Source organism: Flagellimonas baculiformis, assembly GCF_033441575.1.
GTDB classification, from domain to species: domain Bacteria; phylum Bacteroidota; class Bacteroidia; order Flavobacteriales; family Flavobacteriaceae; genus Flagellimonas; species Flagellimonas baculiformis.
This window is the reverse complement of sequence record NZ_JAUZVW010000010.1, coordinates 57672-115342: the sequence shown is the minus strand read 5'-3', so window position 1 is coordinate 115342 and position 57671 is coordinate 57672. Positions and strand designations below refer to the sequence as shown.

Annotated in this window: 40 protein-coding genes (1 of these 40 only partly in view); 20 read left to right on the top strand and 20 right to left on the bottom strand. The window is 44.5% G+C overall.

Features of this window, described 5'->3' with window-relative positions; genetic code table 11:
• The 4 genes from SD450_RS14410 to SD450_RS14395 form a co-directional block, all read left to right on the top strand.
• Positions 1-1467, top strand: partial view of a sodium:solute symporter family protein gene (locus SD450_RS14410; protein ID WP_318345161.1) — the 3' portion only. 345 nt of this gene lie to the left of the window's left edge; 1467 of the gene's 1812 nt are visible here — the last part of the coding sequence; its start codon lies beyond the left edge, outside the window; the stop codon is at positions 1465-1467.
• Between the two features lie 23 nt (positions 1468-1490).
• Positions 1491-3413 (top strand): glucosamine-6-phosphate deaminase, encoded by a 1923-nt coding sequence (nagB, locus tag SD450_RS14405; RefSeq protein ID WP_318345160.1) that lies wholly within the window; start codon positions 1491-1493, stop codon positions 3411-3413.
• Between the two features lie 196 nt (positions 3414-3609).
• Entirely contained in the window at positions 3610-4536 is a 927-nt protein-coding gene (locus SD450_RS14400; protein WP_318345159.1) for a sugar phosphate nucleotidyltransferase, read from the top strand.
• Between the two features lie 11 nt (positions 4537-4547).
• A complete protein-coding gene (locus tag SD450_RS14395; RefSeq protein WP_318345158.1) occupies positions 4548-6167 on the top strand; it encodes a glycoside hydrolase family 31 protein in 1620 nt (539 codons plus the stop codon).
• A gap of 177 nt (positions 6168-6344) precedes the next feature.
• Here SD450_RS14395 and SD450_RS14390 read toward each other — a convergent pair whose 3' ends face one another.
• The 8 genes from SD450_RS14390 to SD450_RS14355 all read right to left on the bottom strand — a co-directional run bounded on the left by SD450_RS14390 (position 6345) and on the right by SD450_RS14355 (position 18893).
• Positions 6345-7619, bottom strand: a complete 1275-nt coding sequence (locus SD450_RS14390; protein WP_318345157.1) for a hypothetical protein — start codon at positions 7617-7619, stop codon at positions 6345-6347.
• 26 nt (positions 7620-7645) lie between these two features.
• A complete protein-coding gene (locus tag SD450_RS14385) occupies positions 7646-8737 on the bottom strand; it encodes an acyltransferase family protein (protein ID WP_318345156.1) in 1092 nt (363 codons plus the stop codon).
• 174 nt (positions 8738-8911) lie between these two features.
• Positions 8912-9757, bottom strand: a complete 846-nt coding sequence (locus tag SD450_RS14380; protein ID WP_318345155.1) for a PKD domain-containing protein — start codon at positions 9755-9757, stop codon at positions 8912-8914.
• Positions 9758-9786: 29 nt separating this feature from the next.
• Positions 9787-11163 carry a DUF4832 domain-containing protein gene (locus SD450_RS14375; protein ID WP_318345154.1) on the bottom strand — a complete coding sequence of 459 codons (1377 nt, stop codon included), beginning with the start codon at positions 11161-11163 and terminating at the stop codon, positions 9787-9789.
• A gap of 154 nt (positions 11164-11317) precedes the next feature.
• On the bottom strand, positions 11318-12670 hold the full coding sequence (locus SD450_RS14370) for a Gfo/Idh/MocA family protein (protein ID WP_318345153.1): 1353 nt from the start codon (positions 12668-12670) through the stop codon (positions 11318-11320).
• A 109-nt stretch (positions 12671-12779) separates the two neighbouring features.
• The gene (locus tag SD450_RS14365; protein ID WP_318345152.1) at positions 12780-14249 is read right to left on the bottom strand and encodes a RagB/SusD family nutrient uptake outer membrane protein; all 1470 of its coding nucleotides are present in this window, start codon (positions 14247-14249) and stop codon (positions 12780-12782) included.
• A 10-nt stretch (positions 14250-14259) separates the two neighbouring features.
• A complete protein-coding gene (locus tag SD450_RS14360; RefSeq protein ID WP_318345151.1) occupies positions 14260-17553 on the bottom strand; it encodes a SusC/RagA family TonB-linked outer membrane protein in 3294 nt (1097 codons plus the stop codon).
• Positions 17554-17807: 254 nt separating this feature from the next.
• Positions 17808-18893: a mevalonate kinase family protein gene (locus SD450_RS14355; protein WP_318345150.1), complete on the bottom strand. Its 1086-nt coding sequence runs from the start codon at positions 18891-18893 to the stop codon at positions 17808-17810.
• Between the two features lie 213 nt (positions 18894-19106).
• On the opposite strand from SD450_RS14355, the gene SD450_RS14350 reads away from it, so the two are divergent.
• Entirely contained in the window at positions 19107-20144 is a 1038-nt protein-coding gene (locus SD450_RS14350) for a LacI family DNA-binding transcriptional regulator (protein WP_318345149.1), read from the top strand.
• On the opposite strand, the gene SD450_RS14345 is transcribed toward SD450_RS14350, so the two are convergent.
• Together SD450_RS14345 and SD450_RS14340 are read right to left on the bottom strand one after the other, a co-directional pair.
• Positions 20131-20793 (bottom strand): carbohydrate-binding family 9-like protein, encoded by a 663-nt coding sequence (locus tag SD450_RS14345; RefSeq protein ID WP_318345148.1) that lies wholly within the window; start codon positions 20791-20793, stop codon positions 20131-20133. The two genes, SD450_RS14350 and SD450_RS14345, sit on opposite strands and share 14 nt — an antisense overlap.
• 336 nt (positions 20794-21129) lie before the next feature.
• A complete protein-coding gene (locus SD450_RS14340; RefSeq protein ID WP_318345147.1) occupies positions 21130-21984 on the bottom strand; it encodes a MurR/RpiR family transcriptional regulator in 855 nt (284 codons plus the stop codon).
• Positions 21985-22235: 251 nt separating this feature from the next.
• Here SD450_RS14340 and SD450_RS14335 point away from each other — a divergent pair, with 251 nt between their 5' ends.
• The 10 genes from SD450_RS14335 to SD450_RS14290 all read left to right on the top strand — a co-directional run bounded on the left by SD450_RS14335 (position 22236) and on the right by SD450_RS14290 (position 37799).
• Positions 22236-23435, top strand: coding sequence for an FAD-dependent oxidoreductase (locus SD450_RS14335; protein ID WP_318345146.1), 1200 nt, complete (start codon positions 22236-22238; stop codon positions 23433-23435).
• 49 nt (positions 23436-23484) lie between these two features.
• Positions 23485-24039 carry an RNA polymerase sigma factor gene (locus SD450_RS14330; protein ID WP_318345145.1) on the top strand — a complete coding sequence of 185 codons (555 nt, stop codon included), beginning with the start codon at positions 23485-23487 and terminating at the stop codon, positions 24037-24039.
• Positions 24040-24187: 148 nt separating this feature from the next.
• Complete coding sequence (locus SD450_RS14325) at positions 24188-25366, top strand: FecR family protein (protein WP_318345144.1); 1179 nt, start codon at positions 24188-24190, stop codon at positions 25364-25366.
• Between the two features lie 64 nt (positions 25367-25430).
• Positions 25431-28955: a TonB-dependent receptor gene (locus SD450_RS14320; protein WP_318345143.1), complete on the top strand. Its 3525-nt coding sequence runs from the start codon at positions 25431-25433 to the stop codon at positions 28953-28955.
• Between the two features lie 17 nt (positions 28956-28972).
• Positions 28973-30352, top strand: a complete 1380-nt coding sequence (locus SD450_RS14315) for a RagB/SusD family nutrient uptake outer membrane protein (protein ID WP_318345142.1) — start codon at positions 28973-28975, stop codon at positions 30350-30352.
• Between the two features lie 200 nt (positions 30353-30552).
• Positions 30553-31440: a PIG-L deacetylase family protein gene (locus SD450_RS14310; protein ID WP_318345141.1), complete on the top strand. Its 888-nt coding sequence runs from the start codon at positions 30553-30555 to the stop codon at positions 31438-31440.
• A 61-nt stretch (positions 31441-31501) separates the two neighbouring features.
• Positions 31502-32764, top strand: a complete 1263-nt coding sequence (locus SD450_RS14305) for an MFS transporter (RefSeq protein WP_318345140.1) — start codon at positions 31502-31504, stop codon at positions 32762-32764.
• A 4-nt stretch (positions 32765-32768) separates the two neighbouring features.
• A complete protein-coding gene (locus SD450_RS14300) occupies positions 32769-33605 on the top strand; it encodes an ROK family protein (protein ID WP_318345139.1) in 837 nt (278 codons plus the stop codon).
• 20 nt (positions 33606-33625) lie between these two features.
• The gene (locus tag SD450_RS14295; protein ID WP_318345138.1) at positions 33626-36277 is read left to right on the top strand and encodes an exo-rhamnogalacturonan lyase family protein; all 2652 of its coding nucleotides are present in this window, start codon (positions 33626-33628) and stop codon (positions 36275-36277) included.
• An 88-nt stretch (positions 36278-36365) separates the two neighbouring features.
• A complete protein-coding gene (locus SD450_RS14290) occupies positions 36366-37799 on the top strand; it encodes an SLC13 family permease (RefSeq protein ID WP_318345137.1) in 1434 nt (477 codons plus the stop codon).
• 208 nt (positions 37800-38007) lie between these two features.
• Here SD450_RS14290 and SD450_RS14285 read toward each other — a convergent pair whose 3' ends face one another.
• Genes SD450_RS14285 through SD450_RS14255 form a run of 7 tightly spaced genes read right to left on the bottom strand, consistent with a single transcriptional unit; the run spans position 38008 to position 44324 of the window.
• A complete protein-coding gene (locus SD450_RS14285) occupies positions 38008-38178 on the bottom strand; it encodes a hypothetical protein (RefSeq protein WP_318345220.1) in 171 nt (56 codons plus the stop codon).
• A 55-nt stretch (positions 38179-38233) separates the two neighbouring features.
• Positions 38234-38734, bottom strand: a complete 501-nt coding sequence (locus SD450_RS14280) for a LytR/AlgR family response regulator transcription factor (RefSeq protein WP_318345136.1) — start codon at positions 38732-38734, stop codon at positions 38234-38236.
• 9 nt (positions 38735-38743) lie between these two features.
• Positions 38744-39769 (bottom strand): sensor histidine kinase, encoded by a 1026-nt coding sequence (locus SD450_RS14275; protein WP_318345135.1) that lies wholly within the window; start codon positions 39767-39769, stop codon positions 38744-38746.
• 10 nt (positions 39770-39779) lie between these two features.
• The gene (locus tag SD450_RS14270) at positions 39780-41006 is read right to left on the bottom strand and encodes an ABC transporter permease (protein WP_318345134.1); all 1227 of its coding nucleotides are present in this window, start codon (positions 41004-41006) and stop codon (positions 39780-39782) included.
• Positions 41003-41749 (bottom strand): ABC transporter ATP-binding protein, encoded by a 747-nt coding sequence (locus tag SD450_RS14265; protein ID WP_318345133.1) that lies wholly within the window; start codon positions 41747-41749, stop codon positions 41003-41005. Before SD450_RS14265 ends, SD450_RS14270 begins: the two co-directional genes overlap by 4 nt.
• A gap of 6 nt (positions 41750-41755) precedes the next feature.
• Positions 41756-42988 carry an efflux RND transporter periplasmic adaptor subunit gene (locus SD450_RS14260; protein WP_318345132.1) on the bottom strand — a complete coding sequence of 411 codons (1233 nt, stop codon included), beginning with the start codon at positions 42986-42988 and terminating at the stop codon, positions 41756-41758.
• A 4-nt stretch (positions 42989-42992) separates the two neighbouring features.
• Positions 42993-44324, bottom strand: coding sequence for a TolC family protein (locus SD450_RS14255; RefSeq protein WP_318345131.1), 1332 nt, complete (start codon positions 44322-44324; stop codon positions 42993-42995).
• A gap of 714 nt (positions 44325-45038) precedes the next feature.
• Here SD450_RS14255 and SD450_RS14250 point away from each other — a divergent pair.
• Positions 45039-46541 carry an FG-GAP repeat domain-containing protein gene (locus SD450_RS14250; RefSeq protein ID WP_318345130.1) on the top strand — a complete coding sequence of 501 codons (1503 nt, stop codon included), beginning with the start codon at positions 45039-45041 and terminating at the stop codon, positions 46539-46541.
• Between the two features lie 10 nt (positions 46542-46551).
• Here the strand turns inward: SD450_RS14250 and SD450_RS14245 are convergent, their stop codons facing one another.
• The 3 genes from SD450_RS14245 to SD450_RS14235 all read right to left on the bottom strand — a co-directional run bounded on the left by SD450_RS14245 (position 46552) and on the right by SD450_RS14235 (position 55137).
• Complete coding sequence (locus SD450_RS14245) at positions 46552-49815, bottom strand: VCBS repeat-containing protein (protein WP_318345129.1); 3264 nt, start codon at positions 49813-49815, stop codon at positions 46552-46554.
• Positions 49816-50183: 368 nt separating this feature from the next.
• Positions 50184-51926 carry a RagB/SusD family nutrient uptake outer membrane protein gene (locus SD450_RS14240; RefSeq protein WP_318345128.1) on the bottom strand — a complete coding sequence of 581 codons (1743 nt, stop codon included), beginning with the start codon at positions 51924-51926 and terminating at the stop codon, positions 50184-50186.
• A 4-nt stretch (positions 51927-51930) separates the two neighbouring features.
• Positions 51931-55137: a SusC/RagA family TonB-linked outer membrane protein gene (locus tag SD450_RS14235; protein WP_318345127.1), complete on the bottom strand. Its 3207-nt coding sequence runs from the start codon at positions 55135-55137 to the stop codon at positions 51931-51933.
• 663 nt (positions 55138-55800) lie between these two features.
• Between SD450_RS14235 and SD450_RS14230 the strand changes: the two genes are divergently transcribed.
• From SD450_RS14230 to SD450_RS14215, 4 genes are read left to right on the top strand one after another with little or no spacing between them, the layout of a single operon-like run.
• Positions 55801-56250, top strand: a complete 450-nt coding sequence (locus SD450_RS14230) for an SRPBCC family protein (RefSeq protein ID WP_318345126.1) — start codon at positions 55801-55803, stop codon at positions 56248-56250.
• Between the two features lie 46 nt (positions 56251-56296).
• Entirely contained in the window at positions 56297-56746 is a 450-nt protein-coding gene (locus tag SD450_RS14225; protein ID WP_318345125.1) for a VOC family protein, read from the top strand.
• Positions 56747-56780: 34 nt separating this feature from the next.
• On the top strand, positions 56781-57377 hold the full coding sequence (locus SD450_RS14220; RefSeq protein ID WP_318345124.1) for a dihydrofolate reductase family protein: 597 nt from the start codon (positions 56781-56783) through the stop codon (positions 57375-57377).
• An 18-nt stretch (positions 57378-57395) separates the two neighbouring features.
• On the top strand, positions 57396-57650 hold the full coding sequence (locus SD450_RS14215; protein ID WP_318345123.1) for a hypothetical protein: 255 nt from the start codon (positions 57396-57398) through the stop codon (positions 57648-57650).
• Positions 57651-57671: the final 21 nt, after the last annotated feature.

Genomic DNA, 57671 nt, shown 5'->3' with positions numbered 1-57671 from the left:
GGTGGAGCTGCCGCAAAGTTTTTAAGGAGCTTCCGGGCCATCTACCTTGGTGTGGTCTTCAATGTCATTACCATGGCCGCCGTTACATTGGCCGCCATAAAGATAGGTGGGGTGATGTTGGGGCTGGAACCTTGGCAAACTGTGCTCTCAGCAGGTCTCGTAACCGTTATCTTCAGCGCCGTTGGTGGATTCAAGGGGGTGGTATATACAGATTTTGTACTGTTCTTTGTCGCAATGGCAGGAGCGGTGGGAGCGGCCTATTACTCCGTTAACCTTCCCGAAGTGGGCGGTATCGCGGCCCTACTTTCAAACAAAGTGGTGCAGACAAAACTGGATATCATACCGGATCTTAACGATACAGGTTCTTTGGTCCCCTTGTTGATGATTCCCTTAGCAGTACAATGGTGGAGTTCCTGGTACCCTGGTGCCGAACCGGGAGGCGGAGGGTATATTGCCCAGCGCATGTTGTCCGCCAAAGATGAACGCCATGCCATAGGGGCTACATTTTTCTTTAACATCATGCACTATGCAGTCCGTCCGTGGCCTTGGATCTTGGTGGCCTTGGCCTCATTGGTGGTCTTTCCCGACCTGGAGAGCATAAAAGAGGCATTTCCCATTGTGTCCGATGATAAATTGGGGCACGATCTTGCGTATTCCGCAATGCTCACCAAACTCCCCAGTGGTTTGCTGGGACTGGTTTTGGCATCTTTGGTGGCCGCTTATATGTCCACAATATCCACCCAGCTTAATTGGGGTTCGTCCTACATTGTGTATGATTTTTATAAACAACGGGTCAATCCCACTGCATCTGAAAGACAATTGGTGCGGGTGGGAAGGTATGCAACGGTGGGCCTCATGGTTTTGAGTGCTCTTTTGGCCCTTGCCCTTCAAAATGCCTTGCAGCTATTTGAACTTTTGCTTGTCTTTGGTGCAGGTACCGGGCTCATTTTTATACTTCGTTGGTTTTGGTGGCGAATCAATGCCTGGAGCGAAATAACCGCGATGTTTGTCTCGGGAGCACTCTCATTGCTGTTCAAGCTTACCCCTTTTGGGCTTTATCTGTTCGATCAAAAGACGGGTATTTTGCCAGATTGGTCAGAATATGTGCTAGTGGTGCTCATTACCACATTGGCTTGGCTTTTGGTCACCTATGCCACGCCCCCTGAGAAAGAATCGGTCTTGTTCAATTTTTATCGAAAGATCAACCCTGGCGGTCCAGGTTGGAAAAAAGTGGTGGAAAAAGGCAAACAGCAGGGTATCCATTTTGAGCCAACCAAAGGTTGGAGTGTCCCCAAAGGATTACTTGCCATGTTCGTGGGGGCAATTTTTATATATGCTTCCCTCTTTGCCGTAGGCTATTGGATCTATGGCGAATGGATATGGGCATCACTTTTGACATTGTGCTCCCTTATCGCTGGTGCAGCATTACTCCTGTTATGGAACAAAGTAAAAGAAAGTATAGGTTAAATCACCAAACATATCATATGGCCATGAAGACAAAGACGAAATCGAGCTTGATCTCTTACCAACCCGCGGGACAATTTGAGGAGACCCGTTTTGAAAAAATCCATAATGTCATTTTTGATACATCCCAACAAGGTTCCATTGAAGTCGCCAAGGAGATTTCGAGTTTGATCCGGGAGAAGGCCTCTAAAGGACAAAATTGCGTTCTTGGGCTTGCTACCGGTTCCTCGCCCATCAAAGTTTATGAGGAATTGGTACGGATGCATCGGGAGGAGGGGCTCAGCTTCTCCAATGTCGTCACTTTCAATTTGGACGAATACTATCCCATGGAGAAGGGCAACATACAGAGCTATCATTATTTCATGCACCAGCATTTGTTCGACCATGTGGACATTGCCCCGGAACATATCCATATACCCGATGGAACGGTCCCTATAGAAGAAATCAAGGAATACTGTAGATCTTATGAAAAAAGGATAGAAGAGGAGGGGGGATTGGACTTTCAATTATTGGGCATTGGAAGGACCGGGCATATCGGTTTCAATGAACCTGGCTCGCACCATAATTCCGCGACCCGTGACATCACCTTGGACCATATCACCAGGGTGGATGCGGCTTCGGCCTTCAAGGGTGTGGAAAATGTTCCCCGAAAAGCCATCACTATGGGAATCAACACCATAAGAAACGCGAAGCGGATCGTACTTTTGGCCTGGGGCCAAAACAAGGCAGAAGTGGTAAAGGCCACCATTGAGGGCGAAATAAGTCCTGAGGTTCCTGCTACCTATCTGCAAGAACATGGAAACGCCACATTTGTGATGGACAAGGAGGCCGCTGCCCAATTGACCAGGATAGATACACCTTGGTTGGTGGGTGGTTGCTCTTGGACGGAAGACCTTACGCATAAGGCAGTGGTGTGGTTGAGTATGGCCAAGGGCAAGCCCGTACTCCAATTGACGGACAAGGATTATAACGATTCGGGCATGTCTGATCTGTTGAGCTCGGAACAATCCTCGTACGAGATCAATATAAAGACCTTCAATAGATTACAGCATACCATAACAGGGTGGCCCGGTGGCAAGCCGGATGCAGATGATTCAAACCGCCCGGAAAGGGCCCAACCGGCAAAGAAGCGGGTCATTATCTTCAGCCCCCATCCTGATGACGATGTGATCTCCATGGGCGGGACCTTTGATCGATTGGTGGCCCAAGGGCACGAGATACACATTGCATACCAGACTTCGGGAAATATAGCGGTGGCCGACCATGAGGCCCTCAAGGTGGCCGAAGTGGCCAATAGCATTGGAGAGACCCCGCTTTTTTCAAAAGTGATCAATGACATTCAGGCGAAGACAGGGGAGGAGTTTGACTCGGAACTTGTTCGAAAGGTGAAGGGGAACATCAGAAGGGCGGAAAGCCTTGGGGCAACCCGTTACTTTGGTATTCCGGACGAGCAGGTCCATTTTTTGGACCTTCCCTTTTATGAGACCGGGGCCATCAAGAAAAGTCCCCTGTCGGAAAAGGACATCGCCATCATGAACGAGATCATTGAAGAGGTAAGGCCACACCAGATTTTTGCGGCTGGAGATCTTGCCGATCCCCACGGTACCCATCGGGTCTGTTTGGAGGCCCTTTTTGAATCATTACGGTGCCTAAAGGATGAACCCTATATGAAAGATTGCTGGGTCTGGTTGTACCGTGGCGCATGGCATGAGTGGGAGATCCATGAAATTGAGATGGCCGTGCCCATGAGCCCCGAACAAGTACTCAGAAAACGAAAGGCTATTTTTTACCACCAGACCCAGAAGGATGGGGTCATGTTCCAAGGGGAAGACCTCAGGGAATTTTGGGTGAGGGCAGAGGAGCGCAACAAGGAAACGGCCCATAAATATCAAGCCTTGGGATTGGCAAGTTATGCCGCCATGGAAGCCTTTGTAAGATATCATTTTTAAACTTTGGCCTTCTTCTGTCAGTATCATCACTTAGATCATTGAATGTGTTCGAAAACACTTTTTTAGTGTGCACGAGCACATTTTTTGGGGCTTTGCTTTTTTCTTGGATGAAAAATATGTAAGTTCGTTCAGGTTGAAGCAAAAATCAGCAAATACGTTTTAGTAAAAATCAGATTGTCAACATTCTAGAAATCAAATGCAAAAAGCAATAAAACCTACATTAGTGGTGTTGGCCGCGGGCATGGGAAGTCGATATGGAGGTCTTAAGCAGATAGACTCATTTACCCCCCAAGGCGACACTTTGATCGACTTTTCAATTTATGATGCATTGCAGGCCGGTTTCGGCAAATTCGTGTTCATTATCAGAAAGAGTTTTGAGCATGAGTTTAAGGAAATCTTCGACCGAAAATTGAAAGGAAGGGCAGAGGTGGTTTATGTATATCAGGAAATTGAAAATGTACCAAAAGAATATTTTAATCCTGAAAGGGTAAAGCCCTGGGGAACCGGCCATGCCCTTTTAATGGTCAAAGATGTGATCGATGGAAATTTTGCGATTATCAATGCAGATGATTTCTATGGCAAAGAGGCTTTCCATGTGATGGCCGAAGCCTTAAGAGGGACAGATAAGGAATCCTATAACTTTTATACGATGTCCTACCTCTTGAAAAACACCATATCCGACCATGGTTTTGTCTCGAGGGGCGAATGCCAAGTGGATGAAAATGGATATTTGACCGACATCGTGGAAAGGACCCACATAGAAAAAATAAACGGAGAACTCATGCGAAAGGATGATGACGGAAACCTTCTTCCCATTGATGAAAACACGGTGGTCTCCATGAATTTTTTTGGATTTACCCCCAAATGTTTTAAGTATGGGGAAGCCCTGTTCCTCGAATTTCTGAAAAAGAACCATGAAAACTTGAAGGCTGAATTTTACATTCCATTGATCGTAAATGAGATGTTGAAAGAGAACATGGCCATTGTTAAAGTGCTGCAATCCGATGCTAAGTGGTTTGGTGTGACCTATAAAGAGGATAAGGAAATAGTGCAAAAGGCAATCGATACCTTAAAGAAGAAGGACATGTATCCAACGGACCTGTGGCAAATACCAAAAAAATAATTCAAGAACAAATGAAATCGACCGTAATTACCTTTGGACTGCTGCTATGGGGTACTGTTAGCTCATTTTCCCAGAATGCCGATACACTGGACATAGACATCGCCAAAGGGGAATATTGGTGGGGAGGTCTGAGCACTGAAGGCCACAACACGCCTTATGATGGCCAATCCAAAGTGACCCATGATCTGTGGGCCAACAACGAAGGCAACCAGGCCCAACCCCTATTGCTCTCGAATAAGGGCAGATATGTCTGGAGCAATGGTCCCATCAAATACGCATTTGATAATGGCCACTTGCAGGTGACTTCCAAAAAAGATAAGATCCTCTTCGGCGAAGTCGGTAAAAATTTGCGTGATGCCTATCAATATGCAGTGGAACATTTCTTTCCCCCCAATGGTAAAATCCCAGAGGAAAAACTGTTTACCCATCCCCAATACAATACCTGGATAGAATTGATCTACAACCAAAATGAGGAGGATATCCTCAAATATGCCCAAGGGATCATAGACAATGGTTACCCTCCAGGGGTTTTGATGATCGATGATAACTGGCAGGAAAATTATGGAGTTTGGGAATTTTCCCCTCGGAGGTTCATAGATCCCAAGGCCATGATCAAAAAACTCCACGATATGGGATTTCAGGTCATGCTGTGGATATGCCCCTTCATAAGTCCGGATTCAGAGGTTTTCCGGCATTTGGCGAAAGAGGGCATGTTATTGCTCGATCCCCAAAAAACGCAGGATGTTCTTTGGGCAAACACCCAGGAAAAGGCGGCCATTGTACGGTGGTGGAATGGGGCCAGTGCATGTTTGGACCTGAGCAATCCGAAAGCGAAGAAGTGGTTCAAGGAACAACTGGACCACTTGGTGGAAGCGTATGGCGTTGATGGCTTCAAGTTTGATGCAGGTGATGCCCATTTTTATGCCAATGGGGTCATATCCTATGAAGAAGTGCTGCCAAACGACCACACCGCGCTGTTTGCCGAGATTGGTTTGGACTATCCCCTCAACGAATATCGCGCCTCTTGGAAAATGGCCGGATTGCCCTTGGCACAACGCTTGAGGGACAAAGGGCACAATTGGACGGACCTGCAAAAGTTGATCCCGGATCAGATGAGCCAAAGCCTGATGGGATATGCCTACACCTGCCCGGATATGATCGGCGGGGGCGAGTACGGCACGTTTATCAACCTTACCTCCATTGATGAGGAATTGGTGGTGCGATCCGCCCAGGTCCATGCTTTGATGCCCATGATGCAATTTTCGGTAGCGCCTTGGCGGGTACTCTCCAAAGAAAATGCAGCCTACTGCTTGGAGGTGGCAAAATTACATGCCGAAATGGGGCCTTATTTTCTTGAGTTGGCCAAACAGGCCTCGAAAACTGGGGAACCCATTGTAAAACCCATGGCCTTGGCCTACCCGGACAATGGATATGAAATGATAAAAGACCAATTTGTACTGGGAAATGACATCATCGTTGCGCCAGTGGTGACAAAAGGTGCTTACAAACGAAAAGTGGTCTTGCCAAAAGGAAAGTGGAAGGACGATACCGGCAAAATTGTCAGCGGGAACAAAACCATAGAGATTGATGCGCCGTTGGACAGGCTTCCATTTTATACCAAAGTGGATTGATCAAGGTGGCGTGAACGTCCCAGGGGAACTTTAAGTGCCATGCCATCACATTGACCGAGATGATGAGGGGCATTGGCATGATAAAAATGTGCAAAGTAGAATTTAAGTTGTTTAGTTGTTAGTGCAAAAAGGGTCATTGTGATCAGACGTCATGATGGCCCTTCTTCCAACTCAGCCTTAAAAGGACCTTTTAAAATCAATGGTCTGTCCGCTCAACAAACGATCGCATACGATGATCAAATCCTCATCACCATCATAATCAATGGTGAATTGTTTTTCTTGACCTGGCATCACTGACTTTAGCGAAGAGGTCGCTTTATGGCCGTTGATGGAAAGGTGGGCATCATAATAAATAGGAGCTGTGCCGATATTTTTTACGGTTATTTTCGATGTGCCACTTGTCTTTACAAAATCGGTGACCTCAAATTTGTATCCGGTATTGATACTGGCCTCTTTTATCCTCTCCACGGATTGATATTTGTATTGGTCATTCCCGATCATATAGGTGGTATGGAACCGTTTTATGAACGATTCGTACGATTCCCCGTGCGGACCATTTGGAGACAATACATTTTGCTGGTCATGATCCGTATAATAATTGAATTCGCCACCTATCGGATTATTGATATAGCGGGTTTCGAGTCCCAAAAATTTAAAGCGCTGTTCGTTGACCGTGGCATGTTCTTCGGCCATAAAGGAATCATCGAACAAACCAAATGATAGATCCAATAGGGAAGGATCCTCACGGAATGGAGTCACATTACCATCTTCAACATCAATGGAAATAGACCAATGCAGATCAGTGAACAAAGTGTCCATACGATTTAAAAACAGGGTTTGGTACGCTTTTGATGGGAACGTTTTCCCCAGTTCAAACGGCCCATCATAAATGTGGTATTCCCCCCACAGTCCAAAACCGACCTGCAGGAAGGCCAAACGGTTATCATGATCATAGCGTTCGGCGAATTTTTCATAAAACTCCAAGGTGAAATCTTGTAGTTCTGGATGAGACCAATCCGGAAACCAGGTTTCCCTACCTTCACTGATCCCTTTCGTTTCCTTATAATCCGGTAAATCCTTAATGTATTTTGGTACCGATGTTTGCTGTCCTACATACGCATATCTGAAACGAATAATGGCTTGGTGGTTCCGCGAGGCGATATCGTTCAGTTTGTTTTCAACAACCGTCCAGTCATAGACACCCTTTTCAGAAACCACATCTTCAAAAAGCATATAGGAATACTCAAGGCTATGTGCTCCCGAGTTGGCATTCGGATTTCCATCCCAGATCACGATTCCCGTCATCGGTTGTACGTTGGTAAAGCTGCTGACACCCCCACCATTCAAAACAGGCTCCTGGGTTTCCGGTTTTTCATTGGTAGCATCATTATTTCCACCGCCGCAGGCGATGAGGAGACAGTTTAGGCCAAAGAGATATAAAAGATTTTTCATGATGGTAAATGCTCTTATTGAGTTGATTATATTCTGAAAAATAGTTTCTTTTTGTACATCCAAAAGCAAATGAACCATAGAAAAAAGAGTACTACAATGCTCAACAGTATGTTGGCGCTCAGTGCTCCGGTCCATCCAAAAAGGGCATTGGAAAACGGCAGGAATATCTTTCGGATCAACGCTGCTCCGCCTACATGGGCGAACAGGTAGATGAATAACGGATTCATTCCCACAACGGCAAAGAACAGCACTCCCTTTTGGTATTTTTTGACATCTATCACCCAATAGCAGAGTGCAAGGGCCAAAATGGACCATCCGCCACCTACCAAAACAAAAGTGCTTGTGGAAATTCGTTTGATGATCGGTGTTACATAACTGAACCCGTAACCAATGATCAAGGCCACAACACCCCCGATTACCAAAAGCCGGATTTTTTCCTGGGTTGTTTTGTTGCCGATCAACAATTGGCCTGCCAGCACGCCCCAAATGGTATGGGCAGCGGTGGGAATGGCGTTGAACATTGCCCAATGCCCACCATCTTCTTCGCCGGAAATCAAAATATTGAACCACGCGCCAAAATTTTCTCCGGGCACAAAGGCATGGTCAAAACCTTCAAGCGGGAAAAATCGGTAAAGGGCCTCACTGATCAAGATCAGCAATAGGGAAAACCCGATCTGAACCATAGGTTTTTTGCGGATGACCAAAAATGCAAGCAGGTAGGTGACCGATAGCTGTGCCAACACATTTTGGAACCTAAAAACGATTTCTCCGGGATCGATGCAGTACAAAGCCCATCCCAAAACGAGCATCAAAAAGGCTCTTTTGAAAGCATGTCTCCGCAATTCTTTATAGGTATCCCCCTTGGCCATTCTCTTTGAAAAGGAAAGGGGCATGGCCACACCCACAATGAACATGAAAAAGGGTTGGATCAAATCCCAGAAGTGCAATCCTTCCCATTCCACATGGTGAAACTGCTCCCCAATGGTGTGTATAAGGGTACCTTGAAGTTCTGGAGCCACTAGGAATTCAAAAAGACTTGAAAATTCTGCAATGAGCAAAAACATGGTCAGGCCTCTATAAAAATCTAAGGACAGTAATCGATTGGTATTGGTTTCCATATGCTGTTGGGTTTTGATGATTGAAAAAGAAAACCCCAACAAATCTTCTTGGTTGATTTATCAGGGTTTCCGTTTATTGCAATTGGTTTAGAAGGTTATTTTCTAAGATCGGTAGATCTATCTACATCTCATTGATCAAGTATTGGAACTGCTCAAGTTGAGTTATATAGGTCTTTACCTTTGAATTTCAATACTGATGGGCGGACCAGCGGTATCGCTTGGATAGTACTCAGCACCCCAATTTACCCACATACCGAAATCAATGGTATCTCCAACTGTTCCAAAAAAGCTTTTGGGAAACCGCATTTCTATGGCATTGGTCTCGCCATCCACCACAACCGCACCGGAAGATTCAAACCCATGGCCATCCAGTCCTATCCAATCCCATGCCCAGCCGTTGCCTGTTCCAGGATGTGAATAGAAACTTCCCCAAGAACCTAAAATTGGAGGTCCCTCGAACAGATATTCCGCACCAATGCCCCAGTTTTCAGTATATCCTGTGGTGTTGTCCTCATCAGCATTGAAGAGCATGTCCACAACGTCCAATGTCATGTCCGGACCTCCTTCAAAATAGATATCGATGTTAGGCCCCTTGGTGTAGTACTTCATTTTTTTGACAGAGCCTGTGAATTCATAATAGACAGGCACCTCTTCCCAATCCTCAAATTCCCCATCTATATCAATATTGGCAACAATGATGACCGGAGCACTGATCTGTTTTGATACATGTGCCTCTTCCCCTGCCTCATTCATTGCGGTCAACGTAACGGTAAGTTCCCCACCTTTGACGGCATAGGTGTACACAGGGTTCTCTTCATAGGAATAAAAATAAAGGTCGCCAAAATCCCATCGGTAGGAAGTGGCCCCTTCGGACAGGTTTGTAAAAGTGAATGTGCTGCCATCACTTGTGAATGAAAAGTCGGCCGTAATGCTGCTCTCCGAACCGGAAGAGTCATCCGAATCACAACCAACAAGTAGTGACACGGCCAAAAGACAATATAAAAGCTTGAATTTTTTCATGACTTATGTATTTAGCGGTTATAGTTTTTTTAATTAATGGTCAAAGAATGCAATAATTCGTTCATGCCGGTGCTAGCCTCCCAAGTGCCGGAGTTTGCCAATTGGATGGCATATTCGGGCCTATCCTTCAATGTGGCATAAGTATCCTCTATTTTGATATAGAGCTTGTACTCCCCAGCAGGTATGTCCGCAAGGCCGATGCTTTCCTTCAGGTCGTAATCGGAATCAGGCACCACCTTTCTCACATCAAGGCCCAACGCCTTTTTGTACACCGTTCCATCGCCAACGGATTTGAACACCAAAAAAGCATTCTTTTTGTTGTAAACAGGTGCAAATCCTACATTTTCAAGCACCAGGTCCAGTTCAAAATTGCCATTGACGGTCACTTCCTTTTTTAGACGGGCCGTCTTCAATAAAAGTCGATATCCCAATTCCTTTTGAAAATCCTCAAAGCAATCATTGTTTCTCCATTCCTGAAGTACAGGGCCATAATAATCAAGGTTCAGATAGGTCCATTTCAACAAGGACATTTCCGTATCTGCCGTATTGCAACTGGCAATCGGAACATTGGTGGGGGGACAGGTCTCACCCCCGGTGGGCACAAAAAGTGCTTCATCGCTGATGTATTGTTTTTCAACAGCAACATTTTGATAGGTTCCATAGTCATCTGAACTGGCCAAAAAGCAATCGTTATGGAACCCTACACGGGCAACATCGCTGTCCCCATAGCCGACGGATGCATCCATGGCCGTGGAGTACTCGAATGTTTCCTGCTTGTACAAAGGGGTCCTGACCTGGACTTTGATTTCTTTGGGCAAGACCTCCAATAATTTATTGAGGATGGCCCTTTTGTTCTCAACCGTGGTCAAATTATTGGTGGTGTAGTACCATTCTCCCCAAGACCCTATGAAACCAGCTTGGACAAATGCGATGACATCGGCATTGTCGGTCAGAACAGGTTGCAGTTGGTCCAAGTGGGCAAGGACCCTGCTCAAGGGGGCATCAGTCTCATTCTGATCGCTGTTATAGGCAAAACGGAGAATGCATTTGACACCGGATGTTCTCAATCTTTCAAAATCGGTGGTGATCAGCTCCAGTTCTGCTGCGCTGAGGTCCGCATCTTTGAACGCATCCAAATAATAGATCCGATTGATGATGGTGACCTTCTCGTTTTTAAGGGCATTGAGCATTGCCACACTGAGCGGTGCTCCTTCGGATTCCACGGCCCAATGGTGCATGAACCCCCTTTCGGGGTTTGGTATGACCTCATTTGATGCAGTATAGGTTATGGCGTTTATGGTGTCGTCCACCGGTTCTGGTTCGATGGGCGTTTCGCCGGAACCGGTACCATCACTGCCACAACTGATGATGCACAAAATGAATAGGGTTATAAATTTATATTTCATCTGTTCATTTTTACTAGTTTTTTTTAAAGGTCAGACCTGCCTATGCTGGCAGGCAGGTGCAATGCCCTCAGAACATATCGTCCCAATAAAAAAATTGGAAGGTTTAATAAATCCGTTCATGGGCATTTCATAGTTTGTCGTAGTTAAAAGTCGATTAATATTCGTCTTTGATCCAGTCATAGGGTTTTCTGTTGATCCAACCCCCTCTGGTAAAATCAGGAAAATCCTGTGGTTCCCCATTGTTTTCAATGGAAACTTCGGATAGTGGTGTAATTGCGCTCCAAGCTGCTGCATCATAGGCATCCAATGGCGGGGCAACGCCCAATTTGGCGGATTCGACAAAAGCGTGGATCACAAAGAAATCCATTCCTCCATGTCCGGCTCCGGTGGCATGTTCCCCATATTTTTTCCATAAGGGGTGGTCATATTTTTCCAGCCATTTGTCGGCATCGTCCCATTGATGGGCTTCGGTGATCCCTGCAATATGGATCCTGTTTCCATCCACTTCCCACAGACCGTTCGCGCCTTGAACCCTAAAGCCGAGGGAATAGGGTCTTGGCAAATTGGTGTCGTGGGTAACGATTATGGTTTCCCCGTTCGCTGTTTCTATGGTAGATGTCACAATATCCCCCAGTTTGAACTTCACTTTGGCATTGGGATGGTTTTCGCCTCCCTGCTGGACAATGTAGTTGTGCAGGCCAACGCTTTTTGTGGCATGTGATGTCAAGGACAAAAATCTGTTGCCCCGATTGATGTCGCACATGACCGCTATGGGTCCCACGCCATGGGTAGGGTAGAGGTCTGCATTTCTTAGGACCGAGTGCTGTGTTCTCCACTTGGCCTCGGAGATTGCTTTCTCGCCAAATTCCACGCCCCCTCCGTACGGTTGTTTTCCATTGTTGAACTTGACTTCGCGCAGATCGTGTTGGTAACCACACCTGAAATGGATCAGTTCCCCAAATACGTTTTGCCTAACCATGTTCAAAACCGCCATGATATCCCTGCGGTAGTTCACATTTTCCAAGATCATGAGGTGGGTGCCGGTTTCCTCGTGCGCATTCACCAAATCCCAACATTCTTCAAGGGTATTGGCAGCGGACACTTCCAGACCGGTATATTTCCCGGCCCGCATGGCGTCCTTGGCCATACGGGTATGCCATAGCCATGGAGTTGATATTACAACGGCATCGACATTGTCCAAGGCCAAAAGGTTTTTGTAGTCATAACTGTCCTTACCAAAAACCAAAGGTTTTTTATGGCCTTTGCCCGTTATCTTTTCCGTGGCAAGTTTTGTTCTGCTTGGGTCTATGTCGCAAATAGCGGTAATATTTACGTCGTCCCTCAACAAGAGATTCTCCAAGTGATTGGTTCCCCTGAGGCCAACGCCGATCATACCGATATTGAGCTTGTCCGTCCGGCCATTGGTTGCAAAACCAAAACTTGGCATCAATGATATTCCCGCTCCCAACATTGCGGATTTTTTTATAAAATCTCTTCTCGTGTCCATTGCCATTGCCTAATTTTTTTATTTAGGATTTGTAAAAAAGGGTTGACTCAATATTGATCGTTCCAAGGCGAAAACTTTCCAAATCAACCCTTTTATCAACTAATTCAAATTAATTATATCCAGGATTTTGTATAAATGCTCCTTTGCCCTCGCTTATCCTTGCCAATGAAAATGGGTAAACTTCTTTATATGGGGCAGCTTGGCTGGCACTTCCATTGAGCTCTATGGAATGTTCCACAAACTTGCCATGTCGTATCAAATCCGATCTGTACTGCCCATTTTCACACCAATATTCATGAGATCTTTCCACAAGGATCATTTCGTTGAAGGAATCTATATCGGCATAGTCGGCCAAGGCGATATCATCCAATCCGGCCCTATTTCTAATTTCATTGACCAAGTCTATGGCCTCCTGATTGGGAGCACCATTTTTATTGGCTATGGCTTCGGCCTTTGACAAAATAACATCGGCATATCTGTAGAGTATGATATCGATAGTGGTAAGTGTGGTCCTGTTCGGGTCGTTTTCTATTTTTAATGGGATAGGCCCCATTTGCATCACATTACCAGGGTTGTTCCTATTGTAGGTAACTCCATCAGTTCCTGTATATTCAGCTATCAAATATGTTTTTCTGACATCATTGGGTTCAAATGAATCGTAAAACATCCAAGAGCTTTGTATGGTGGCCCATCCGCTTATGTCTGGGTAGTTGGAAGGCAAGGCCATCTGTTGCCATTGGTTTTCACTGGTTGCGGCATAATCAGCGGGAACGGCAAAGATTATTTCCTTGTTATCAACTTGAGAATTTGTACTGAACATATCCACATAATCATCGGTCAATTCGTAATAGTTCATGTCCATAATGGCATTTGCCTGTGCTTCCACATCCGCCCATCTTTTCTCATGTAGGTACAACCTGATCAGGAGCATTCTCGCAAAACCTTTGCTAAATCTCCCATAGGCAGCATCTTCGGGGGAAGGCAAATCTTCGACGGCATCCAATAGATCCTGCTCAATAAAGTTTACCATTTCACTATAGCCAAGTCTTGCCAGCGGTGTCTCTATCAATGGGTTTTGCAAAACTTCCAATGGTGCCACCACAATGGGACCGTACATATCGAAAAGCTCGTAGCTCAAAAATGCCCTGGCGCACTTCAGTTCGGCAATTCCTCTTTTTTTGATATTCTCATTGACAGTGGAATTTTCCAATCGGTCTATGCTCAATGTGTTGGAACTGATCCTATTGTAGAAATCGTCATAGAACCTAGTAACACCCTCACTTGTGGGCACGTAGCTATGCAAGGTTGCCAATTGCTGTACCCCGAAATTTCCTTGGAGTATTTCGGTGGAAGCATCATTGACAAACATGATCCCGCGTTCCGAGGTGGTGTGTATACCATTCCACCAAGAACCTCTCAAGGGATAGTAGGCCGCTACGACCAAGGCTTCCACATCAGCTTCCGAAGCTGGAAATATGGCCGGGTTGATCTCATCATAATTAATTGATTCAAGCTCTGGGTCACACCCAAATGTAAAGGCTACCAGAAGCCCCAACAGTATTAGTTTAAACTTTTTCATAATCATTTTTTTAAAATTTTAAATCCAATCCTAGTGTATAGGTCTTCACATTTGGGTAGGCAGCCACGAGGTTTGTGGGATCCTGATCGGAACCTGCCAACCTGCTGTCATACCCATTGGTTTCAGGGTCAACACCTTCAAAAGGTGTAATTAGGAATAAATTTTGGGCATCAAACCTGATGGACGCACTGTTGAACAGTTTTCCGGTCCATTTGGACGGTAACGTATAGGAGAGCGACAAGTTCTGCAATCGGATGAACCATGCATCTTGCAAAAAGAAATCCCCTGCACTGTATTGTGTATAGCCATAGTGTGATGCGGGCCTGTCGTTGGTTGGATTGTCCGGGGTCCATCTGTTGTAGATGTTCCGTAATGCATTGCGCCCATTTTGCCAAACGCCATCGGCAGAAACACCTAGTGCAAGATCGGTGGCATCAACGATCTGCCTTCCGAACATTCCGTTGAAATGGAAATTGAGCTGAAAGTTTTTGTACTGTATGCTATTACTGAAACCTGCTATAAAATCTGGATCTGTAGAGCCTGTCATCACAATATCGGCTTCATCAATAATGCCATCTGGTTCACCAGTAGGGATAAATCGCCCGTTTTCATCCACTATGGGGTTGCCGGCGCCATCGCGTGAAAAACCATTTAGGTCCTTGATTTTTATCTGCCCTGGGAACAGTTCGGGTTGTGCAGGGACTTGCTCCCCAATTTGCATGACACCATCGGACAAATATGTGTAACGGGCACGGATAGGATCATCGACACTTTCGTAGATGCTTGGTTTCCAGTCTTCCGCTCTTTCCTTCCATCTGTCCTCGAATTTTGAGAAGACCAGTGTGCTTCTCCATTTAAAATCTTTGGCATCCACATTTACGGTGTTCAGGGTTACTTCGACCCCTCTACTTTGTGTAGATCCCACGTTTGCCCAAACCTGATTTATTTCATTATAGGAATTGATGGGTTTTATTTGCAATAGATCTGAAATCTCTTTGTCATACACCTCCACAGATCCAGATATCCTTCCCTTCAATACTTCAAAGTCAAGCCCTAGGTTGATTTCCTTTGTGGTCTCCCATTTCAAATCAGGATTTTCCAACCTTGAGGGGAACACACCAATTAGAATGGATTCGTCTGGATTGAGGTAAGCGGGTTGGGCGTAAAATGCCGCAAAAGCATTGGAGCCGATATCAGCATTTCCTGTTTCTCCATAACCGATCCTCAATTTTAATTGTGATATGGCATCATTTAGATTTTCCATGAAGGGCTCGCCGGCAATATCCCACCCGAGTGCAATGGATGGAAAGAGGGCGAACCTATTGTTTCTGGAGAAAACGCTGGAACCATCCCTACGTATGGTGGATGATAGAATATACCGATCTTTATAGGTATAATTTACCCTGCCAAAATAGGAGACCAAGTTGTTTTCATACTTAGTTGAGGACACTACTCTGGGTCCAGCCCCAGCATTGATATTATTCCATAGGAAAGCATCTGTTATAAAATCCTCATTGCCTGACGAAGCACTTTCTGACCGGTATTTTTGTCTTGAATAGCCTACCAAGAAATTGAAATTATGCTCATCGTTAATGAGTGTGGTGTAGTTCAACGTGAAATCAAAAAGCGCATCGTTCTTTTTCTCATTGGCGATGGTAGCCTTGCCACTTACCAGTTCCCCATACAAGGTTGTTCTGGGCAGATAGGTGTTTCTACTGGTATGGCCTTGGTCAAAACCGGCTTGGAACCTCGCCACCATTCCTTTTAATGGTTTTATTTCCGTGAAAAAGTTGGTTAGGGTCCTGTCTATCACCCCTTGATCGGTAATTGTAAGGAGTGAATAGGGGTTAGGTTCTTGGGAATTGTCCGGATTTATGGGGTAATACCCATTTTCATCAATGGCCTGTATGTGTGGACCGTACTGCAATGCCGATCTCAAAAGACCGGAATTTTCATAACGGTCGCCCCCCAATTGGCTATTGTCATTGTTGATCCTACTCATGGTAAGGTTCATCCCGACCGATAGGTAGTCATTCAATTTTTGATCGAGGTTGAACCGTAACGCAGCTCTTTCAAATGCTGAGTTCTTCAGTATCCCTTTTTGATCATATAGGTTTCCTGAAAGATAATATCTAGTGCTTTCGGTCCCACCTCTTATGGAAAGGTTATGTTGCTGTGTGCTACCATCCCTTGTCACCAGACCCAACCAATCCGTGCTTTGTCCCGCATTGTTGATTTGGTCGTCCGAATAGAATCGGGTAAAGGCGACACCATTGACAGGGTTCGCGATGGCTTCTTCCAATGTCCTGCTACTGGTGTTGCCACTGCTGTATGGTTCCACTCTATTCTGGAACAACCAGTTTTCGTAAGCGGCATCATTTCTTAGTTTCATCCATTCCTGCAAGCTCAACACGTCAAAATCATCATTATAGGCTTGGTAAGAAAAGGAAGAAGAATAGCTTACCTCAACTTTTCCGGAAACCCCTTTTTTGGTGGTGATCAAAATGACCCCATTTGCTGCCCTTGCCCCATAAATAGAAGTGGCACTCGCATCTTTTAGCACTGAGATGGACTCGATATCATTGGGGTTGAAGGAGTTCAGGATACTTTGCGTTCCTCCGCTGTACCTATTGCCGGTCCCTGGTTGTTGAAAATCGGTTATGGGAAAACCATCAACAACGATCAGGGGCTGGTTGCTGGCATTGATGGATCCTGCACCCCTGATCTGAAAGTCCAAACCACCTCCCGGCTGGGCACTGTTCTGGGTAATCTGCAGACCGGAAACCTTTCCCCTGAGCACATCACCTATGGACGGGGATGATGACAATACCAATTCCTCCGTCTCCACGGTGGAGATGGCCCCTGCTATATCTTTTTTCCGTTGTGTACCGTATCCGACCACAACGACCTCATCCAAAATGGTGTTATCGGGAGCCAAGGAAACATTGACCTCCGATTGTTGGTTGATCCGTACTTCTTGGGTTAGGTAACCGACATAGGAAAAAACGATAGTGGAGCTTCCACTTGGTATGGTTATGCTGTAATTTCCATCAAAATCCGTTGTGGTCCCTGTAGATGTCCCTTTTACAAATACTGTTGCGCCGGGGAGCGGGACCCCTGATTCATCTGTTACGGTACCTGTAATTGTCCTATCTTGAAGCCTATAGGCCTCAATATCCGGGTTCGCGTTTGGTGAATGGGTTCCTGCATTCGTTTTGAATAAAAAGACTAACGCTATCAATACGGTTAGTTTCAGTTTCAAATCGAAATAAAACCCAACGCTCTTCCCACCGAGTAGTTTCATATTTTTTTTCATATTTTTCGTTGGTGATTTATTAGTATTTAGAGATTAAATTAGGTCACGTATTTCGACCGGGAAGTGCTGGAACATTTTCCGGTTTTTTTTCTGGGTTCGTCAAAGCTTGTTCATTCATAATCCATAGTTTAGTTTGTAGTTATTTGTTATTTGGTTTTCAAGTTCAATCCCCTTTTAACTTCAGTGACGTTAAAATTTAAGCTCCCTTTAGTGAATCACCTGAATGGGTCCATGTTGACTTTTCATGTGGATTCAAGTATTCTCGCCCCGGTGTCCACACTGACCTCGTAGGCATTTATTCCTCCCGCTTCTTTGATGCCCTGGACCACCTGGAGTTCTTTTCCTGCGGGAGCCAGGGCCACAATACTGCCGCCGCCGCCAGAACCCACGATCTTGGCTCCGTAGGCACCAGCATTCAGAGCACCTTCGATCATGTCGTCGATCCTTGGAACGGTGATCTTCAAAATGTTCTTTAGGATGTCGTGGTGTTCGCTCATCAACCTTCCGATCTGTTCAAAATCCAGGTTAGGTTTTTTAAATTCATTCAAGGCGCGTTGGGTGATGTCATGATTTACCACCGCCGCGTACAAATAGCCTTGTAGATGGTCGGGCACATGGCTCAAATATTCCCCAAGATTTTCCCGCTTGGCGGTTTTGATGTCAAAATCCTTGATTTTGTCCTTCACGGCACGTATCGCCAACTTTGCTTTTTCCCTCAATTCACCCAAAAGTCCCACAGTCTCTTTGGGGATGCCGGATTCTCCAATGATGATTCCTTGCAAAGGCTGGTTTATGACCTCAAATGAAAAATCGTCCCCAGTTTCTATGAACACAATGTTGCCCAACCCTATGCTGTATTGGTCCATTTTTCCTCCTGGCGCCTTTTGTTCCAATACCTCGGATTCGTATGAAAGCTGTGAGATCAGTTCCGGGGTCACCTCGGTATCTATGCCAAAGGCTTCGATCAAAAAGTTGACCCAGGAAACAACAACGGCGGAAGAACTGGATGTTCCAGCATTGATGGGCAGGTCACCTTTGATCTCTATGTCATAGCCCTTGTTGGGCACACAATTGTAGCGCTTCAAAACTTTGAGGGCATGCAATAAATGGTCCCCTTGTTTAATATGCTCAAAATCCTCATGAATGGATATGGTCCTCTTCTGGTTGATGTCCGGCTTGTCTATATTAAAGACCTGCAGCCCATTTTCGACAGCCGTAAGTTGTATTTTTCTGTTAATGGCACAGGCAATAACAGGTAGCCCCAAATAGTCTTGGTGATCACCGAACAGACATGTTCTTCCAGGGGCCAATGATATTATTTTTCTCATATTGATCTTTAAACCGATGCGTGTTTCGAACCAAAAACCCTTTAATTTTTCATTAAAAAATCGTCAACATTTGGTCACGCTTTCAAACGAATGTATTTGTTTTTTTCAGAAAAAAAAAGGAAAACACCAAAAAATGTGCTCGAACACACAAAAAAAGTGTTTTCGAGCACATTTTTTACGGGCAAACTTTAGTTTTTATATATTTGCTTAATTATGAAGAAGTACACCATAAAGGATATTGCTGAACTGGCAGGAGTATCAAAAGGGACTGTGGACAGGGTGATCCACAAACGGGGAAAGGTTTCCCAAAAGGCCCTGGACAAAGTCACAAAAATACTTGGTGAGATAGACTACCAACCCAACCCCATAGCAAGGAATCTAAAAAACAACAAGGTTTACCAAATTTATGTGGTTTTGCCCAATCCCAAAGAGGACAACTTTTGGGCACCCTGTGTTGAGGGGGTCATTCAAGCTATTGAGGAATTCAAGTCTTTTTTGGTGGACATCAAACTGTTTTTTTACCAGCCCACCAGCACTGCTTCTTTCAAGGAGGTCAACAAGAAGGTATTGGAATTGGGACCTGATGCGGTACTGCTTTCACCTCTTTTCCATAAGGAAAGTATAAGTGCCGTGAACAATTACAGATCGGCAGGCGTTGTGGTGAGTACGTTCAATAGCCAAATAGTTTTGGAGGAAGCGATAAACTATGTGGGACTGGATCTGTACCAAAGTGGGAGAGTGGCCGCCAAATTAATGCACACCATAGTTCCCGATACCCATGACATTGTGATCTGTCATTTCGATGAAACCCTGAACAATGCGATTCACATGCAGCAAAAGGAAAAAGGGTTCCGGGATTATTTCAGTGAACTGAATGGCACGGATTACACCATATTGACCTTAAGTGTCGATCAAAAAAATCCAGATCAATCGCTGGTCAATTTTTTGAAGTCCCAGGACAAGGCTTTTGGTTTTTTTGTGACCACTTCCAAATCCTACAATTTGGTGGAGATCCTTCAAGGGCATAACCAAAAGAACATCAAGGTCATTGGATACGACCTATTGGATGAGAATATCGATCTGTTGAAAAAGGACATGATCTCATTTTTGATACACCAAAGCCCAAGGACCCAGACATATCTTGGATTGACCTATTTGATCGAACATTTTCTGTTCAACAAGGAAATACCCAATAAAAAACTGTTGCCCATAGGTATTGTGAACTCCGAAAACCTGATTACCTATCTGTAACGTTGGATTTTTCTTGCCCGAGTATCAAAATGCCAAATGAGGAGGCTATGTGAAAATCGGGCGTTTCCGTTTCAGGATTTACCCAAGTTATCCAAATGGGTTCGTACGTGGATGCATCCACCTTCACATACTTTGCCCTAAAGATTCCTGTTTCAATGGTATGGTCATGGACCAAATTCAGTTTTTCCAAAGATGCCATACTGATCTTACCCTCAACTGTGAAACCATCGGTACCCGAATGGGATTTTACGGTCAAATGGTTTGCGGGCCAATTCCAGTCAAAATCAAATACCCTTTTTGGAAATGCCTGGAAATCCATGATTCGCGGAGTAGGATCAATTTCGAGACAATAGTAGGGATCAAGGGAGTCGTCTTGTCGAAAAAAGAGCTCGACCCTGTCCGAAACATTAATACTTTCATTGCCACTGCCCTTATTATCTATATGGATGTACGAATCCACAACCTTGAACATAAAATATAAATTGGCATCGTCCCATAAGGACCTGAATTCAGTTTTTGTACCCTGTAAAGCACACCAAGGTGAGTTAAAATCAGTTAAGCTGTCTGCTAGTTCCCACAATGGGTCATCAGCTTTTCCCGTGATGGTGAGTTTATTTGCTGGGACATGGTTCACAGTATATTTTTTCATTTGGCCATCATAGTTCTTTAGGAATAACTTTAAAATAAATGAGTGATCCATTTGGATGGATTGGAGGCGGTTAAATATAACCACTTTAATTTCATCCCTTCCTTACATTTCATTGGGTTATTTTTTTGACGTGGTAGGGATCGATTTGTAGACGCTTATGGTGCGGAGCATGATTTTATTTGCTTTATAAATTTGAATGGTCAAGACGCTCCGAACTTTGGGAAAGCTTGAAAGCGAGGTCATTGGAATCAAGGAATTTGTGCTGTAATTCAAAAAATATAACTTTAAATAGATAGCATTGACCTTGGTTGTTTTAGCTAGGCTTTGTCTATCATTTTAAATTTTATAGATGTTTTGCTTTTCGGACATATCCCTAAAAAACTTGAACCGCGCGACGGTCTCTTCTTTAAGAATGTTCGCCATGCTATAAAAAATGGCATTTACCACACTGTATGCCCCGACCATTCCACCAAAGTAAAAACTATGTGAACTATTGATCAAAATGGAAAGGTCGCTATGTTCCAACAATGGGGAGAGATTACTGTCCACAATTGCCACAGTGGTCGCATTTCTTTCCTTGGCAAACTTTAGGGCATCGATGGTCTGGTTCTGACATTTGTCCAAGCAAATACCCACCACCACATCCTTTTCACTGAAATGATCCATGTTCAAGAAAAGTTCACCATGGTATTCGGTACTGGCATGGATTTGGGGTACCGCAGACCTACAGATACGTTCCATATATCTGGCAACCAAACCAATATGTGCCAGCCCAACAATGTAAGTGTGATTGGAACCGATTATGGCCCGCGCAATTTTTTCCATGACATCAAACTCCATGGACTCATAGGTTTTCTGTAGCATCATGATGTCACCCAAAATAGCATCTTGGGCCACTTTTTGGGGATTGCCCTGGGATTTGACTTCCTGGATCATTCCTGTAAATACCGAATCTACCCTAGTGAGCTGCACTTCTTGTTTCAAGAGCTCCCTCAATTCAAAAAAACCATTAAGGCCCACGGCTTTACAGGCTTTTACGACCGTAGCTGGGTTGACGCCCAAATGATCGGCAAATTCTTTCATGCGCATCAAGACCACCTTATCTGGAAAATCCAAGGCAAATTGTATGACCAGTTTTCTTTTACCGGAAAGCTTCGAAATGCAAATATCCTTGATTTTCTGTATACTCATAATTAGCAAGTTAGTCAAATGAATTGATGTTGAAGATTGAAAAGCAATATTAATAATGCTTTCTTGTAAAAAACAATTATAGTGATGTCAATTAAAGTTTTTTTTATAATTTGTTGAATATTTATTCATGCGGGGACATAATTGTCATTGGTTAAAAGATAGTTGTAAAGCATACAAACTAAGGAATATGCCTGTGTTTATCTATTGTGATGGTTGTGGATTGAAATTGTTCAAATCCAAAATGCAGAGCCATGAAAAAGTATGACGTTCTTGTTATAGGAGGCGGAATATTTGGTGTTACCGCAGCCGTGGAACTGGCCAAACGAAAATATAAGGTGGGATTGTTGAATCCGGACACATTGCCACACCACATGGCAGCATCGACAGATGTTACCAAGGCGGTACGTATGGAGTATGGGTCGGACCGGGAATATTTTAAGATGGCCGAACGGTCCATTCAACTTTGGCGGGAGTGGAACAATGTCTTCGGGAAGGAACTCTACCACGAAGTGGGTTTTTTGATGCTTTGCAGAAAATCCATTGAAAGTGGGGAGCAAAGCTTTGAAAAGTTTAGCTATAGGGAATTGTTGCGCAACGGGTATGAGGTAGAGCAATTACCACCATCGGAAATCCGAAAAAGATTTCCTGCGATAAATGCACAAACATATTCAGAGGCCATCTATAACCCGATAGGGGGATACGCAAATGCAACACTAACGCTAACGACCTTGATGGCCCATGCAAGGGAACTTGGTGTACATGTCCATGAAGGGCAGACAGTGAACAGGATTGATACCGACACCGATATGGTGAAAGGGGTTGGAACGATGGAGAATGAAAAATATGCTGCAGACCGCGTATTGGTGGCGGCTGGTCCCCATACCCCGGTATTGGTGCCAGAACTGCGGCCCTATATGAAATCCACAGGGCACCCTGTTTTCTGGTTGAGGCCGAATGACACGAAAAAATTTAGTGGGGATAACTTTCCGGTTTTTACGGCAGATATTTCCAATACAGGATGGTATGGATTCCCTTATTTGGAAGAACAGGGGATTGTGAAGCTTGCCAAGCATTCAAACGGTAGCGAGATAGACCCGGAAAAGGGGGATAGACGGGTTACCGATGCAGAGGTAGAGGAGATGAGGTCTTTTGTGAAGGAATCCTTTCCCGGGTTGGCAAATGCACCATTGGTGTATACCCGTAGGTGTTTATACACGGATACATTGGATGGGCATTTCTGGATAGATAACCATCCAACTATAAAAGGACTGTCCGTGAGTTCGGGAGGAAGTGGACACGGATTGAAGATGGCCCCGCTATTGGGCCCGATGGCTGCAGATATCGTGGAAGGGAAAACCCATGAATTTTCCAGTAGGTACAGGTGGAGGCATCTTACCAAGGATACGGTTCAAGTGGAAGAAGCAAGATATGTGATAGACCGTAAAATTTAAGAATATACGTTATTGCCCAGATCAAGACTGGCCAACCTTTAAAAATAACATGGACCAAAAGAGCTATCATAACGAAAATCACCTCGTTGAGCAGCTAAGAAAAGGCTCAGAGGAAGCCTATGGCCATTTGTTCAAGCAATACCATCGGGAACTGTGCAATTACATAGCTGCCATTTCAGGGGATATGCGGGTGTCGGAAGATGTTGTGCAACAGGCCTTTATAAAGATGTGGTCCAACCGGGAAAAGCTCTTTATCAAGGAGAACAGCCTCAAAAAATACCTCTTCAAAATAGCCTACAATTTATTTTTGGACGGCAAAAGAAAAGAAAAAAAGGAGTTTCAACTCTTGGAGAGCTTGAAACAGGAAGCTTATCTTGGGTTGATGGAAACAGATACTTCCCTTTTTGAGGAACGGCTCAAGAAAGTAGAGGCAGAAATAGAAAATTTACCTGAGCAGTGTAAAATGGTATTTATCCTGAGCAAAAAGGAAGGTCTTAAATACAAAGAAATTTCCGAGAAACTCCATATTTCCATAAAAACAGTTGAGGTGCATATGGCCAAGGCACTAAAACGGCTAAAGGCACAACTCTCCCTATTTTTCTAGGCCTACACCCATGATTTCCATTTGTACTTCTTCTATCCTTTTTAAGGATAAATGGGCATTTCTATATTTTAAATGTTAAAATTTTACGATAGGGTAAGGGTTTTTTTTAAAACCTGCGTCTGTTTAGTAAAGAGACAACATATATCCAATGACCAGACTCGATATCAGGAGGATTATTACCAAGTACATCAACCAAGAGGCGACCCCTGAGGAAATGACCATTTTATATGAATGGGTCAAGAAAGGGAACAACCAAGAGGTCTTTAAAAAATTAGTGCAGGCTGACTTTCTTATCAATTATCAAAACCGTTCATGGGAAACGGAAGAGGCTTTCAAACAATTCTTGGAAACCATCAAGGAAAAGGAAAGCAGGAAGGTCCGCACCTTGTACATGGGCAGACAGGTCTTGAAATATGCTGCCGCTGTTGTTATACTCGTCGCATCTGCAGCCTATTTTATCCTACAAAAAAATTCGCCATCAGTTTTGGAGCCTCGATTGGATTCCGATCAAATAACCCTTCAGTTGGATAATGGGGAAATCATCAGTTTTGATCCCGATAGCGACGCAACTGTCAAGAGCAAAAGTGGAAAAACGGTAGTTTCATTGGTAAAAGGGGTATTGTCCCAGAATGCCGAGGCCGATACCAAGGGCAAGGTGAAGAAAAACGTCCTTAGGGTACCATTTGGTAAAAGTCTTTCCCTGACCCTGCAGGATGGTTCGGTGGTAAGGCTCAACTCTGGGTCCACCCTTACCTACCCATCTTCATTTGTGGGGATGGACAAAAGAGAGGTGCAATTGGAGGGAGAGGCATTTTTTGAGGTGGCGAAGAACCCAGGACAACCATTCATAGTAGGCACCAAGAACATGTATACCCAAGTTTTTGGTACCGTGTTTAATATTTCGGCCTATGATGAGGACAACATTTCTGAAGTTGTTCTCGTGGAAGGATCGGTTGGGATCGGTTCCACAGAACATACCGTGGCCGGGATTTTACAGATGTTAAAACCTTCCCAGAGGGCATCGAACATGGAAGGGAGCGGAAATCGGTTCGTCATTGAGGATGTGGATGTGACCCCATATATTTCTTGGACCCAGGGCGTATTGTCGTTCGAGAACGAGGAAATGTCGGAAATCATTAAAAGACTTCAACGACAGTTCAATATCAAGATTGTCAACAAGCATGAAAAGCTCGGGGAGCGGAGGTTCACCGGGATGTTCGATGAGGAAGACCTTGATCGCATTCTACGGACCATACAGGCCCATACCCATTTTAGCTATTCCAAAGAAGGGAACACGATAACTATTACAGAACCCGAAAAACAGTGATGCCTATGATGTGAAACTTTAAAAACCAAAAAAACAAATACTAACTGACTAGACTAAAATAATCATGAAAGAAAACCAAACTATATGTGCCTGGGCTAAAAAGCTCAGTAAGAATGTATTGTGCTGTTTGTCCTTGCTACTTTTTTTCAGTTTTGGCAACGCCACCAATTGTGCACAGGACGATGTCGTCACCATGAGCTTTGAAAACCAACAAGTTGGGGACATCTTTGAGACCATTACAAAATCCACCGGATACAAGTTTTTTTATGAGGCTTCTGAAGTGGACCTTACTAGAAAGGTCACCATTTTTCATAAGAATTTGTGCATTGAGGATTTTTTGAAACAACTTTTTAAAGGTTCAGGATTGAGCTATGAGGTAATCGCAAGGCAGATTGTCATCAAAAAGGTTGGAGAACCCACCCTCCCTTCATTGGTGCCCCAAAAGAAAATTGAGATCCAAGACCCCCAATCGATGCTTACAGGTACGGTTGTGGACGAAAATGGGGTCCCGTTGCCAGGGGCAAGCATCATTGCCAAAGGAACCACAGTGGGTACAACTACCGATTTTGATGGGAAGTTCGAACTCTCATTGCCTTCTGGGACCACTGTTATACAGGTAACCTATATTGGCTATAAGCCCAAAGAAGTCAGTGTTGCCGGTCTGACTACCGTAACTGTTAGGATGGAGCCCGATGCAGCCGCTTTGGAAGAAGTGGTAGTTGTGGGGTATGGTACACTCGCAAAAACAAAAGTAACGGGTTCCGTAGTTTCCATCCAACCGGAAACCATAGTAAACGTCCCTACGATTACACCAGAAGGAGCACTTATTGGACAAGTGGCAGGTGTGCAGGTCCAGGAAGTTTCAGGTGAACCGGGAGCGGCCCCCAATATTAGGATCAGGGGTTCAGGTTCCATTTCCGCTGGTAACGATCCATTGTTCGTAGTGGATGGAATACCAATTTCCCGAAACCTTACATCATCCAGCCAATTGGGTTCCTTGTCCAATCAGTCACAGGCATTTCAACCGCCGACCATCAACCCATTGGGCACCCTTAACCCGAACGATATTGAATCCATGCAGGTGTTGAAAGATGCCAGCGCCGCCGCAATTTATGGATCTAGGGGTGGTAACGGGGTATTGCTCATCACCACAAAAAAAGGTTCCAGTACCGAAGAAGGTGTTTTCTCTTTTGATTCCTACGTGAGCATCCAATCGGTGGCCAACAAGATAGACCTAATGAATGCCGCTGAACTTATCGATTATACAAGGGATGCCAGGAACAACAATTATTTGGTGGATATCCCAGGAGCTTCGGTCGATGATCCCATTGGACCTGGTGATCGTGGGAATACAAATTACGAAATGCCTGCATCCTATGTGAACTGGGATGGTACCGAGACGGATTGGCAAGATTTAATCTTTAAGACAGGAGTCGTCCAGAGCTATAACTTCTCCTATGCATCCCCAATCAGGAACAAGACAAGTTTCTATACTTCCGCAGGGTATTTTTCCCAAAACGGAATCATAGAAAAATCAAAATTTGAAAGGTATTCTGTGCTGATGAACCTCAACTCCCAATTGACCGAGAAGTTGAACCTAGATCTAAGGTTGGCCCCTACAGTGACCGAAAACCAAAGGGTGCCTGCAAATTCACCATACTTTGCGACCCCTCCAGGAATTGTATACTCGGCCATAGTGCATTCCCCGGTGGTGAAACCTTACAATGCGGATGGAACCATCAATCAGTTGGACAACCAATCCCACTTGGCAGGAGGAACCACCACGGCCAGTAATCCCTTGGCGATCATAGAGGGAGTGGACGATCAGATATTCCAATTTCAGAACAGGGGGACCCTTGGTCTGACCTACGATATCCTACCCGATCTGAGCTTTAAAACCTTGGGAGGTGTTTACATCAACTTGTTCAACCAAGATTTTTACCGGGCCAATACATTGTTGCTGCGCAACTCCACTGTAGGAAACCCTTATGGGCAGGCATCTACTTCTACCGAGACCAACTGGTTGTGGGAGAACACATTGAGTTGGAAAAAGGAAATTGGGGACCACTACGTGGATGCCGTTTTGGGATATACCGCCCAAAAGGACAATGTAAGACTGGAAAGGGTTGTGGCCAATAACTATCCCGATGATCTGGTGACCACCATTAGCGGTGGACAGGTATATGCCGGAACATCAGTGAAGGAACAATGGTCCTTACTCTCTTCGCTGTTCAGGGTCAACTATAGTTTTAAGGACAAATACCTCTTTACAGGAACCATCCGTTCCGATAAATCTTCCCGTTTTGGTAAGAACAACCAAACTGGATATTTCCCTTCATTCTCAGTGGGATGGAGATTGAACGAGGAATCTTTCCTATCCTCTTCGGAGACCATCTCCGAATTGAAACTTAGAATGAGCTGGGGGCAGACAGGTAACTTTGAGATACCAAATTATGGAGCTGTAGGTCTATTGTCCCCACAGAACTATAACCTAGCTGGCAATGAGGTCAACGGAATCATCCAGTCCACCATACCAAACCCCAATTTGACTTGGGAAAAATCCGAGCAAGTGGATGTGGGTCTGGAGTTGGGACTCTTCAACAACAGGGTGTTCCTGTTGGCGGACTACTATGACACCAAAACCAGGGATCTCTTGCTGAATGTGGCCATTTCATCCGTATCTGGCTTTGAGACCACTTTGAGAAATCTTGGTAAGGTCCAGAACAAAGGTTTTGAAATTGCTTTGAGCACCAAAAACTTTGTGGGCGATTTCAGCTGGGATACGGATATCAACTTTTCTACCAACAAGAATGAAGTGCTGGCACTCAATGAAGGCAATGAACCCATATATTCCACAGGAAGTGCGGGTATCCGCCACGTAACAAGGGTAGGGGACCCCATAGGCAGCTACTATGGTTATGTTGTGGAAGGTATTTACCAGACCCAAGAGGAAATTGATAGTGCTCCGGTCGATACCCAGGCTCCCAATCCCGGCCCAGGGGACTTCAAGTTCAAGGATGTAGACGGTGATGGTCAGATTACCCCAGATGATAGGACCGTTACGGGAAGTTATTTCCCGGATTTTACTTGGGGTATCAACAACAGGCTAAGTTTTAAGGGCGTTGATTTCGGTTTCTTGATACAAGGGGTCGAGGGCAATGAGATACTCAACCTTACCGGAAGACACTTGTTGAACGGAGAGGCCAACTTTAACTCATATGCAGCGTTCAATGATCGTTGGCGATCGGCCTCCGACCCAGGAAATGGGTGGGTTCCAAGAGCGGACAGGGGAACTGGTAATCACGGTAACAACCAAAGACCATCATCTTTTCAGGTTGAGGATGGGTCCTATATCCGTTTGAGAAATGTTACACTAGGGTACACTTTGCCGACCGATAATCTGTTCGGCAACAAGATCCAAAAACTACGTTTCTACATCACCGGTACCAACTTGTTTACCATTACAGACTATATGGGCTACAACCCTGAGGTTAGTAGTATTACAACCAATAGTTTGACTCCGGGAGAAGATTATGGCGCTTTTCCATTGACCAAGTCCTTTACAATGGGAGTAAACCTAAAGTTCTAACCTAAAAACGGAAAAAAATGAAACGAATTCTATATATAATGCTATGTACGGTACTATTTACCGGATGTAGCGAAGATTTTACCGATCTCGCACCGATCTCTAACAGAAACGAGGCCGATTTCTATAAATCCGCGGATGATTTCGAAGTGGCCATTAATGCCAGTTATAGAGGATTACAGAGCACTGGTGTCTATGGACGGGGCTATTGGACCATGTTCGAGATGAGAAGCGATAACACCGATCAAGGACCTGATGCAACAGGTCTTGCACGACAGTACACCGAAATCAATGCTTTCACGGAGGATGCCTTGAACGAACAGGTATCAACGGCCTGGAGTGAATCCTACAAGGTAATTGCAAATTGCAATGTCATATTGGAACGCATTTCTTCTGTTGAAATGGATGCGTCCACTCGGGATCGAATCGCTGGAGAAGCCCTTTTTATCCGTTCCCTGATGTACTATCACCTGGCCATTGCCTTTGGGAATGTACCATTGCAGTTGGAGTCCTATGTGGCCGGCGACGAATTGGTCCAGGTCTCGGAAACTGTTATCTTGGAACAAATGGTGACCGACTTGGAAACAGCGGAAGGTTACCTCCCCGTTTCATATCCTTCCGGCAGCGTTGGCAAAGCCACAAAAGGGGCAGCGGCCACATTGCTGGCCAAGGTGCAGCTTACTTTGGGGAACAATACCGCCGCAGAGACCGTGTTGCGTAGGATCATCTCAAGTTACGGATATGATTTGGTGCCTGAATATGCAGATCTGTGGGGTGTGGACAACGAGAACAATGAAGAATCCATATTTGAGGTACAGTTCATGAGCGGTGGGATAGGCCAAGGAAGTCTGTTCACCAATGACTTTTCCCCCAGCTCCGCTTTGCAGGCAGGTGCAGGGTACGGAAGGAACAGGCCAACGGTGTCCATGCAAGAAGCTTATGAGGATGGAGATTCCAGGTATGATGCCTCCATGGGAGATTCTTATATAAACTTGGATGCCGAAGTGGTGGAGGCATTGTACATCAAGAAATACCAAGCGGACATAGCCATAGAAAATGATTCGGACATCAACTTTGTGGTCTTTAGGTATGCCGATGTGCTGCTGATGTTGGCCGAGGCTCTGGGTGAGACCGATGAAAGCTATGACTTGATCAATGAAGTCAGGGAAAGGGCAGATTTGGGAGAGATAAATGCGGCCACACCAGGCACATTCGAAGAGAAACTGCTCCATGAAAGAAGGGTGGAACTCGCCTTTGAAAACCACAGATGGGCCGATTTGAGACGTTTCAATGCCATCAACAAGGTGATTGAAGCAGAACCGGTCATTACAGGAACCCGTGAATATTTCTTTATTCCGCAACGCGAGATGGATATCAATCCAAATTTTACGCAGAATTAGGATTTAAAAGACTGGAAGTTAGCGTTTTCTATATATTGAGTTAGTTTGATTGATAGCCCCAACCATGGATTGCCTACTTATGGTTCTATGGTCCCAACTCAATTGGAGGATGCAGCATTTTTTAATATGAAAGTTGCTTGGAAAGAAGTGACCTGGGATTTGATTGCAATAAAATAATAAACCAAATACAGATAAAGACAATGAGAAAATTGACAATGGCAATATGCCTGTGCTTTGCCTTCGTGGTAATGCAAGCACAAGAAAAAAAAGTGTTGAACATCATAGCCATTGGGGCGCACCCCGATGATTGCGATTCCAAATTTGGAGGTACGGCGGCCCTTTTTGCAAAAATGGGACACAACGTAAAATTCCTTGCATTGACCAACGGTGATGCAGGTCACCAGAGCATGGGAGGCGGGCCATTGGCCAAAAAGCGCAGACAAGAGGCCAAGGATGCGGCAAAGGCCTTGGGAATTGCCGAATATGAAGTATTGGACAACCACGACGGGGAATTGTTCCCAACATTGAACGTCCGTTTGGAAGTGATTCGAAGGATTCGTGGTTGGGATGCGGATATCGTTTTGGGACTTAGACCGAACGATTACCACCCAGACCATAGGAATGCAGGATCCGTAGTTCAAGATGCGGCCTACATGAACATTGTGCCCAACGTGGCCCCTGATACCCCTCCTTTGGATAAAAACCCGGTTTTTCTTTATATGAGCGATCATTTTCAAAAACCCTATCCATTCCAGAAGGACATAGCAGTAATAGTGGATGAAGTCATTGATACCAAAGTTGCCGGATTGGCGGCCCACGATTCGCAAATGTTCGAATGGCTGCCATGGACCGCAGGTACCGATTTGTCGACCATACCCAAAGGAAAAGAAGAACGCTTGGCATGGCTCAAGAACAGATGGATGAACAGAAAACCAGATGCAAGCACTTTGGAAGCGGCCAAGAAATGGTATCCGGGCAGGGATATGTCCAAAGTACAACAAGTTGAGTTCTTTGAGATATGTGAGTACGGTAAGCAACCTACAGAAGAAGAGATCAAACAATTGTTCCCTATGTTGGGGAGCAAATAGAACCCAAACCAAGCAAACCAAGCCCAGGAAGAGCATCCGATTAATAACCAACTAACTACCAATGGAGAATAGCAAGCCCACGACCAAGAGATACTATCATATCATTGGGCTGGTAATGCTGGTATTCTTTGTAATATCATTCATTACCAACATACTCAATTCTATTATAGTCGACGTAAAGGACAGTTTTGATCTAAGCCTTACTTTAACGGGCTTACTGCCATTCACTTTCTTTATCGCGTATGGGATCATGTCCATTCCGGCAGGATTCCTCTCCGAGAAGTATAGTGAAAGGACCTTGTTGTCCGTATCGTTCTTGGTCATGGCGCTTGCTTCCCTGGGTTTTGCCCTTGTGCCCCAATACGGCATGTTCAGTATCACACTGTTCACTTTGGGTTGCTGCATGGCCGTTTTGCAGGTCATTATAAACCCAATGCTGAGGGTTGCTGGTGGCGAGGAACACTTTGCGTTCAATTCGGTACTGGCACAGTTGGTGTTCGGTGCAGCTTCATTTTTGAGCCCCTATCTATATAAATATTTGGTGGATAGGGATGGAACTCAAGGAGATGCCATAGCGGAAACATTACGTTCGTGGGTACCAGAAAACCTGCCATGGGTGTCATTATATATTGTGTTTGCCGCCATATCGGTCTTGCTCTTCATCTATGTTTTTATGACAAGGTATCCCAAGTTTGAAAAAACAGCGGATGAGAAGGCAGGGGATGGTAGTTCCTATTGGGACCTCTTGAAAAACAAATGGACCATATTGTATTTCTTGGGGATCTTTTGTTATGTGGGTACCGAGCAAGGGGTAGGCAATTGGATTTCCCAATTTTTATACCAATACCATGGGTTGGACCCACAAACCGTGGGAGCGGACACAGTTTCCTATTTTTGGGCCATGCTGACCGTAGGTTGTCTTTTGGGCCTCGTGCTCTTGAAATTTATGGACAGCCGTAAACTGTTGATATTTGCAACGGCCATAACCATAGTGTTCTTGGTATTGGCCTTGACAGGTTCTTCCCAAATGGCCTTGATCGGGTTTCCGATGGTCGGGTTTTTTATTTCGGTCATGTATTCCATCATTTTTTCATTGGCCCTCAATTCAGTCAAGGAACACCACGGTTCACTTTCGGGGATTCTTTGCACTGGAATTGCTGGTGGGGCGGTCATCCCGTTCATTGTTGGCGGCCTAGGGGAAATGACTACCCTAAGGTCTGGAATGTTCTTTTTGCTGATTCCACTGGCATTCATATTTACCATAGGCTTTTGGGCAAAACCATTGGTCAACAACAAGACCATTAGCCTTAAAAAAGAAAGCTAGTTCCATGCAAAAGGAATTCATAGGGGTTGATATTGGGGGTACCAATATAAAGGCAGGTAAAGTGGTCAATGGATCGGTATTGCAAAGCCATTTGGTGGAGGTTGGCCGAAATGACACGGAAGAAGCAACCCTTGATAAACTCTTTGAAATTATAAATAAAGTAATGACCGATTCTGTGGAGGCCATTGGCATTGGAGTCCCGGCAGTGGTGGACCCAGAATCCGGTATTGTGTACGATGTGCAGAACATTCCTGCATGGACCAAAGTGGCACTGAAGGATTTGGTATATCAAAAGTATAAGGTGCCTGTGTTCATAAACAACGATGCCAATTGTTTTGCACTGGGCGAAAAATACTTCGGAAAGGCGCAAACATATACCAATTGCGTGGCACTTTCCTTGGGTACGGGACTCGGTATGGGGATTTTAATAGACAACAAGCTGTACAATGGTGTTTTGTGCGGTGCAGGGGAAATAGGCATGCTTCCCTATAAAAATGGTATCATGGAGCATTACACAGGCAGTTTTTTCTTTGAGGAAACATATGGGGAATCCGCCAAAGCACTTTTCAATAGGGCATTGGAAGGAGATTCCTTGGCCCTGGAAGCATTCAACGAATATGGAAAGCACTTGGGAGAGGCCATAAAGGCCATTCTCTACCTGTTTGCGCCCGAGATGATCGTGCTCGGGGGGTCTATCAGCAATGCGTACCCATTTTTCAAGGATGCCGTAATGCATTCCCTTGGTTCATTTGCCTATCAAAAACAACTGGAACATTTTAAAATTGAAACATCAGATCTGGTGGATTCACCCATTTTGGGTGCAGCCGCACTATGTCTGTAAAACAAATAACCTTATAAAAAATGAGAATAGTTATAACAGTACTGCTCGCATGTTTCTTGCTAAAGTCCTGTGCGAAGCCAGAACCTGGCAAACAGGTAAGCATCACCATTGAGAACAACAAAAAAGGCGCACCCGTAACGTTGGGAATCCCTTTTCCCAAAGGGGCACTGTACTCAGTGGACAACCTTCGGTTGTTGACTGCCGATGGCGCAGAGATTCCCTGCCAGACTACGGAGGTATCCAATTGGGGTCCAATAGATGAGAGCATCAAGTGGGTTTGGGTGTTCTTTTTCTCTGAAGAAGGTTCTGAGTATGTGTTGGAGTATGGGGACAGTGTGGCGCCCATGCTTCCAAAGGAAAAGATCATATCCACCAATAACATGAGACCACAGGGTGGGATAGATGTGAACACGGGGCCGCTCTCTTTTTCCATCCATAAGAGGGGCAACGGATTTTTGGATGAGGTATATCTGGATTCCGACCAAGACGGGAAATTTGCGGATAATGAATTGATCGGCTCATCAAAGGGGGAGAATCGGGGGTCTTTCTTCGATATTTTGGACGATGCCGGAATCGATGCATCCAAAGCCGTCATCAATGAGGTTTTTAGGGAAAAAGGCTCGGGACCGATGCATTCCATATTTAGGATAGAGGGAACCTATACCTACAATAGGGCGGACAATAACATATCCCCCTTCTCCATTTGGTTGCACACCTATGCAGGAAAAAGCTATATTAAAGTGCTCCATACCATGACCTATACGGGCATACCCGACAAGCATAAGATTCAGGAAGGCCAGCATGCCAACATTGCAACACAGAATGATAAGATCTTATCAGAACAAACAACGGACGACCCAGGATGGACCCAGCCCAATGACCAGATAGCAGGGGTCGGTCTTCAACTCAAATACCATTTGGATGAGAATGTGAGCGTCACCATGCCTTTGTATGATGGGGATTGGAAAGATGAAGAGGCCAAGACTGTCATGGAGGAAGTGACCGTTACTAGCGATGAAACCGTACAATTGTTACAGAAAGGACCCGAGGGTAAAAAAAGCCCAAGCCTTAGAAGCCTATATATGAGTGGCTTTAAAAAAGAGGAAGATCAAAAAGAAGAAGAACTACAACCAAGCTTTGTGGCCACTGTGGACAAGGCCGGCGACAATGTCGCCCAGGCCCAAAAGGCAAAGGGATGGATAAATGTTTCCGACGGGAAAAGAGGGGTTGGTGTCGGCATAAAGAATTTCTTGAAGGAATATCCCAAAGGGATAGAACTGGACGCTTCCACATCTACGTTGACAGGAAGTATCTGGCCCAAGGAAAATGGCCCAAAAAGTTTTGCTAGGGCAAACACTGAGAGCGATGGCGAAATGTTGGACAATTTTGCCCAGGGCATCACCAAAACAACAGAGTTCATTTATTATTTCCATGACAATGACTCCCCTGAAGGAGTGGGTCAGAAAATGGACTATGTTTTGGATGCTCCCGTGGCACATGCTTCCCCAGAATGGTACACCGGTTCTAAGGTGTATGGCAATATGGCCCCTTTTTCCGAAAAGCATCCAGAGTTTGAAAACGCATTGCAGTACAAGTATCAGTGGTGGACCTATAACCAAGAGAACGAACCATGGTACGGTATATTTGACTACGGTGATGGCAAGACCTATTTCTTCAATGGAAGATGGGTCATGTGGACCAATAACGAGCCCACGACCGATTTCATGCTTTGGACCAATTTTATGCGAACCGGGGATCCCAAATTCTTCAATCTGGCACAGGCCATGAGCAGGCATACCATGGATGTGGATAATATCCACTGGCCAAGAAAGCGCACCTATTATGGGGAGATCAATGATGCGATAGATTTTTGGAATTATGAGGACGAACCGGAATCCACCCCTTATCTGGGTATAGGCAGAAGGCATGCCAACGAACATTGGAATGCCCTTTTGAGTGCACACGTTTGGATCCAGGGATGGATTGCGGATTACTATCTGGCAGCCGACCATCGGGCTCTTGAAGTGGCCAAAATGACCGGAGACACCTATATCAATAGAATTTGGGGGGAACACGACCTAAGGGGAAGAAGACTCTATCTGTCCGTTCTTAATTTGGTCGAACTTTATGATGCCACCAAACTCAAAAAATATAAGGATGAACTGGATGATAGGGTGAACATCATGTTGGAATTGCAAGAGAGACAAGGAGGCAACCTTCTATTGGACAGATATGGATATAGCCAAACCTATGTGGCCCAAGGCCTTTACAAATACCAACAGATCACAGGGGACGAAAGGGTGAAAAAAGCTCTGGTTAACCACGCAAGATGGGTTCGCGACGTACCCCCATTGAACCACGAAATGGAATCGTACCTAGCAACGATCTATCCATTGCTGATCGGGTATGAGTTCAGTGGAGAAAAAGTATACCTGAATGAGGCACTTGCTAGGGCAGAGGTACTTAAGATTGGTGAACTGCCCAAAAAACCGGAGGAATATGAAAATGCCGTAGCATATAGCGATGATCTGGTCAAAATTTCGAACCTTCCAGAAAGTAAAGGACGCTTTACCAACTGGCAAACCAACCAAGGGCTTCGTGTGTTTGGCTGGACGCATGCCTATAACATTCCCTATTTGTTGTACTGGCTGGACCAGGAGAATATCGACTAAGAACAACGGATTAAAAAAGGGAGCGCCGGTCATGGATTGGGATGCTCCCTTTTTTATTGTGCACATGTACTAAACAACTCGTAATATAATGCTCTATAAACGTTTGGGCTTTGTCCTTGGCCCCTTACTTTTTGTCTTTATTCATTTATTTTTTAAAGGGGAAGGCCTTTCTAATCAAGGAAGGGACCTGCTTGCGGCCACGGTCTGGATAGGTATTTGGTGGGTCTTGGAGGTGTTGCCCATTGCCGCCACTGCCCTGTTGCCGATTATTCTGTTCCCTTTGTTGGATACGATAAGCCTCGGAGATACCACGGCCAGCTACGGGCATAAATATGTTTTTCTGTATATGGGCGGATTTATGTTGGCAGTGGCCATTGAAAGATGGAATTTACATAAGCGCATTGCATTGAATATTATAAGGATCATTGGCACCAATATGTACACCATCGTCCTTGGATTTATGGTGGCAACGGCATTCCTTTCCATGTGGATCTCGAATACGGCGACCACTGTGATGGTCATGCCCATGGCGGTGTCCATTATCAAACAGTTAAAGGACAACCCAGTCACCCAACAGGATGAGAACGAGATATTCGGAAAGATGCTGATGCTCGCCATTGCCTATGCTGCTTCCATTGGGGGAATAGCCACTTTGATAGGGACCCCACCGAACCTGGTTTTTGCCGGGTTTGTCCAAAAAACCTATGGTGTGGATGTGAGTTTTTGGCAGTGGATGAAATTTGGGCTTCCCGTGGCCTCTATATTACTCGTTTTGGCCTGGCTGTACCTCACCCGAATTGCCTACCCTTTGAGGCAGGGAAGGTTTCCCGGGGGGGAAGAGGAAATAAACCGGCTTCTGAGCGAGCTGGGACCGATTGGAAAGGAAGAAAGGATCGTGTTAGGGGTCTTTGTGCTCACAGCCTTTTGTTGGATCAGCCGCTCCTTCCTGTTAAAACATTTCGTGCCGGCCATTGATGACACCATGATAGCCATAGCATCGGCAGTTGTACTTTTCGCGTTGCCTACCGGAAATGGAAAAGGTTCCATACTGCGTTGGGAAGAAGCTGTTCAGATTCCGTGGGGCATTATTTTGCTCTTTGGAGGAGGAATGGCCATTGCAAAAGGGTTTGAGGATACAGGGCTGGCAAGCTATATAGGTGCCCAGATGGCTTTTTTTGATGGACTGCCATTGTTGGTTTTGCTGCTGTTGGTCATTACCTGCATCAATTTCCTGACGGAGGTCACATCGAATTTGGCCACTACGGCCATGATGCTTCCGGTTTTGGCACCTTTGGCCCTTACCTTGGGAATAGACCCCTTTATATTGATGGTGGCCTGTACCTCTGCGGCATCCTGTGCGTTCATGCTGCCCGTGGCCACTCCACCAAATGCGGTGGTTTTTGGATCGGGATACCTAAGGGTTCCCGATATGGTGAGATCAGGCTTTTTTATGAACCTTATTTCCATTCTTGTATTGGGTATGTTCATTTATTTCCTATTGCCCATGTTGTGGAACCAATGAAAGCAATCCTGACTATTGACCCGTTCGGGATATGGAAGGATAAAATGGTTTTATTGATAGAAGGTGGCCCTAAGCACAATGGCATGACCATGGGAGCCTCCGTACTCTTTTTCACAAGTCTCCTGGATGAGTGGATGGGCCGGATGGTTGAGTCCACTAAAAGCGGAAAATTTGAACCATCCAATATTTGGTTTTAGTGAGTTGAAAATTAGATTTTTGTGATGGTTTTGAGGGTGCTCAATTTTGTCCGGCGAAGGTGGTATACTATGTCCGGCGTTTCCAATCCCATCACCTTACAGGCTTGGGAAACATTGCCCAACTGCTTGGCAAGTTCCAGCAGTCCTAACTTTGGTTTGATGATCTTTTCTTCTGTACTCATCTGACAAATCTAATTTAAGGGTTAAACTAATTTATAAAGATTGTCAGATTAAGTCTTAACTATTACACTTTAATCCTTCAAAATAAAGCACCTGGTCCAACGCAATTTTTAATTGCTTATACCCTGATTTTACAAAAATGAATTCTTTTTCCAAACTGTCTCCCTTTTTAGTGGTTTCGGTTTGTTGTGGATGAATGCGGTCATGGGCCTTTTGTACAGCTGATAAAAACTCGGCATAATTAAAAGGCTTTAGTAGATAATCCACAGCATCCACTCTATACCCTTCCAATGCATAGTGACTAAAAGCTGTGGTAAAGATGACTTTGGTTTTGTCCTTTACAATTTTGGAGAGCTCCATCCCGCTGAGGTCGGGCATTTGAATGTCCAAAAAAAGAAGATCCACTGGATTTCCATTGAAATTTTCTATGGCATCGATGGCATTGGAAAAAGTACCCTTTAATTCCAAGGAGGGAGTTTTGGTGATATAACCCTCAATCAATTTTAGAGCCATGGGCTCATCATCAACGGCAATACAGCTCAAGGTACTTTTGTTCATAACTCAGATTCAAAGTGGAATTTCTAAGGTAACGTGGAAATGTCCAGATTCAACTTCCGTATGAAAATAATGTTTATTCGGATATAAAAGCTCCAATCTGTCCTTGAGATTGCGCAATCCGATTCCCGATCCACTTTCATCCTTGTGGGTCTTTGGAAAGTCGGTATTCTCGCCTTTGAATACGATCTTTTTGTTATCGTAAGCGATCTCAAACAAGATTTTGCTTTCTTCTTGCGCAGACACTCCATGTTTGAACGCATTTTCTATCAATGAAATAAAAAGCAATGGCGGCACTTTCACTTTAGAATCAGGTTTTGGAAACTGATATTCCACCTTGGTTTTGTCCGTCAAACGCAACTTGCTCAACTCTATGTATTTTACCAAAAATTCAATCTCCATGGACAAGGGCACCAGTTCGGTCCGTGTATCATACAACAAGTACCGCATCAATTTGCTTAAACTATGAATGGTACTTTTTGCTTTTTCAGGAGAGATATTGACCAACGCATAAATATTGTTCAGGGAATTGAAGAAGAAATGTGGTTGTAGCTGGTATTGTAAATGTTGCAGATCCGATTTCAACTGTTGATTGGCCGCTTCTTTCTTTTCTACTTCCGATTTGATCAACCGTTCCATGGTTCGTAAGGCAGCTGCCCAAACAATGGGCACCAAAAAAGATAGGGTTTGCACATAATACACCATAGTTCTTGGCGGACCTGAACCATCTCCCCGATTGGGTCTTGGAAAAAAGTATTCGGTTAAACCCTCCCTAATGCCGATCATTAAGATCACCAAAACCACATTGGCAATGATAAAAACTACCTTTTGGTTTGAAAAGAACAGTTTGTCCGCCAAATAAATATAGTTCAGGTAAAAAACCACCATGTACAAAAACAAGGGTATCCACGAAAAAGCAAACACATGTTTAAAAGCTTGATCGGTGTCGTAACTTAAAATATAGGGGAAACTGAACAAGACCATCCATACCATCACATGGAAGAAAACCGTACGCCATTTATTTTTAAGAGCTCCCATGCTGGTCCGGTTATTCGTATCGTAATGCTGTTATTGGATCCAATGCTGATGCCTTACGGGCTGGGTACCATCCGAAGAAAATACCTGTGACCGCACACACCAAGAAGGAAACAATCACGGAATATGATGTGATGATCGTTGGCCAACCCAAAACGCCCTTGATGAACAAAGTGGCGGTAAATCCAAGAATTACACCTATCAATCCTCCTGTTACACTGATCAATATAGCTTCAATTAAAAATTGCAATAAAATATCCGAACCCTTGGCACCAACAGACATGCGGAGACCAATTTCACGGGTACGCTCTTTTACCGATACATACATAATGTTCATAATTCCGATACCACCGATCAATAAGGAAATACTGGCGATGGCCACCAATAATATGGTCAACATTTCACTTGTGGAGCTAAAGGTAGAAATCAATTCATCCATAGAAAACACATTGAAATCATCGTTCTCGTTGCTACCAATATCATGTTGTCTACGCAATATAGTGGATATTTCGTCAACTGCTCCTTGGGCATCCTCCTCGCTGATGGCAGAAGCCACAATGGATTGGATGTAATCTATGGCCAAAATACGTTTTTGAACCGTGGTATAGGGTGCCAAAATCACATCATCTTGATCTTGGCCAAAATTACTCTCCCCTTTTTCTGATAAAACACCGATTATTTTGAAGGGAATACTGTTGAATCGAATCATTTTGCCAATTGGGTCTTCGCCATTGGTAAACAGGTTTTCCGCAACGGTTTGTCCAATCACAGCCACTTTTGCCGCTGATTGTACCTCAGCATTGGTGAACATGCTCCCATCTTCCAAATCCCAAATTTTAATATCCAAGTATTCTGGATTTACCCCATAAATGGAAGTGGGCCAGTTATTGGCTCCATTAATGGATTGTCCGCTTCCGCTTACTTGTGGGGTAACGTATGCCAAAAGAGATGCTTCCTCCTTAAGGGCTTCGTAATCTTTTAATTTCAAAGATTGCATTTCGCTTGGATTCATTCGTACCCCGCCTCGCATATCGGCACCAGGTCTAATATTTATCATATTGGAACCCATGCTCGAAATTTCGTCCCGAATGCTTTGTTTCGATCCTTCACCAATAGCCAACATGGCAATTACCGATGCCACACCGATGATGATACCCAACATGGTGAGCAATGTTCGCATTTTGTTCAGCACAATGGCCTTTAATGCGATTTTGATAAGATTTAATATCCTTGTTTTCATTCGTGGTCCTCTTTTGGTAATGCTGCCAATTCTCTTGCCGCATCGTTAATGTCGGTATTGATTTCATCCTTGATGATATGTCCATCTTTCAAAACCACGGTCCTTCCACTGAATTCTGCAATATCCGGTTCGTGTGTCACAAAGGCGATGGTTTTCCCCTTTCTGTTCAATTCTTGAAAAAGTGACATAATTTCGTAGGAGGTTCTGGTATCCAAGTTACCCGTTGCCTCATCCGCCAAGATGATCACGGGATCGTTCACCAAGGAACGTGCAATGGCCACCCTTTGCTGCTGTCCACCAGAAAGTTGTGCTGGGGTGTGATCCAAACGTTCTCCCAAACCCACCATTTCCAAAGCTGCAACGGCTCTTCGATGCCTTTCTTCGGAAGAAATCTTATTGTTATAGATCAAAGGCAGTTCCACATTTTCAATCGCGGTTGTCCTTGGCAATAGATTGTAGGCCTGAAAGATGAATCCAATTTTCTCGTTTCGGATGGTGGCCAGTTCGTTTCTGTTCAAACTGTTCACAGGCACGCCATCGATAAGATAGGACCCTGAAGATGGGCTATCCAAACAGCCCAAAATGTTGAGCATGGTACTTTTTCCTGAACCACTGGATCCCATGATGGTCACAAATTCTCCTTCGTGAATATCCAAGGACACTCCTTTAAGGGCATGAACAATCTCATCCCCCATTCGGAATTCCCGTTTTAGGTCGTCTATTTTAATGATTGTTTTTGCCATGATTTCCTAGTTCTCTTTTTTCTTGTCGTTGTTACGTCCCGGTGGTTTTGGCATAAACGGACTTCCAGAACTAGCTTCTTCATCTGCCTCTGCATTGCTAATTTCTTTTAAGCTATATACCAATTCATCTCCTTCGGACACACCGTTCACTACTTGCACATTAACTCCGTCACTGGCACCCAGTTTGATTTCTTTTGGCTGAATTCCGGATGAAGTCTTGCTCCATACAACCGTAACATTATCACTCGGTTGTGTTGGCCTATCGGATGGTGGCATCATGCCCAAATCCTGTTGCTCATAATATTTCATCAGCAGATCCATGTTAGGTTGAAAATTGACCGCCTTTGCCTCGATGGTCAACACATCTTTCAACTCCAACGTATAAATGGAAATGGTTGCAGTTAGTCCAGGTTTCAACTTCAATTCTGGGTTCTCTGCTTCAATCACCACGGTGTAGGTTACCACATTCGATTCCACTGTTGGGTCCAAACGCACTTGGGTTACCGTTCCTGCAAACGTTTCGCCTTGGTAAGCATCTACAGTAAATCCAACGCGTTGCCCTTCCACTACACCACCTATATCGGCTTCATCCACATCGGCTTCAACCTGCATTTTTTTCAAATCCTTGGCGATGGTAAACAAAGTTGGTGTTTCAAAACTTGCAGCAACGGTCTGTCCCTCATCAATTTCACGGGACAACACCACACCATCGATTGGGGAATAAATATCAGCGTATCCCAAATTGGTTTTGGCCTCGGTCAAGTTGGAACTGGACTGTACCACCGTACTCTTGGATTTGTTCAAGTTGTACAATGCTTCATCATAATCCGCTTGACTAATCACTTTGTTTTCAAAAAGAACCTTTTGACGGTCATAGATTTTTTGATAGTAATCCTTTTCGTTTACCGCATTGTTGTAGGTCGCTTGTGCTTGAAGTAAGGCCGCTTTTAAATTGGTCTTATCCAATTCGGCCAACAATTGCCCCTTTTTAACTACGCTGTTGAAGTCCACATAGATTTTTTCTACTTCACCGGACACCTGGGTGCCCACTTCCACTTCGTTCAATGGTTCAACGGTTCCTGTAGCGGTCACCATGTTGGTCACCTCACCCATTTGTACTTTTAGGGTTTCTGCCTTTACTTCGGACTGTGCTTTTCCTGACATCATTCTATACCCTATCACTGCTACCAAAATAACTCCAGCGATTATGGCTATGGATTTAATTTTTTTGTTTTTCATCTTGTTAAAGTTTTATTTCGTTTCCTTGGTAAAAATCGAGCAGTTCGTTGTACAGTATGCCCAAGTATTTTGCTTGTAAATAATTCAATTGTGCGTTGGTGTAGGTATTTTGGCTGATGACCAAATCTGTGGTGCTCAACGCATTGAGTTCGTATTTTCTCTGTGCCAATTTATAAGACTCCTCAGCTGCATCACTGGCAGCTTTAGAGGCCTCGATTTGTTCTTGTGCCGACTGGGCATTTTGCCATGCGGTCTCTATTTTTTGATAGAGTTCTTTTTTAGCGGCCTGTAGTTGCAATTTGGATTGCTCTATCCCGATTTTGGCCGTCGCTACCTGGGCCTTGTTCTGGTATTTTGAAAAAATGGGAACGGTAAGGGACAATCCTACTCTTTGGTTGAAGTTTACATCCAACTGATCGGTGAACGTAAAATCATTGGTGCTGGTGTACCCTGAACCAACACTTCCTGTAAGTGACAAGGTGGGGAGAAATCCACCTTTGGCGATATCCAAATCCTTTTCATTGATGGCAGTGCCCAGTTCAGAAGCCTTTATTTCTGGCATTTTTCCAATGGCATTTTGATATACCATCATCTTATTAGGTACTGCTTGACCTTCCAATAAGGGGTTTTCCAAAGGTTCAATCTCCAAATCGACCATTGGGTCCAACTCCAGCAATTGTTTGAGTACAATGATCTGTTGTGCATAGCTATTTTTGGCTGTAATCAGATTGGTTTTGTTGGTCGCTGCTTGGGAAAGGGCATCGGTATAATCTATCATGGCGATGGTCCCTGCTTCCAAACGGGCTTTGGCCCTCTCCACTTCCTGTTCCGAAGCATCCAAGTTGTTCTGTGCCACCTCAATGCTTTCTTTGTTGTACAGAATTTGCAGGTAGGCCTCCAAAATACTGAGCTTAATGTTGTTTTTTGCTTCTTCCACATACAACTCGTTTTGCTCCACCATCAAACGGTTTTGCTTTACGGCATTGTTCAATTGATTTCCGTTATAAAGGGTTACCGAAGTGCTCAATCCCAAATTGGTGGATTTTATCTGTTGGGAAACAAAATCACTGGTAATGGGGTCAATGGAGGAACCCCAGGAAAAGTTTTGTGACGCACTACTGCTTAAATTTGGAAGTTTTGCGTATTTGGATTGGGTTAGGTTTACCTCAGCCCCATCTTTGTCCAAAGCCACTTGTTTAACATCTATACTGTGCTCCAAAGCATAGGAAATACAATCTTGCAATGACCAAACTTGCTTGGTGGCCAAAGAATCCATTTCCTGAGCGTTAATTTGGAAGCCCAGTAAGAGAATAGCTGCTATTGCCTGAATCTTCATTGTTTTACATTTTGAATCAAAATTCCAATAAAGATGTAGGCGATTCGGAAGCGATAGACGTTTGCGGAAATCCGATCTGTGAAATGGGAATTTCTATCGATTTAAATTTTAAGAAAATGAGAACAGTAATAACTAAGCAAGCTTGCTTGGAAGAACAGATAAAAGTTGTCTAACCAATGGTCCGAGAAAAGGGAGGGTTACAATTGGGGAACAAACAAAAAATTTGAGCCGGAAGATAAATTTGATGAAACATGGTTCACTTATTAAATAATTTAAAACAAAACCAAAATAAGTTCAAATAAATGATTAATAAGCGACTCGGATTTTTTTTGAATCTGGGCACGATACTATTTAATTTTTATTAGTTAATTTTGGTTCTCACGAAAGCAAATTGCTTTAAGTGGTCTGTAATTCGGTTAGTAACAAAAATATAGGCAAGGAAAACCCAATAAACTTAAGGGTTAGCGGATGGGGTTCAAATCCTTCCGCGATCACCAGTAAATAAAGGGCCTTGAGGAGTTTTACTTTTCAAGGCTTATTTTTTTGCAAACAATTAATCTTGAACTATGAACTCACAAGTTTTAAAACTTCATCGAATGTTCTTGATGATGGAGCCGTCGCCGCATGATGTCTATGGCCAATTTGCTAACCAGGAATACCAAAATTGGAGAACAAAATGGATTGTATTATCTTGTCCGTAGTTAAACCAATGGAATGAGGCTTCATTTTTTTCTGCTTTGTCTGATTGTCGCATCGTGTGCAAAGCCAACCCAAAACCAAGGTGAAAAGTTATATGCCACCCATTGTGCAAGCTGCCACTCGGCACCCAGAATAGACCATTTGACCAAAGAGCTTTGGGAAAATTCGATTTTGCCAGAAATGGGGGCACGCATGGGAATCCAAGACCCCAACTATGATCCCTATAAAGGTTACACCCATGCAGAACAGTATGATATCAAACAGGCCGGGATATATAGCCCAATACCCACAATTTCACAAGAAGATTGGATAAAATTAAAGGACTATATCCTGGCAAATGCCCCCGATGAGCTTCCAAGGATTCCCAAAAATTCATCAACCCAGATCTTGGAACAATTTGAATTTAAATCCATATCCATCGATAATGTTCCCGGTGCGGCAATTTCCTTTCTAGGTTATGATCAGGGCAACCAGACTATTTTGATAGGAAATTTGGATGGGAGCGTGAACACATTTGATTATGTACAGGGCGAATCCAAAGACATTTTTAGGGCCCAAAGTGCCGTGACCGCGTTTAACCCGACAGACATGGGGGAGGTTGTCACCGCTGTGGGGATTTTGAACCCTTCGCAGCAAAAGGAAGGCTCTTTACTGCTAAGGAATGGAGAGGCCACGGACACCTTGGTCACGGGGCTTCACCGACCTGTGCATAGCTTGGTACATGATTTCAACAAGGATGGGGAACCGGAAATCGTTGTCTGCGAGTTTGGCCATTTGACGGGTGAGCTTTCCATCTTGCAAAAAGATTCCAATGGTATTTATCAAAAGAAGGTACTGATACAGAGTCCAGGTTCAATGCGGTCCATCGTGAGGGACTTGGACAGGGATGGTAGGGATGATATTGTGTTCATGAAGGCACAAGGGGACGAGGCCATAATGGTACTCTACCAAAAAGATGATTTGGTTTTCAGTGCAAATATGTTGTTGCGGTTCAGTCCTGTGTTGGGCACCAGTTGGTTCGAAATGGTGGATCTTGATGGCGATGGGGACGAGGATATCATCACCGTGCACGGCGATAATGCCGACAAGACCCAAATACTAAAACCGTATCATGGCCTACGGATTCATTTGAACAATGGCAAAAACGAGTTTGAAGAATCCTTTTTCTATCCCATGTACGGAGCTACCAGAAGTGAAACCTTCGATTATGACGGGGATGGGGATTTGGACATCGCGCTCATTTCAACATTTCCCGACTATGACGACAGACCTGTAAAGTCTTTTGTCTATCTCGAGAACATTGGCGGTGATGGATTTGGTTTTAAAGAGCATATCTTACCCGGACAAATTGATGGTAAATGGTTTTTGATGAAGGCCGCAGATGTGGATGCCGATGGTGACCAAGACATCATACTCAGTACTTTCACCTATTATTTTACGCCAATTCCAAAAGATTTGTCCCAAAAATGGAGTGGATCCTTGACCGATTTGATGGTACTGGAAAACACCTTGAAATAGCCCATATAAATCAGTCGTTTTTGGAAAACACAAGCAGCTTGCCCTTATTTTGTGTCACTACTACATAAGGTGTTCCTCCACCTGCTTTCTCGACCAAGATCATGTCCTTTGCATCCCCAGGAACCTTAAATCCACTGTCCATGGCATTTTTGAATTGAAAACCACCTTTGTTGTCTCCCACCAATACTCCGCCATTGAAGGCATCGTACCTACCTATGAAGACTTCATTGCCATAATCATTGCCGATCATCAGCACATTTGCGGAAGCATTTCCATCTGATGGTGTTGTGATCATACATTTTATGGGTGCCGACTGTGTTTGCCAGGGAAGCTCACCCATACTGAACTGCCCATTTCCATTATTGATGAAATAGCTGGTTTGGTCATGGTTTGCTGCCAGTTCAAAGGTTCCTTCCAGTTCTTCCGGCGTAAAGAGATCATTTTTGTTCGCATTGGCGTATTCCTTAAAGTAGTCAAACTTTTTTCGGAACAAGGGGCTCTGTCCTATCAGGTCCCCCCAGAAATTTACGGGATAGGAAGTAAAGGTCGAATCTTCAAAACTTTCCCTGAAGTAGGCAAAAAGGATGGGGTCACTAGATCCATTTTTGTCAAAATCCTTCACCAGCATGGTCACGGGTCTTTCCGCTGTGGGACGATAAAAGTTGTTGGTGCCCAAATTTCCTGCAATGATATCCACATCGCCGTCCCCATCAAAATCTTCGGTCAAAACGCACTCCCACCATCCAGAGAGTTGGTTCATGACTGTATCACCCACGCGTTGGAACGTTTCCTTCCTGTTCATGAAAACAGTGATGGGCATAAACTCACCCACCAATATCAAGTCCTTTAGGTTGTCACCGTCAAGATCGGCCCATTTGGCATCGGTTACCATTCCAGGGCTTCTGAGGTCCTTGCAATAGGTTTCTGTCACATCGACAAGAACACCTTTTTCATTTTTCAACAAGTAGCTCTTTTCGGGCGTGGGATATTGTGAAAAAGGCGTACGGCCACCTACGAACAGGTCCATATAGCCGTCCCCATCAAAATCTTCGGCCCTCACCACAGATCCACTTGCGTTTATTCTCGGCATTTTATCTTTTGACAATGTAAAGTTCCCTTTGCCGTCATTGATCATCAACCGATCGGTATAGTAGGGGGATTCCAAATCAAACTCATTACTGCCGGAAACCAGATACATATCCAGATCGCCGTCGTTATCCAGGTCAAAAAGAGCAATGCTCGTTTCCTCATGCCCTTTGTTCGTATCGTCCATAAACAAGGGCTTGTTGGTAAATAATCCGGAGGATTCTTGGAAGAATAGCATGGGAGAGTATCCGGATGAGCTACCAATGATAAAATCTTCATGGCCATCGCCGTTAATGTCCCCTTTGGCAATGCAGGGTCCATTTTGTGTGAGTTTGTGGGGGAGGGTGCGCTGTACGTTGAAATCGACCTTGTCTTCTTCCTCGTGTACATAATCGATTCCCAATTCATCGGAAACTTCCTTATAATTGGGTTTGGATTGCTTTGGAACAAGGGGAAAAGCAAGTTGTTGGGAACTTGGCGAAACAGCCTCCCCATGATCAATCGTCAGGATTTGGTTACTAGCAATGTCCTTCAAGGATTGAAATTTTCCATCAGGCCACAACACTTCAATGGAGGCCATGTTCTGGTGGTTGCCCAGACCAAAGTGGGCCATACCCTGAACTGTGGACAAATAGCCCCTGTTCAACTGATGCTCATAATATTGAAAGCTTCCATCAGCAAATCTGATGGCGATCTTGGTGCCCAATGCTGCCGGATTGGTTGCTGGGCCTTTCAGGTCCAATTGGATATAATTGTTTTGTCCCTTATTCGTGGCCTCTGTATTGTTCTTGAACAGGAATGCTTCATCGTTGATATTGTTCACGATATAATCCAAATCGCCATCCCCGTCAAGGTCGGCAAAGGCCGCACCATTTGAGAATGAGGGAATGTTCAACCCCCATGCTTTTCCCATATCCTTGAATTGGCCATTTCCTTCATTTTTATAGGCATAGTTGGGTATTTTGACCACTGGAATAGAATCCAAAATTTGGGAGGGACGAAGGTATTTGCGTACGTTGAAGTGAAATTCACCAAAATCAAGATCGGTGATGTCCCGTGGAAAACCATTGGTGATCAATAGGTCCTTGAGCCCATCATTATCGGCATCCACGAAGAGGGGAGACCAGCTCCAATCGGTTTTGGCTATTCGGGCCATCAACCCAATCTCGCTGAAGGGCATATTGGGCCCTTGGCCCATTTGGAGCATGTTCCTCATGTACTGATAATCGTAACCAAACTTATCGTTCATGTAATAATCGTTGTAGCGGCTTTCCTTGATGGTGGTCTTTAGCCTGTAATTGGTTTCGCCCAGCATATCAAGCGTAAGGATGTCGAGAAAGCCATCATTGTTGAAATCTGCGATGTCGGAACCCATGGAGAACTTGCTCTGGTGTTTCACGAACTGGCTTATTTGGTCCGTGAACGTTCCGTCCCCATTGTTGATGTAGAGGATATCATTGCTCAGATAATCATTGCTCACATAAATATCCGGCCAGCCGTCATAATTCAGGTCGGAAACTGCAACACCAAGGCCATACCCTTCTATGGTGATGCCTGCTTCCATGGTAACGTCCGTGAAGGTATTGTCGCCATTGTTCCTGTACAGACGGTCATTGCTCAATGAGGAGCCGTCGGTTATCTTTTCCCTATAATTTGCGGGCAGCACGTGTATGTCCACATTGTTGAGTACGTAAAGATCCAGATAGCCATCCTTGTTATAGTCGATAAAGGCCGCGTTCATGCTATTACCAGTGTCTGCAACACCGTACTCTTTGGCCATTTCCTTGAATTTTGGGATGCCGTTCTCATCAATGCCCTGGTTCACGAAGAGGATATTGGCTTTTTCTTCAGGAGTGGCGTACATGGCCGCACAGATATAAATATCAAGGAGGGAATCGTTGTTGATATCAATCACGGCAACGCCTGTTTTCCATTTGTCAGCAGCTCCCACACCGGATTTTTCAGTGACATCCTCAAACTTGAACCCACCTTTATTCAGGTACAGCTTATTGGTCACCTGATTTCCCGTGAAAAAAAGATCTTGACTTCCATCGTTGTTAAAGTCACCCACGGCCACACCTCCGCCATTGAAGATGTATTCACTGGTGAGAATGTTGAAGCTATCGGTCTCAACAATCTGGTTGTTGAATGTGATACCCGAGTGTTTTGAGGAAATCTTTGAGAACAAGGTGTCCTCTTTTTTCTTAGAACAAGAAAGGATCAGTAAAGAGACTAGTGCAATTAAAATATAGCTTTTATTCACTGTGCTGAAGTTTTTACGGGTTGACCAATTTTTTGATAAGATGCTTTTGGTTGCAAGACATCGGGCAATTGTTTGTCCCATAAGTTGGGCTTATTTTATTTGATGGAGATACCTCAGAATTAAAAATACAAATTCAAAATACCTCATTTTACTTCCTGGTGGTTAACAAACGACTAATACGAATTAATTTTTGATTAATGCCGTCCGTTTAAAATCAAAATAGGCTGCCAATAATGATCGGCAACCTATTTTTCTTAAATCAAAATTAAACTAACTCAAGCTATTATACATTCTTAATATCCCTCATTTTGTGTCAATATATTGCCACTTTGGTCTATGGCATTGATTGGAATTGGAAATAGATCGAATCTGGGTTGGTAAGCTTTAAATTTCGTGTCATAACTGGACTGATCAAAATCTTCGCCTTCATTTTGGATATAGGTGGTAATGACCTCTCCGGCAACCCCCCATCTTCTGAGATCGAACAAACGGTGTCCCTCCATGCCCAATTCCAAGCGGCGCTCAAATCGAACTGCTTGTCTGGCATAATCCTGGTTGGGAAAGGAAGCGTAGGGCTCAATTTGGTAATTGGCAGCATCACCTGCACCGTCCACAGCTTGTACATAGGTCATATTCTTGGCCCTATTGCGGACGCGGTTTACATAGTCCAGTGCCAAGGGCAGGTCGGGAGCAGTTTTTTCCACGGCGGCCTCAGCGGCCATCAACAGAACATCTGCAAAACGCATTACGTTATAGTTGATACCCGACCAATCGGAGCCCCAACCCCCAGTGCCACGGTTAGATGCCACTTCACTTGCTTGGTACATATTTTTTTTGGGCAGATAAGGACCGGAAATATCTTTAAAAGAAGCCCTTATCCATGCTTTCCCCGGGTTTAGACCAAAACCGTTATAATCGATTCCCCTTCTTCCCACCGTATAATCCAAACGAGGATCTAATGGACCAGTATGTGGTGTAAAATCAGTTGGGATTTCGGGGGTTTCTGCATTCCCGTCATGATCATAATATGAATTCAGACCATAATCGTTAGTTACATCGGTTGCGGCATAGGAATCCAACAAGGGCAGCCCTGAACCGTCGGTTTGATAAGCATTCACCAAGTCATGGGTAGGTTGGTAAAAACCACAACAAGTGCCCAAAGGCCCGCCCCCGGGAAAGTTCAAGGTGCCGGCTCCATTTCCGTTGAAAGAGCGTCCGGTATCTGAAGAAAATTGAATGGCGAACATAGATTCGGGGCCATTCTCGCCTGCGAAATTAAAGTTGTTCACAAATTCTTCGTTCAATGCATATGGGCCGTTATTGATCACATCGTTGAACAAAGGAAGGGCCTCGTCATATTTTTCTTGGTACAGGTAGGCTTTGCCCAAAAAGGCCTTGGCCACCCAAGAATTTGCCCTCCCCACGCCATTATCTTCTTCCAACTTATCGATCGCGGATTGAAAATCAGCTTCAATTTGGGCCCAAATAGGTCCAGGGTTGGGTTGGTTAAATTCTTCATTGGCCAAATTCTCGGCAGAAATAAAGGGCACGTTGCCATAAAATTTCTGTAGTTCAAAATTAAAATATCCTCTTAGGAAAAGAGCTTCACCTTCTTGTTGGGTAAAATCTCCATCTGGGATTTGATCGATCAGAACAAGGACGGCGTTACAACGGTTCACTCCCCCAAAAAGGGCGCTCCATCTGCCCAAAAACCAGCTGTTGCCGGTCTGCCAGTCCAATGTCTCCACTTGGAACAATGCGGAATTGTCCCCATCTTCACTTCCCCTGTGGGCATCATCGGAGACCACATCGGCCCACCAGTTGTCCCCACCGGCAGCAACGCCCTCTCCTTGGCGACTAACCCTTTCCCCGTCCATGGCAGAATAGGCTGCTGTCAATTTTAGGTCAACACCTACCTCATTCAGTAGATCTTGGTCGGGAATATTTCCCGTGGCAGATTTTTCCGTAAAATCTTCACTACAGGTCCATAATAATAGACCTGCCAGTATTGTTGCAAATATTACTTTCTTTTTCATTCTTTTAAAATTTTAAATTGACCCCAAAGGAATAAATGGAAGCTACAGGATAGTTATTGTCGGAGACCCCGATGGTAAGGTTGTCTATGGCCCCACTATCCAAGAACCGGGGCTGCAGTTCGGGGTCGATACCGTCATAGCCGGTTATCGTGAACAGGTTGGTGCCCTGTAGATACAACCGCACGCTGTCCATGCCCAGGATGCTGGATACTTGTTGGTTGAAGGTGTAGCCGATCTGCAGGTTTTTCAATCTCATATAGGAGCCATCCTCAACAAAGAAGGAGTTTGCTGCACCTTCATTGTTGGTGATGCCCTGACTTAAAGCGGGCAATTCGGCATCCAAGTTGTCTGGCCTCCACGAATCCAGCACACGGACACTTCTGTTTGCATCGAAGAAGGAAGGAAAGTCCGTATATACCTTATCATTGTTGAATATTTCGTTTCCTTGGGAGCCTTGGAAAAAGGCAGACATATCGAAACCTTTGTAGCCCAATGTGATGTTGACGCCATAAGTGAAATCAGGATGGGGCGATCCAATAAACGTTCTATCGTCATCATTGATTTCCCCATCATTGTTCAAATCCCTGTACCGAAACCTTCCCACTCCATCAGCATTGGTGGCAAAACCTTGGGACGGTGCATTGGCCACTTCATCCTCGGAAGCAAAAATCCCATCCACTATTCTACCATAAAAAGACGATATCGGGTGTCCTTCCTGCGTTCTGGTAACGGTACCTGTCGTCCTGAAGCCCCCAAATCCGGTCTGGAAGGCACTGATCAGGTCGATGACCTCATTTTTATAGCTGGAGAAGTTGATATCAATGCCATAGCTAAAACCAGAATCGGCCTGGTCTGAATAACTCAGGGTAGCATCCACACCTTTGTTCTCAATGGAACCCAAGTTCACATAGGGCGGAGCGGCATCAAGGGCAGTTGAACTGTACAAGCTGCCATTTTGGTTGATCAAATCCTTTGTGGTGATTGTAAAATATTCTGCGGCAAGGTTCAATCTGTTGTCAAAGAAACCGAGCTCGATACCGAAGTTGGTGGTTTCACTGGTTTCCCACTTTAAATCTGGATTGCCGGCAGCCGATAAAATGGCACCCTGTGTAAGACTTGATGTGCTGCCTTCAAAAGTATAGTCGGAATATTGCTTGCTCAAAATCGTGAAATTGACAGTAGGGTTGTCCACAGGCAGTGTCTGGTTCCCTAATTGTCCCCAGGAACCTTTTAATTTTAATCGGCTAAAGAAAGAATCAACAGGCCAGAAAGATTCATTGCTCACAACCCACCCTGCACTGAACGAGGGGAATATATCGCTCTTGTTGTCGCCAATAAACCTGGATGATTCGTCCCGGCGAACGGTTGCTGTTAACAGGTAACGACCATCATAGTCATAATTGACGGTCCCAAACATGGAGTATAGGGAGGATGAGTTGTCATAGGCATAAGCTACGTTGGGTGTGCCACCACCATTACTTAATAGATAGTAATCGGGTCTTTCAAAGAAAAAATCGGTCATGGAAATTTCCTTGCCCTTACCGTGCGTATCAAGTGCTTCGATACCGACCAGTGCATTGATGCTGTGGTCTCCAAACGATTTGTTGTAGCTCAAAGTGTTCGTCCATACCCATTCATAGGTATCTTGATCGGCCTCTGTTAATGTATTTGTTGCGAGGGGTTCGGGAGATTCGGGTATCAATGCCCTAAAACGTCTATCATTATATGCCCTAATGGACCCACCAATTGAGGTTTTGAACTGTAGCCCGTCCAAAATGTCCCATGTGGCATAAATATCCCCGAACACCCTAAAGGTTTTCCTGAAATCATCCCTTTGTCGGGTAGCTTCTGCCACTGGGTTATTGGGGTTGGCAAGGCCGTTGGCATTGCTATAACTGCCTGCAAAGTTGCCTTCTACATCATATACGGGAAGCAAAGGGGACATCCTTGTGGCAAAGTTGTACCATGATTGTCCACCACTTCTTCGGTCAAAGGAAATATTGGCATGTTGCCCGATTCGGATTTTCTCCCCAACTTTAAATTCGGAGTTCAATCTCACCGAACCTCTTTTAAAACCCGTATGGATTTGAATACCATCTCGGTTCAAATATCCCGCTGAAAAGAGAAATTTTGATTTTTCATTGCCGTTTTCCAAAGTAATGGAGGCATTTTGGGTAATTGCGGTCCTGTAAATTTCATCCAGCCAATCTGTTCCATTGGGTCTTACGTTCATGGTCACGGGAACGTCCCCTTGTATAGTTTCAGGTACAACTGGATTCGGACCATTTCCATATTGGATATGGTCAGGAACTTCACCATCATTGATTACACTTTGCCAAATCATTTGGCCATGCTGTTGTGGGTTTAACAGTTCTGGCAGATTGGTTGCCACGGAAAATCCAGTATACATATCCAGCGACACCCTTGCCTTATCTAGGTTATAACCACCACTTTTGGTGGTGATGATCACAACACCATTGGAGGCCCGCGCACCATAAATGGCGGCAGCACCATCCTTTAGGACGTTCATTTGCTGGATATCCGCAGGATTTATCGAGTTAAGAATACTCGGGTCATCTGTCTGTACCCCATCAATAATATAGAGAGGATCGTTGCTGTTTCCGGTTCCATAGCCCCTGATACGGACCACTGGAGAGGCTCCTGGCGCTCCATTGTTGGTAATGGTGACCCCGGAGACCCTACCTTGTAGTGCTTCGGCCGCATTCACGATAGGTACCTTGGTGGCCTCTGAGACATCTACAGTACCGACAGAACCGGTCAAATCACCCCTTGTTTGGGTACCATAACCCGTTACCACTACCTCATCCAAGGCAGCGGCATCCTCTTCCATGGAAACGTCCACGGTGGCGTTCCCATTGACAGGTACTTCAACGGTCCTAAAGCCCACATACGAAAAAATCAAGGTGGCATCGGAGGCAGCGGTGATGGCATAATTTCCATCAAAATCTGTTTGCGTTCCGGTCGTGGTGCCCTTTACAATGACATTGGTGCCAGGCAAAGGATTTCCAAGATTGTCCACAACCGTACCTGTTACAGTTATCTGAAAGGAAGGCGTGGTTTCATCCAAGTTCGGGATTGCTGATAATGCGGGTTCCCACGTCAAGAGCAATACAAATGACAAAAAAAGGGCTGAAAATGTTTTGATGTGATCAGCCCCCTTTGTCAAGGTCTGATTTTTGTTTTTGTCCATAAAGTTTAGTTTGTTGAGTTAAATTGGAACCGAGCAAGTAGTTCCAATCGACAGACAATATTAATAAAAATTATCAAAAAATTAACATAAATAACTAATAAGAGTAAAAAATACATTTAAAAAATAAATGATTCGGAATTTGTGGGGATGGCTCCATGGGTCATGGATGTTGATTTTGCCTGACCTAAGAGAGATGTAAATATGATGCGATGGGGCAAAAAAAAAATAACAATTAAAAAATGGATTGTTAGATAAATATTAGCTGTGGGTATGCTTTTCCATTAAAATCTGCATTTTTTCTGTTCCGATGCATTGAAAAGATTCTGTGGCGATAATTTGAATAGATTGATTTTAAATATTTCCATGCAAACCGTGAAGAAAACAATACAGACCTCCATCACTGTACCATACCACATCTTAGGCAAGATGGAATTGGGATGAAGCGCTTGGACATGTTGCCCTTGATAAAGATTAATGTTGATCTCTATCAAGATTGACAATCCATACCAAATCTTTGGTTCTTTTTGAAGGTAATTCTAGGACTGGGGTAGCCAAGTTGGCGGAATCAGCCCGTGGATTGGCCGTTATTGCAACCTGTGGACTCGTCTTATCTCCCATACCTTTGAAAATGTAAACGAAGTTGAACTTTTAAATTAAACAATCATGTCAAACAACACAGTAAAATTGCACCGCGTATTGACCGCTTCACCAGATAAAGTGTTCAAGGCTTTTTCAAATGCAGATGCCTATGCCGCATGGCTTCCACCTTATGGTTTTTTTGCGAAGGTCCATCAAATGGAATTCAAGGCAGGAGGCACTTATAAAATGTCGTTCACCAATTTTTCCACTGGCAATGGCCATTCCTTCGGAGGGGAATTCCTTGAGATAAGACCCAACGAACTGATCCAATATACCGATAGATTCGATGATTCGAATTTACCCGGGGAAATGAAGACCACGATCCGATTGGCAAAAGTTTCCTGCGGAACAGAGTTGCATATTGAACAGACAGGGATTCCCGAAGCCATTCCGGCAGAGATGTGTTATTTGGGCTGGCAAGAATCACTTGAAAAATTGAAGAAACTGGTAGAGCCCGAAATTCCGGATGCGTAAAGTGCGCATCCCCGGCAAGAAAGTTGGTAATAAAAACACATAAAGCATGGCAAACAATAAACTGTTGCGAATGGACAACGTGGGAATCGTTGTGGAATCCCTGGATAAGGCCATTTCCTTTTTCACGAAACTGGGCCTGACATTGGAAGGTCGGACCATAGTGGAAGGGGAGTGGGCGGGCCGGGTTACCGGACTAGACTCCCAACGTGTGGAAATTGCCATGATGGTCACACCAAATGGTCATAGCCGACTGGAGCTATCGCAATTTATTGCTCCCGCCCCCATCTCAGATCACAGAACTGCACCCGTCAATGCACTTGGCTACCTACGTGCCATGTTCACGGTTGAGGACATTGACGGAATGGTGTCCAGACTCATTGCACATGGCGCCGAGCTCGTCGGCGATGTGGTCCAGTACCAAGATTCATATAGATTCTGCTATATCCGTGGCCCAGAAGGAATTCTCATTGGTTTGGCAGAAGAACTTGATAATTGAATGATATCAATCAATATGATCCATTAAAAACGATATGAGAAAATTAACCGTACTGTCCATGATAACCTTGGATGGGGTGCTACAAGGACCCGGTGCTCCAGGTGAAGATCCATCGGGAGGGTTTGAATACGGCGGATGGGTAGCTCCATATGATGATGAAGTCTATAATGGGGCCGTGGAAAAAGAACTGAACCAACATGTAGATTATCTGTTGGGCAGGAACACATTTGAGATTTGGGAGGCGTATTGGCCCGAACATGCCAATTTTTGGCCGGGTATCAATGAAGGGACAAAATACGTACTATCCCATACAAGGAAGACATCGGAATGGAAGAACACAGTCTTTCTCCAAAGTGTGGCAGCTATTGAAAATCTCAAAAAATCCGAAGGTGCCGATATACAAGTTTGGGGCAGTGGAAAACTTGTCCAACTCTTGTTACAGCATGATTTGGTGGACGAACTTCGGCTCAAGATCCATCCATTGACCTTGGGCAAAGGCAAGAATTTGTTTGATAGCGGAACCATTCCGGCAGCCTTTACCTTGACCGAAGGAACCATCACCCCAAAAGGAGTGATATTGGCCAACTATGCACGGTCAGGTCATGTCAAGACCGGCACCGTAGGGATTTAGATATGCGGACCAATTTGTATGGTAGAGGTATTTCGAACAAACATCGATACGGAAGGAAAGGCCTGCTTTATTTTGGGCCTGATCGAGACTGCATTTCCCCAATGTAGGGCCAACTTCGATTTGGAGGATTGCGACAACATATTGCGATTGGAGACTGTGGATGATGGGATAGACGCTAATGCCGTCATGACCTTGATCGAGCACCATGGCCATGCAATAGCAATCTTGCCGGACATAGTGATTCCTTCGATACAACACACCTTTTCAAAATAAGGCTGCCCCGCCCTATTAAAT

Coding starts and splice junctions, on each gene's coding strand:
- nagB (WP_318345160.1), top strand. CDS start 1,491: ATGAAGACAAAGACGAAATCGAGCTTGATCTCTTACCAACCCGCGGGA.
- SD450_RS14400 (WP_318345159.1), top strand. CDS start 3,610: ATGCAAAAAGCAATAAAACCTACATTAGTGGTGTTGGCCGCGGGCATG.
- SD450_RS14395 (WP_318345158.1), top strand. CDS start 4,548: ATGAAATCGACCGTAATTACCTTTGGACTGCTGCTATGGGGTACTGTT.
- SD450_RS14390 (WP_318345157.1), bottom strand. CDS start 7,619: ATGAAAAATCTTTTATATCTCTTTGGCCTAAACTGTCTCCTCATCGCC.
- SD450_RS14385 (WP_318345156.1), bottom strand. CDS start 8,737: ATGGAAACCAATACCAATCGATTACTGTCCTTAGATTTTTATAGAGGC.
- SD450_RS14380 (WP_318345155.1), bottom strand. CDS start 9,757: ATGAAAAAATTCAAGCTTTTATATTGTCTTTTGGCCGTGTCACTACTT.
- SD450_RS14375 (WP_318345154.1), bottom strand. CDS start 11,163: ATGAAATATAAATTTATAACCCTATTCATTTTGTGCATCATCAGTTGT.
- SD450_RS14370 (WP_318345153.1), bottom strand. CDS start 12,670: ATGGACACGAGAAGAGATTTTATAAAAAAATCCGCAATGTTGGGAGCG.
- SD450_RS14365 (WP_318345152.1), bottom strand. CDS start 14,249: ATGAAAAAGTTTAAACTAATACTGTTGGGGCTTCTGGTAGCCTTTACA.
- SD450_RS14360 (WP_318345151.1), bottom strand. CDS start 17,553: ATGAAACTACTCGGTGGGAAGAGCGTTGGGTTTTATTTCGATTTGAAA.
- SD450_RS14355 (WP_318345150.1), bottom strand. CDS start 18,893: ATGAGAAAAATAATATCATTGGCCCCTGGAAGAACATGTCTGTTCGGT.
- SD450_RS14350 (WP_318345149.1), top strand. CDS start 19,107: ATGAAGAAGTACACCATAAAGGATATTGCTGAACTGGCAGGAGTATCA.
- SD450_RS14345 (WP_318345148.1), bottom strand. CDS start 20,793: ATGAAAAAATATACTGTGAACCATGTCCCAGCAAATAAACTCACCATC.
- SD450_RS14340 (WP_318345147.1), bottom strand. CDS start 21,984: ATGAGTATACAGAAAATCAAGGATATTTGCATTTCGAAGCTTTCCGGT.
- SD450_RS14335 (WP_318345146.1), top strand. CDS start 22,236: ATGAAAAAGTATGACGTTCTTGTTATAGGAGGCGGAATATTTGGTGTT.
- SD450_RS14330 (WP_318345145.1), top strand. CDS start 23,485: ATGGACCAAAAGAGCTATCATAACGAAAATCACCTCGTTGAGCAGCTA.
- SD450_RS14325 (WP_318345144.1), top strand. CDS start 24,188: ATGACCAGACTCGATATCAGGAGGATTATTACCAAGTACATCAACCAA.
- SD450_RS14320 (WP_318345143.1), top strand. CDS start 25,431: ATGAAAGAAAACCAAACTATATGTGCCTGGGCTAAAAAGCTCAGTAAG.
- SD450_RS14315 (WP_318345142.1), top strand. CDS start 28,973: ATGAAACGAATTCTATATATAATGCTATGTACGGTACTATTTACCGGA.
- SD450_RS14310 (WP_318345141.1), top strand. CDS start 30,553: ATGAGAAAATTGACAATGGCAATATGCCTGTGCTTTGCCTTCGTGGTA.
- SD450_RS14305 (WP_318345140.1), top strand. CDS start 31,502: ATGGAGAATAGCAAGCCCACGACCAAGAGATACTATCATATCATTGGG.
- SD450_RS14300 (WP_318345139.1), top strand. CDS start 32,769: ATGCAAAAGGAATTCATAGGGGTTGATATTGGGGGTACCAATATAAAG.
- SD450_RS14295 (WP_318345138.1), top strand. CDS start 33,626: ATGAGAATAGTTATAACAGTACTGCTCGCATGTTTCTTGCTAAAGTCC.
- SD450_RS14290 (WP_318345137.1), top strand. CDS start 36,366: ATGCTCTATAAACGTTTGGGCTTTGTCCTTGGCCCCTTACTTTTTGTC.
- SD450_RS14285 (WP_318345220.1), bottom strand. CDS start 38,178: ATGAGTACAGAAGAAAAGATCATCAAACCAAAGTTAGGACTGCTGGAA.
- SD450_RS14280 (WP_318345136.1), bottom strand. CDS start 38,734: ATGAACAAAAGTACCTTGAGCTGTATTGCCGTTGATGATGAGCCCATG.
- SD450_RS14275 (WP_318345135.1), bottom strand. CDS start 39,769: ATGGGAGCTCTTAAAAATAAATGGCGTACGGTTTTCTTCCATGTGATG.
- SD450_RS14270 (WP_318345134.1), bottom strand. CDS start 41,006: ATGAAAACAAGGATATTAAATCTTATCAAAATCGCATTAAAGGCCATT.
- SD450_RS14265 (WP_318345133.1), bottom strand. CDS start 41,749: ATGGCAAAAACAATCATTAAAATAGACGACCTAAAACGGGAATTCCGA.
- SD450_RS14260 (WP_318345132.1), bottom strand. CDS start 42,988: ATGAAAAACAAAAAAATTAAATCCATAGCCATAATCGCTGGAGTTATT.
- SD450_RS14255 (WP_318345131.1), bottom strand. CDS start 44,324: ATGAAGATTCAGGCAATAGCAGCTATTCTCTTACTGGGCTTCCAAATT.
- SD450_RS14250 (WP_318345130.1), top strand. CDS start 45,039: ATGAGGCTTCATTTTTTTCTGCTTTGTCTGATTGTCGCATCGTGTGCA.
- SD450_RS14240 (WP_318345128.1), bottom strand. CDS start 51,926: ATGAAAAAGAAAGTAATATTTGCAACAATACTGGCAGGTCTATTATTA.
- SD450_RS14235 (WP_318345127.1), bottom strand. CDS start 55,137: ATGGACAAAAACAAAAATCAGACCTTGACAAAGGGGGCTGATCACATC.
- SD450_RS14230 (WP_318345126.1), top strand. CDS start 55,801: ATGTCAAACAACACAGTAAAATTGCACCGCGTATTGACCGCTTCACCA.
- SD450_RS14225 (WP_318345125.1), top strand. CDS start 56,297: ATGGCAAACAATAAACTGTTGCGAATGGACAACGTGGGAATCGTTGTG.
- SD450_RS14220 (WP_318345124.1), top strand. CDS start 56,781: ATGAGAAAATTAACCGTACTGTCCATGATAACCTTGGATGGGGTGCTA.
- SD450_RS14215 (WP_318345123.1), top strand. CDS start 57,396: ATGGTAGAGGTATTTCGAACAAACATCGATACGGAAGGAAAGGCCTGC.